We start from the raw sequence: 57,671 nt of genomic DNA on the forward strand, positions 1-57,671 counted from the left end.
GCATTGAGATGATGTTCTTGGCAAAACTCAGCGGTAATCTGTAACTCTTTAGAAAACTCAGACATAAAAAAATCGGCCTCAACTATGTTGAGACCGATTATGAACCCTGCTCAGGATCGTTCAATTATTTAAAACGATCAGCATTAACGTTTACGTCGGCTTTTTTGCACCATCTGAATCAATCGCAGCGATTAAACCCTATAGCTACCCAATATAACTACCCAAGCTCGCTACTTAGTTGAGCGGCGGTGGAATAAAGAGGTAAATTTTCCATCCGTTCGATAAAGGATCAAAGAAAACAGAATTAAACCGCAACCTATAAGTTTATTCGTAGACAGTTCTTCACCGTACCAAATTACACTTAAAAACACAGTCCATACTGGTTCGAGAATCATAATCAAAGCAGCATTACCCGGATTGATCTGCTTTTGAGCCATCGTCTGCATCGCATAGCGCATCGCCGTTGCCAAAATAGTACTTGCAAAGAACCATCCCCAGATAGACGGTTCAACCGAAACAGGAACTGTTTCAAAAAGCGCACTCGCTGTTAAGCCAATTAAACCGGTAACAAATAGCTGAATACAGGTTAACAACATGATTGGTAATGTCTGCGAATACTTGCTATTCACATTGAAATACAGCGCTAACATAATAGCGTTAAGTAAGAACCAAAACTGACTAGTTGAACCTTGCCAACCATCTTTGAGCGATAAGAATGCCAAACCGGCAAAAGCTATCGGCAAAGAAAGCCAAAAAATACGCTTGGGTTTTTGCTTGAATAATATCCACGCGACGAACGGCACCATTAGCATTGATAAGCTAAGAATAAATGCCCCCTCACCCAAGGTTTCACTGATGGATATCGCATGTATCCAACTCATCAACGCCATCGCCAATAGACAACCGACCATGGCAGCAGAGCGGATATCATGCCAACTGGCACGGCGAAGTGATTTATAGCAAAACGGCAATAGACACAAAGAAGCAATGGTAAATCTTAGGCCAACAAAACCAAAAGGTGGTAACCCTTGGATCGCTTCTTTGGAAAAAATCCAACCAAATGCAGAAAGAACGGTCGCAGAAACCAGTATCACAACGGCTTTACGTTCTGAATTCAAAATAGATACTCGTTATAGTTTTATGAGTGGATTCGTTAGAAATAACGGGCGTAGCAAAGCATCGATGGATGCGATCGGATGATGCCAGTTTGAGAAAGCGAACGCGAGATGAGCGAAAATTCGATTCTCATACAATAAGAATGCATAGATTATACTCTAAAAGCCAAAATCTACCCTCAATTATTCTCTATCTTTAATCATTCGTATTCACGATTTACATTCAATAATTCGGTTAATTTTGCCCATTAAGATGCATCATCCTCTGGGGAAAGTAAGACAAAATAACAAACCTCAGATATAAAAAAAGCTGGCTCATGAGCCAGCTTTTTATATTAACTAACAATCGGATGTTAATTAACTCATATTCGTGTTAACCAATGTACGTTGCACCATTCATGTACGGTTGCAATACTGCTGGAACCGCAATACGGCCATCCGCTTCTTGGTTGTTCTCAAGAATAGCAACCATAGTACGACCTACTGCTAGACCAGAACCATTTAGTGTGTGCACAAGTTCCGGTTTTTTCTCGCCTTTACGACGGAAACGAGCTTGCATACGACGTGCTTGGAAATCCCACATGTTTGAACAAGAAGAGATTTCACGGTAAGTTTCTTGAGCAGGAACCCACACTTCCAAATCGTAAGTTTTACGAGAACCGAAGCCCATGTCACCAGTACATAGAACCACTTTACGGTAAGGAAGCTCTAGAAGTTGTAGAACTTTCTCAGCGTGACCCGTTAGTTCTTCTAGAGCAGCCATTGAATCTTCTGGTTTAGTAATTTGTACCAATTCAACTTTATCGAACTGGTGCATACGGATAAGACCACGAGTATCTCGACCGTAAGAGCCCGCTTCTGAACGGAAACATGGCGTGTGTGCTGTCATCTTAAGCGGTAGATCTGATTCATCAGAAATCGTATCACGCATTAAGTTTGTAACCGGTACTTCCGCTGTTGGGATTAGAGAAAGTTTACGCGGTTCTTCGTCGTTCACTTTTTCTGTTAGCGGTTCAGTATGGAATAGATCTTTACCAAATTTTGGCAACTGACCTGTACCAAACAAGCTGTCTGAGTTCACTAGGTAAGGCACGTACATTTCTGTATAACCGTGCTTTTCTGTATGAAGATCTAGCATGAACTGAGCGATTGCACGGTGTAGACGAGCAAATTGACCTTTCATTACGATGAAACGAGCACCCGTAATTTTTACTGCGCTTGCGAAATCTAAGCCGTCAGCCATTTCACCTAGATCAACGTGATCTTTTAGTTCGAAGTTGTAAGCTTTTGGCTCACCCCAACGAGAAATTTCAACGTTGTCATTTTCATCTTTACCATCAGGCACTTCATCACAAGGGATGTTTGGTAGAGATAGCGTAATATCGTCTAGTTGAGCCATTACAGCGTCAAGTTCAACTTTTTTCGCTTCAAGATCACTACCTAGTGTACCGATTTGCTTTTTAATCTCTTCAGCACCCTCTTTATCTCCCTCTGCCATTTTCTGGCCGATTTGCTTGGAGATGGAGTTACGCGTGGATTGTAAATTTTCAACTTCGACTTGAATCGACTTGCGTTGTTCTTCAAGGGTACGGATTGTCTCTACGTCTAGCTTAAAGCCGCGACGTGCCAGTTTAGCAGCTGTTTCATCCAGCTCTGTACGAAGTAATTTAGAATCCAGCATTGTTAATCCTATGCTTTGAGTAGTGAAAATACGCGCACATTCCAAACATACGCGTTTAATAATTTAACCAAATAAATGTATCCAAAAAAGCCTACTTTTCATAGCGCTTTTGTCGGCTATTTGCGTCTAAATTAGCCAAGTAATCTAACTTTTCGCCAATTTTGGTCTCAAGACCACGATTAGTCGGATTATAGTATCGAGTTCCACTCATTTCTGGAGGCAAATATTGCTCACCTGCGGCATACGCTCCCGGTTCATCGTGCGCGTATCGATACCCCTCTCCGTAACCGAGATCTTTCATTAATGTTGTTGGTGCATTACGCAGATGATGTGGCACTTCATATTCAGGTAAGTTATGTGCATCATTCAAAGCTTGTGCCCAAGCGGTGTACACCGCATTACTTTTCGGTGCACAGGCTAAGTAAACAACCGCTTGAGCAATTGCCCGATTTCCCTCTGCAGGACCAAGTCGAGTAAAACAATCCCAAGCCGAGATCGCAACTTGCATTGCTCTAGGGTCTGCATTTCCTACATCTTCTGAAGCAATCGCCAGCAAACGACGAGCAATATAAAGAGGATCACACCCTGCACTGATCATTCTTGCCGACCAATATAAGGCCGCATCAGGATTAGAACCGCGAATCGACTTATGTACCGCTGAAATCAAGTCGTACCAAATATCACCTTTATTATCAAAACGCGATACTTTCTCTCCAGCAACTTCAGCAAGAAGCTGCAAACCAACCACCTTCTCACCTTGTTCATTTTCTTGAGCCATGTCGTATAAGAGCTCAAGATAGTTCAGTGACATTCGAGCGTCACCATTAACCATCTCAGCTAAGCGGTCTAATACGTTATCAAGAAACTGAGCTGGGATATCCCCTAAACCTCGTTCCGTATCGTGAATTGCTTGCTCAACAGCCAAACGGATATCTTCTGTAGCAAGCGAAGTTAACTTATAGACTCGAGCCCGGGATAATAGTGCGTTGTTTAATTCAAATGACGGATTTTCTGTTGTCGCACCAATAAACGTTACCGTACCATCTTCAATGTGTGGCAAAAAAGCGTCTTGCTGTGACTTATTAAAACGATGGACTTCATCTACAAATAGAATCGTGCGACGACCGGCAAGCTTGTTTTCACGAGCGCGCTCTATTGCCGCTCGAATTTCTTTCACACCCGATGTCACTGCTGAAACTCTTTCCACTTCAGCATTCGCATAATTCGCCGCAACTTCAGCCAGCGTTGTTTTGCCTGTACCCGGCGGCCCCCACAAAATCATTGAGTGGACATGCCCCGCCTCTAATGCTCGGCGCAGAGGCTTACCCACACCGAGAATATGTTGCTGACCAATATATTGATCCAACGTTTGTGGGCGCATTCTCGCAGCAAGGGGACGGAAATCTTCATCCCCAGAGAAATCAAATGAGAAATTACTCACTCTTAATTCCTTTGGTCATCGACCTCAACACCTTTAGGAATCGTAAAAGTGAAGCGATCTGCATTGGGTTTTGCCAATGTAATGTTGTTAAATGAAAAAGCACTGGTTTGTCCATCTTGCTCAATCACACTGAAACCTTGAACAGCACCTTTAGCGTTAATCTCAAGCTTGAATTGTCCTTGGTTACTATCAACAGCAGTCGGCGTTAAGGTAAAAACATCCCCTTTCTGGGTCACGTTATAATTGTCCCAGTCACTCGCACGATTTCGGGTCAACAAGACAAATGGTGTTTGTGCTGTTGCTTGCTCTTGCCAATAAATACTCACTTGCTCAATAAATGGGCTGTAGTACCACAAACTTTTGCCATCAGAAACTAAGACATTTTCGTCTGGTGTAGTGGTCGTCCAACGAAAAAGACTAGGACGTGCAATATCAACACTACCTTCCCCTTCCATAACCACATCGCCCTCTGGACTCGTCACTTCTTGAGAAAAATCAGCACTGAAACCATCAGTGCGTTGTAGACGCTCATTCAAAACATCTTTTGGGGCCGCCAAAACTGACGAACTCACTAACAAAAGCATTAGAAGCTTTTTCATTATTACTCACCCTGCTTAATTCGAAAAACCTTAAAGTAACTAAAGCATTATCTCTGCTTGATTATCAATAGGCTGACTATACCCAAACAACTTGACGATGCAGCTAAGCGACAAGCGAACAAAGCCTCTGAACATAGATGAACTATGTGAGTGCCTGTCAACGATGCTGCAACTCCAAGTAGGACGGGTATATAGTTATAATTTGCCGTGTACGATTATTTGACCGAGTAATGTCAGTTTTGTTCGCACTCTTTTATTGGTACTACTTACCACAGCACTGTTTAAACTTTTTACCGCTACCACAACTACAAATATCATTACGACCAATATCTTTAAATGGGTTTACACTTTGCGCTTTTGCTCCCACCATCGCTTCGTCAGCTGCTTGAGCTACTTCGCCAATCATTAAGTCGAGTTGATCGATAAAATCTGTCAAACTTGGCGGAGTCTCAATACCGACAGAAATCATTTGTGCTTGCGTTTCTTTTTCATCAATAGCCAGCATAAATGTCGTGAGCATCGCTTGCAGCATACGCAGTGTGCCATCATTAATATTCGCTTCAAGCCATTGCTCTTCGATAGTCGGCCAAAGCATCATAAAACCTTGCGCAAAATCAGACAGCGCATCTGCCTCTTCACTTTGTTCAATTAGAGATAGCAGTGAATATTCATTGCATTTTAAGTAGCTAAATTGATGGTTTATTTGTCCCACAATTACGCTATTCAATACATTGGCTTTCTCACCAAACACTTGATCTAACCAAGCCTCTGGCTGTAACGGTTTCGTCGCCATGTTGGCCGCCAAGACTACTCCTTCGATAAACATTGGAGATTCGTGGCAGTCGATATTTGCAAGTGAGGCTAATTGGTATTTCATGTGGACTTCAATTTTGATGGGAAAGGAATCACAATTATACCTCGCTAATGCGCTAGGGTCACGGTAGATCAATACAGCCGAAGAATACCTATTTTCTAGACTTTTATCATTGAAGCCAAATAAACCCTCACATAAACCACCACTTCAATACACACATGATTAAGGCCATCTCCTAAGTGAATGATATTTTTTAACTTATTTAACTTTAAAATTGATCGTTTTTAGAGCATTATCTGCGCGTTACATTGTTTTACACAAAAATGCGAGCGAGATATGAAAATAAGTAAGAGTCGTGGGTTTACTCTCATAGAACTAGTGGTAACTATCGTGATTATTGCCACCCTCTCGGTTGTCGCAATACCTAAATATTTCAGTTACCAACGCGATGCTAACCTATCTCGTGCCGATGCTGCCTTTGCTAGTTTTAAAACTGCTGTTGGTCTATTTCATAATAAATGGTTAGTTGAGGGTGAGCCGGATTCCACTCACTCTGTAGGCTATGGTCAAGGCGATGTTTATCCCTCAGAAGCGGGATTTCCCATTTCTGTCGATGGAGCACCAAACCCTCAGCATCCAGTGAGTGGTCAGGAATGCGTAGAATTGTGGCACGCGCTTATGGATGTTGATCTCACTATCCGAGATATGAACACCACTGGGACGATTTTACCCTCAGATACCGATATCGTCGCTTGGTATAACACCAGCAATGAGTGTACTTACCATTACACAACCGGATTTGATCTTCATGAACGAATGCCACTTATGAAGTATGCGCCTTTAACTGGCATGATAAAAATTACTGATGGGGCAAATAACGCAGCCGCTCCTGAACCTGAGGCCGATTCAAGATAAAACCACTAAAAAGTGACTTCCCACGAGTAAATCATTAGAATCACGCCTCCCTAACTGGAGGCGTTTTTGTATGCGAGTTGTTTTGGGCCCTATGGAGGGCGTTTTAGATCACCTAATGCGTGAGATTTTAACTGACATCAATGACTACGATTTGTGTGTCACCGAATTCGTGCGTGTGGTCGATCAAAAACTGCCAGAGCATGTATTTAAGCGTCTTTGTCCTGAGTTAGACCAAGGTTCACAAACCAAATCGGGTGTGCCTGTCCACATTCAATTGCTTGGGCAAGACCCTATCTGGATGGCGGAAAATGCTGTAGTCGCTGCGGAATTAGGAGCGAAAGGTATCGACCTTAATTTTGGCTGCCCAGCAAAATTAGTAAACAAAAGCAAAGGTGGAGCGGCACTGCTACAACACCCTGAGCTAATTCACGATGTGGTTAGAGCCTGTCGCAACGCTGTCGATTCTTCAATTCCAGTAACAGCTAAGATTCGTTTAGGCTGGGAAAATCCAGATGATTGCTTTGAAATTGTTGATGCCATTGAACAAGCGGGCGCGAATGAGTTAACCGTCCATGCTCGAACAAAGAGCGGCGGCTATAAAGCGAGCGAAATCAAATGGGATTACATTAATCAGATTCGCCAACGCAGTACCATTCCACTAATCGCAAATGGTGAAATTTGGAACTACGCCGATGGACAAGCTTGTATCGATACCACAGGGGTTGATTCGCTAATGGTATGTCGCGGCGCATTCAATGTTCCTAACCTTGGTAATGTGGTCAAGCACAACGCCAATGTCATGCCATGGTCTGAAGTGGTTGAGTTGATGTTAGTGTATTCTCAATATGAGATGAAAGGTGACAAAGGTTTATACTACCCTAACCGCGTAAAACAGTGGTTTGCCTACCTACGTCAGCAATATCCCGAGGCCGCTGATTTGTTCCGTGAAATCCGCACATTTAACAAAGCGGAGCCTATCGTTGAACGTATCAAGCACTACCGTGACAGCCTTTACGTCCTATAAGATCCTAAACTCAATTAGAATAATAAAGAAAAACCCATCATGCCAATCGCAATGATGGGTTTATTATTTTAGCCTTTTCGGTTTTGATATCGCCAATATACTTATCTAGCTGAGTACAAGTAAACCTGAACCCAGATTAGTTAAGTAGCAAACTATCGTCTGCTAATTCTTCACCGCGAACCTTAGAGAACATTTCCAGCAAGTCAGGCACTTGCATATTCGCTCTTTGCTCACCAGCGACATCCAATACAATTTCACCCTGATGAAGCATTACGGTCCGATCCCCACATGCTAATGCGTCTTTCATTGAATGCGTCACCATCATGACCGTTAAGTTAAACTCGCTGATTACCGTTTTCGTCAGATCAATAATGAATGCTGCCATTCTAGGATCCAGTGCGGCGGTATGTTCATCTAAAAGTAATAACTTACTGTCTGACAATGTCGCCATCACTAAGCTTACTGCTTGACGTTGACCTCCTGACAATAAACCGATGTTGTCACTCAAACGATCTTCTAGCCCAAGCCCTAGAATACTAATTCGCTCTTGAAACAGTTTTCTTCGCTTAGTTGATAATGAAAGGCTCCAACCTCGACGTTTTCCTCGCATATACGCCAACGCCATGTTTTCTTCGATAGTCAAAGCTCCACATGTTCCCGCAAGAGGGTCTTGAAAAACTCGCGCGCATTGCATTGCTCTTTGATCGACCGTTTGTCGGGTAACATCAGATTCATCAATAATGACCCGCCCACCAACCATCGGCGTTTCTCCCGTTACTGCTCCTAACAAGGTCGACTTACCCGCCCCATTCGAACCAATTACAGTTAAGAACTGATGTTCTGGCACTTCAAGATTTACACCTCGTAATGCTCGGTTTTCTAGAACGGTACCAGGATTAAAAGTGACTTGAATATCTTCCAAACGAATCATAGTGCACCTCCTGACTCTTTGTCTGGGTTAGAAGATGAATTTTTCGATAAGGCCTGGCCGCGCTTCTTTGCTTTTCGACTGCTTTTTATCTTTGGTGCTATTAACGCAACGGCGACCAAAACAGCCGTAACAAGGTTCAAATCAGAGGCTTGTAAACCAAACATACCCGTACTTAGTGCGAACGCTACGGCTAACCGATATAAAACAGAACCGACAATGACGGCCACTACGGCCACCCAGATCTTTCTTCCTGAAATGAGCGTTTGACCTAGAATCACCGCGGCGAGACCGACCACAATAGTACCAACTCCGGAAGTAACATCTGCAAAGCTGTTTGTTTGAGCAAACAAAGCTCCGGCAAAGCCAACAAACCCATTGGATAGCGCAAGGCCAAAGTATGTATAAAAACTGGTACTAGCCCCTTGAGCTGAAACCATTCGGGCATTCACACCCGTTGCTCTTAAGCCTAAGCCGAAATCGCTATTGAGCAAGCGAACGACAAACCATGCGGATATTAAAACTAGAATACCCACCACTAATGGTCTGACATACATAGAGTCCGCTAGCGCCTCAAATGGAGTCAGAATGGTTTCTTCACCCAGTAATGCAACATTCGGTCTTCCCATAATACGGATGTTAATCGAAAACGCGGCGATCATGGTTAAAATGGACGCTAATAAATGCAAAATACCACAGCGCACAGCAAGAAAAGCGGTCACCCACCCCGTTGCAGCACCGGCAATGATCGCCATAAAAGTCGCAAGCCATGGATTAATGCCAGCAACAATCGCCGTCGCAGCGACCGCGGCTCCCATTGGGAAACTACCATCAACGCTTAAATCAGGAAAATCGAGAACACGAAAGGTAAGATAAACACCAAGAGCAACCAATCCGTATAACAGGCCAATTTCAAGCGCGCCAAAAAATGCAAAAGCAGACATAACAACTCCTTTTCTGCTTATGTAAAAATGGGCAGCAAATGCTACCCATCTTTACTGATTGTTATTTCACGCTCGTTGCTCGATCAAGCACAGACTGAGGAATAGTCAGACCTAACTTTTCTGCAGCAGAAGTATTTACTACTAAATCCGAACCTTTTGCGACTTTCACATCTAATGTGCCAGGTTTAGCACCCTCGATGATCGCTGCTACATACTCAGCTGTTTGTACGCCAACCTGGTAGTAATCAAAACCTAGGCTAGCGATTGCACCTTTTTCAACATAAGACGTTGCGCCACCCAAAACCGGTGTCTTCGCTTGATTTGCCGCAACAATCATTCCCTCAATTGCGCTCGCTACCGTATTATCAGTCGGTGCGTATAACACATCCGATTTAGCCGCTATTGCCTGAGTAGCCGATTTCACATCAGCACTCTTCAATGCCGTCGCTTCGACAACTTCAATCCCTTGCGCTGCAGCACTTTCTTTTAACAGCTCAACTAGGGTCACCGCATTCGCTTCACCGGGATTGAATACCACACCAATCGACTTCACATTGGGCATAATCTCTTTGATTAGTTGCACATGCTGAGCAACGGGAGAGAGATCGGAAAGACCTGTGACGTTTTTCCCTGGCTGCTCCAATGTTTTAACCAATTTAGCGCCAACAGGATCTGTGACGGCGGTAAATACGACAGGAATATCACGTGTAGCAGAGACTAATGCTTGGGCCGTAGGTGTCGCAATACCGACCAACACGTCAGGTCTTTCACCTACATATTGGCGTGCGATTTGAACGGCGATAGCTGGGTTTCCTTGAGCAGTTTTATAATCAAACTCTAAGTTTTTTCCCTCTTCATACCCTCTCGCTTTTAGGCCATCCAATAGCCCTTGGCGAGTCGCATCTAACGCTGGGTGCTCTACAATTTGAGAGACGGCAATTTTGGCGGTTTTTGCCATGATACTTGGTGAAGAAAGTAAGGTTGCACTCGCGAGAACGGCGGTGGCTATGACTTTGCGTGCTTTCATCTTAACTCCTTGATTTAAGCAGTAGTAACTTTGGTTTGTATTGGTTTGTTGTGTTATTTCATATTTTGATAGTTATATTTTGTGCTCTTCTTGTGCACAGCTATCATTATTACCAATAAGCCAAATAAAATGGAAGCAAGTTTTAACATTAAAGCAACAAAACTTAAGGTCGCATTTTTTTTGCTTTAATCAAAATATTTCTTGGCGTTACCTCTCGAGCGCAAAATTCACTGATGGATACATCGTAACCATGTTGTTGAAGGTAAAGTACTTTGTCTAATACCAACCATAACTCCAAACTACGACGGAAGAGCTGTTGAATAAGGCTTAGCCGCTCCATTTTCCAATATCTCTGTTGGCCCAAATGGTAAAACTTATCAAAGTCACATGGGGTCAGAGCAATACCTTTTAATTGAGCAGCCCAATAACAAAATGACTCAAAACCCTCTGCCAATTGAGATTTCTTGATACTTGGAATAGGCTGGTAATGCTCAAAACCGAAACAATCTGTCAATAAAGCATCAAAACCAAGACGATAGCTCATCTCCAACATTCGATGTCGACGCACCCTCTCCCCACCAGTAACTAATTCTTGTAGCGGTATGCGCAATTCAGATTTCGTTAAATGAAGTTGTGATGCTTGCGCTGGTTTGGAAAGAGCTTGATAAGTCTCCGCTTGAATTAGATGGTAGCAACACGGCGAAATAGTAAATGCTGGTAGAGATCTCTCAACCCCTTTTTCAATTAAAGAAACATGCAGATCACCACAAGCATGCAAAGCGACAGCATGTTGATTCGAATTCAAAACATCGAGGGCACTGGGGCTTAGTGCATCACCTTGAACAAAGCGCATAGGCAAATGCTGTTTATTTGCTTCTTGTTGTCCTGAGTCACATAGGCTTTGTTGGTACTCGAAGCTTGTGACTGTTTGCTGACTATTATGAGCAAGTATTCGTCCTAAAAACCCTTTCCCTGAACACCACTCTAACCATTCGCTTCCGGCATGCTGCTCAAGTGCTACTTCTCCCATTGCTACGATCTGAGCAAGCTTTCGCCCGGGAATGCCGCTATCAATCCCTCTTTCTAGTGGTAAACCTTTTAGCTCTACGCGCTCTAAATGATTAAGTGCTAACAATTGCGGTAAGTTAGGAATATAAGAGCGAACGGCATTAGCCAATGCAGGAAGGTCAGTTTGATACTGTTCAACTTGTTGATCTGTTAATGATGTCAGCCACAAACACAATTGCGGATGTTGCTCTTGCCATGGCAGATTTGAAAAACGACAGGCGAAAAAAGGTTCAAAACGCCAAAATTCTTGGTGAGTAATAAGATAGCTATCGAGAGATTGAAATAGGCCTTGCATGCTTCCCTCTAGGGAAAATCGTTCTAGAGGACGTATTTTAGAGGGAAGCATATTAATTTAAAAGTCTACTAACGGACTGGCAACTCGATATCTTTAAACATTTCGTTGATTTCTACGTTCGATTTTAATGATAACGCTTGCTCAACAACTGGACGTGTTAAATGAGGAGCAAACCGTTCCATAAAGTCAAACATATAAGAGCGTAAAAACGTACCACGTCGGAAACCAATACTTGTCGTACTTGCTCCAAATAAATGGCTAGCGTCAATGGCAACCAAATCAGCATCTTGATCACTATCAATAGCCATGCTAGCGATGACGCCTACACCAATTCCCATTCTTACGTATGTTTTAATCACATCTGCATCTGTCGCGGTAAATACAACTCGAGGAGTTAGACCCTCTTTATTAAAAGCCGTATCCAACTCTGAACGTCCGGTAAAACCAAAAACGTAAGTCACTAATGGATACGTTGCTAAGTCTTGTATCGTGATATGCTTTTTTTGTGCTAAAGGGTGCTCTTTCGGGACAACAATAGAGCGATTCCAATGATAACAAGGCAACATGATAGCATCTTGATACAAATGAAGTGCTTCTGTTGCGATAGCAAAGTTTGCGGTTCCTTTAGCAATAGCTTCAGACATTTGAGATGGCGTGCCTTGATGCATATGCAATGACACTTTCGGATAGCGAGAAGTAAAACCTTTAATAACATCAGGTAGTGCGTAACGCGCCTGTGTATGCGTCGTCGAGATGTTCAACGTACCCATTTCAGGGTGTGTGTGCTCACCGGCCACCGCTTTGATACTTTCGACTCGAGCCAAAATCTCTTGAGAAATGCGGATGATATCTTCACCTGCGGTCGTCACTTGCGTTAAATGCTTACCACTACGCTCAAATATTTGAATGCCTAGCTCATCTTCAAGTAAACGCACTTGCTTACTAATACCGGGTTGAGATGTGTATAAGCTCTCCGCAGTAGCGGATACATTCAGGTTGTGGTTAAGCACTTCAACAATGTACTTCAACTGTTGTAACTTCATTCGCGACCTCGTTATCCTTTTACGATGCGTTTACTTACCGTTCGATAACCACTTTAATCTGTGGCTAAGAAGAGAGCTTATCTACCTAAATAACCTAGAGAAGCTTTGGTATACGATTTAGTTATAACGTCTCTTGAATGAAATTGATAGTCGAATCACGAATTTGCTTTTTATTATTTCGCTTTTAAAAGAACCAAACTGGTGATTTTGCAACCAATGACTCATTATTCAGTATTTCATCATCAAGTAAGATACTAATGTCCCCTCTAGGCTGTAATAATCTCTAAGCAGCATGCTCATGCGAGTGTTGAGCTTACAAAGCGATATGCCTGAGATAACATGCTGATAAATGCTTGAATAGTTGATGCCTTGATAGCAAGGAATGTGTATCCTTGAGGGCTAGCCAAAAAACAAAAACATAAGATACGGAATTTATGAATATCGGGTTAATCATTGCATTAGTTGCCATCCTGCTGGTATTGGTACTCGGCTACAACATCATGCTGCAATATAAGGTAAAGGCGGAAACGGCTAGAAAGCAAGAAAGTGCCCGTTACCTAACCATTATTGACGCCACCGAGGAACTGATCGGCCATGCTCACCACATGCCATATAGCAAAGACTTATTGATTTGCCTAAACACTCGCATTCTCGATGCGCTACAAAACATGTCCGAGTTGGACAGTAAAAATAAACAACTATCTCAGCGCTTAGAGCATACTGAACAACAAATCACACAGCTACACGAGAACTTTAACGAAAAAGAAGCTTCTACATTCAAAGTTCCAAGTAACGACAAACAAGCAATTGTCATGCTGAAATTAGTGAAACGATTACGCGATACTATTCGAAGTGAACATAATAAAGGCCGTTTCGAAACACAGGCTTATGTTGCAGAGAATGCACGTCTAGAAACGATTCAACTAAGAATCAATATTGAGAATGTGATTAAGCGTGCAAACGATGCCATGGTGCGTAACCAACCTGGTACAGCACTTCAACTTTTGCGTAAAGGCTTAGACGTATTAAGCACAAAAAATGATGCTTATTCCATCGCTGCTCGTCAAAAATTACAAGCTATGCATGATGAGTTGGAAAAACGTCGCCAAAGCCGAAGCGCTGAAGAACTTAATCAGATGGAAAGAAATGAACGCCAAGATGATATGGACGCACTGTTTGGTGAGAAAAAGAAATGGTAATCTGAACGTTAAACATTCAATAGGTCGCTTAATGCGGCCTTTTTATTGTTTATACCTTTATGCTCGAAACTTAGAGCGAATGAATACCCACCTACACTTCATCGAATAAGCCTGAACTGAAAAAAGTAAGCACCAGAAACAAAAAAGTCCCTATTGGGACTTTTTGTATTTCTAGCAACAACGCAAAATTAACACCTTATTAGCGTAAAGAGGCGTTAATTTCTGCCAGCACAGCAGCAGGATCAATTGCTTGGGTGATCGGACGTCCAATAACTAAGTAATCTGAACCAGCTTGTACCGCATCAACCGGAGTCATAATTCGTTTTTGGTCGCCTACATCTGCACCAACAGGACGAATACCAGGCGTCACTAACTTAAACTCGCGGCCTAGTTCAGCTTTTAACATAGAAGATTCTTGGGCAGAACATACCACACCATCTAATCCCGATTGCTTCGCCAAAGAAGCCAAACGAATCACTTGTTCTTGAGGGGCAATATTCAAACCAATACCCGCTAGGTCACTTTGCTCCATGCTTGTCAGAACAGTAACACCAATTAATAACGGACGATCTTTGCCGTATGGCTCAAGAATCTCACGAGACGCCGCCATCATGCGTTCACCACCACTTGCATGTACGTTCACCATCCATACTCCCATTTCAGCCGCAGCTCTCACTGCTTTAGAACATGTGTTAGGGATGTCATGGAATTTGAGATCTAAAAACACTGAGAAGCCGCGTTTATGCAACTCACGTACAAATTCAGGACCAAATAAAGTAAACATTTCCTTGCCTACTTTTAACCGGCACGAACTTGGATCAATACGGTCAACAAAAGCGAAAGCGTCCGCTTGATTATCATAATCCAATGCTACGATGACTTTTTGGTCAATCATCTCTTCTCCTAACTAACTTCAACTTAAAAAAATGCAGTTGCTCAAAATAGAGCAACTGCATTGAAAATTTTATTCACCATCTAGCCCACGAATAGGCTTGATCGTTCCCCATCCTTTACAGGATGGGCAGTGCCAATACATTGAATGAGTCGAAAATCCGCACTTTCTACAACGAAAATGAGGTTTTACTTTCAACTGTTCGCCAACAAGCTTCTGCAATGTTCCTAAGCTTGCTTTCGCTCGGCCCTCTTCTGCATCTGCCAAATGGTAATCCATTAATCGATAGAAACCTTTCATCGTTGGATTTTTTACCAGTTGTCGTGTCAGCATTTCTTGCGCGGCACCAAACCCTTCATGTTGAGCCACTAATTGAGCCAACATAAGTTCGGCAGATACACCTGACTTACTCGCAATACATTGACGTAAAAATTCGAGTAATTCATCTTCTTGACCTAAGTGATGATAACAATCCGCAAGCGTTGGTAAAACTTCACTAACAAAGTCATGGTCTTGCTCAAGTACCATCGTCATATATTTGATGGTATGTTGGTAATCTTCTATTTCTAAATAGAGCTTGCCCAAAGCGATACTTGCTCGCACACACTTGGGGTCTTCTGAAAGCGCACGTTTAAAATACTGGATGGCCTTATTGCTATTGCCCTCAGCTTTCTCTTGCATCGCAAGCTCACACCAAAAATGAGCGATGCTATTACGCATTCGTTTACGGCCTAGTTTCACCAGCATCGACGCATAAGTAATGGCTTTATGCCATTCTCGAGTTTGCTGATAAATTGCAACTAACTGTCGTAATGCGGGCTCACGGTGATCTGGTTCATCAACTAACTGCTCAAATATTTTCTCTGCGCGGTCCAAAAACCCAGATGCCATGTAGTCCTTTGCCAATTGCTGCAAAGCGATATTTTTTTGATCGATGGTGAGGCCAGAACGAGAAATAAGATTTTGGTGGATACGAATAGCACGATCCACCTCTCCACGAGAACGAAACAGATTACCCAGAGCAAGATGGGTATCGATTGTTTCATCATCAACCTGAAGCAGCTCGATAAAGTGATCCACAGCTTTATCAGATTGATCGGAAAGAAGCAGGTTTAAGCCCGTTACGTATTGACGAGATATTTGATTTGATTGTTTCTGCTTGTCTTGCTGAGCGCTACGATTACCCATATACCAACCGTATGCGGCAGCGATCGGTAACAACAAGAAGAGTATTTCTAGCATTGAGTAAAAAGCCTACCTAAATCTATAATTACGCTTTACTTGGCTTAATTTCAGTTGACTCAGGTGATAATTTTTTTAATTGCTTCTTCAACTTGCGAACTTGAAGCTGAGATTTTAAGTGCAAACTACCAAAGATAAGCCAAGCTAAAACAAAACCGAATACGAACACCACACCCAGTAAAGTAGATAGGTGGAATTCACCTTGAGCCAATAAATAATTAAAGTTCACTACTTCTTGGTTTTGTGAGCCTAGTGCTAGTGCTATTAAAAACAAAGCGAGCACTATAACGATTTTTATAATTTTCATAATCCATTACCTAATCGAAAATCTAACCTTAAGATTATGCAGTAAAATCAGACAACACTCCATGGTTATCTTAGTGAAACCTTTCATAAAAAAAGCGGCACACATGATGTGTACCGCTTTCTATAACAACATATGGTGTCAATTAGTCAATATTGACACGCTCACGCAATTCTTTACCTGGTTTAAAGTGAGGAACGTATTTACCTTCCAATTCCACTTTATCACCGGTTTTAGGATTTCGGCCTACACGTGGCTCCCTGAAATGTAAGGAGAAACTGCCAAAACCACGAATTTCAATTCTATCACCATCTTCAAGCGTTGAAGCCATGTGCTCAAGAATGTCTTTCACTGCGTCTTCAATCTCTTTAGCTGAAAGGTGTGTTTGTTCAGCACAGAGTCTTTCAATCAATTCAGACTTAGTCATAGATTCCCTCATAGAGTAATTTATCACTGATTATAGTAAGTAATATCAATTCCAACAAACACTTGCTACATATTCTAGTCAAATTTTGCTCAATTTACTCGACTGAGCCAATATTCTTTCGGTGCAATATTAGTAATTGATATTAATACTTCGGTTATAGACCTTAGAGTACATCATAAAGAGACAAAAAGAAAAAAGGAGCCCTAAGGCTCCTTTTTTTGACAAATGGGAGTAAATTACTCGCCTTTTGCTGCTTTGAAAGCGTCAGCCATAGCATTACCAAACGCAGCTTCGTCAGCTTTGTTTAGAGTAGCCATTGCTTCTTGCTCTTCAGCTTCGTCTTTAGCTTTGATAGATAGGTTGATTACGCGGTTCTTACGGTCTACACCAGTGAACTTCGCTTCAACGCTGTCGCCAACGCTTAGGATTAGAGATGCATCTTCTACACGGTCACGAGCTACTTCAGACGCGCGGATGTAACCTTCAACGCCTTCTTCTAGCTCAACAGTTGCGCCTTTAGCGTCTACTGCTGTAACAGTACCAGTTACTAGAGTGCCTTTCTTCTTCTCAGCAACGTAAGCATTGAATGGGTCATTTTCCATTTGCTTAACGCCTAGAGAGATGCGCTCACGCTCAGCATCAACTGCTAGAACAACTGCAGAGATCTCGTCGCCTTTCTTGTACTCACGTACAGCGTCTTCGCCCGCAACATTCCAAGAAATGTCAGATAGGTGAACTAGACCGTCGATACCGCCTTCTAGACCGATGAAGATACCGAAGTCAGTGATAGACTTGATCTTACCAGTAACTTTGTCGCCTTTAGCTTGCGCTTCAGCGAATGACTGCCATGGGTTAGCTTTACACTGTTTTAGACCTAGAGAGATACGACGACGTTCTTCGTCAATCTCAAGAACCATAACCTCAACTTCGTCGCCAACATTAACAACTTTAGATGGGTGGATGTTCTTGTTAGTCCAATCCATTTCAGAAACGTGTACTAGACCTTCAACGCCTTCTTCGATTTCAACGAAGCAGCCGTAGTCAGTTAGGTTAGTAACACGACCAGATAGTTTGTGACCTTCTGGGTAACGCTTAGCAATTGCTACCCATGGATCTTCGCCAAGTTGCTTAAGACCTAGTGATACGCGAGTACGCTCACGATCGAACTTAAGAACTTTAACTAGGATTTCATCACCAACATTTACGATCTCAGATGGGTGTTTAACACGTTTCCAAGCCATATCTGTGATGTGTAGAAGACCGTCAACACCACCTAGGTCTACGAAAGCACCGTAGTCAGTAAGGTTCTTAACGATACCTTTAACTTCAGAACCTTCTTGTAGAGTTTCTAGAAGTTCATCACGCTCAACGCTGCTTTCAGATTCGATAACTGCGCGACGAGATACAACTACGTTGTTACGCTTCTGGTCAAGTTTGATAACTTTGAACTCTAGCTCTTTGTTTTCTAGGTGAGCAGTGTCGCGGATTGGACGCACGTCTACTAGAGAACCAGGAAGGAAAGCACGGATACCGTTTAGTTCAACAGTGAAACCGCCTTTAACTTTACCGTTGATGATACCAACAACAGTTTCAGCTTCTTCACAAGCTTTCTCAAGAACGATCCAAGCTTCGTGACGCTTCGCTTTCTCACGAGAAAGTTGAGTTTCACCGAAACCATCTTCAACAGCGTCTAGAGCTACGTCTACTTCGTCGCCAACAGCTACTTCAAGTTCGCCAGCAGCGTTCTTGAACTGTTCTGCAGGGATTGCAGACTCAGACTTAAGACCAGCGTCAACAAGAACGAAACCGTTCTCGATAGCTACTACAGTACCTTTAACGATGCTGCCTTGTTGGAATTCAGTCTCGTTTAGAAACTCTTCAAAGAGTTGAGCAAAAGATTCAGTCATTTATTTAATCTTCAATAAATTAAACGTCCACGGGTATCCTACCGCATGGGGTTATTAGCTTCGCCAGTCATCATCCTTGCGACCGACGCTCTGACCTAGCAGCCTTAAGCTACTAGCTTAGATTCGATATATTGTAGTGCTTTTTCTACCACTTCGTCGATACTCATCGTAGTAGAATCTAGCAATAGCGCATCCTCTGCAGGGCGTAATGGTGCCACTGGGCGGTTACGATCTCGATCGTCACGCTCTTGGATCTCGCTTAAAAGGTCAGCAAATCTAACATCTAACCCTTTATCTTGCAACTGTTTAAGACGTCTATTAGCGCGCTCATGCGCACTCGCATCTAGAAATATTTTCACTTCCGCTTGAGGAAATACAACGGTTCCCATATCGCGGCCATCAGCCACCAACCCCGTACCGTCAGCAAACGCTCTTTGACGTCGTAGTAACGCTTCACGTACACGAGGCAAAGCCGCTACTTTTGAAGCGGCCATTCCTGTCACTTCTTTACGCAACTCGTTCGATACATCTTCGCCTTCAAGGATAACTTTAACCAATTCACCCTCAGCAACAAATTGAACGTCTAAGTGGGTCGCCAAAGCAACAAGCGACTCTTCTGAATCAAGCTCAACACCATGATGAATAGCAGCTAATGCCAATACTCGGTAGATTGCACCAGAATCTAGTAAATGAAACCCTAGTTTGCTTGCTAGACGCATGCATAAGGTTCCTTTACCCGCGCCACTCGGCCCATCTACAGTAACTACTGGTGTATGAGAAGACATGTGTAACTCCAAGTTGGTTGTAAACTCTTATCGTCGTGACCTGACGCTTATAGGCGAAAAATTATAGTGGGAATTTGCGTTTGGTGCTAGTGAGGAAATCATTGAACGAACGAAAAAAGAGCGCCTAAAGCGCTCTTGACTAGAAAACATTCGATGTGAGTATCACTCACATATACTTTTTGCCAACCAGAGTAAGTGCGTGAACAAAGATTTTAATCAACAAGCATGATCACATACTTATTATTTTGACGAACATTAGTCACTCAGTTGAATCCGACTGTAGTTCTTTGCTACAGTGGCCTCACCGATTCCGGTCACCTTAGCTAAATCTTCTACTTTTTCAAACAGACCATGTTCTTTTCGATAGTCTACGATCGCTTGAGCTTTCTTAATGCCAACACCTTTAAGTAAATCTGCAATTTCCTGCGGGGAGGCTTGATTAACATTAACTGTAACCTTAATCCCCTCATGTTGTGAATTTGGAGCTTGCTCTTCAGCGTTAACCATATTGCTAAAAGGTAGCGCTATTGCGAATAGTACGGATAGGAGTATCGCTTTAATATTCATATCTTTTCCCTCACTGCTAAGTAACTTTCATTACTCACGCTAACGACATTTCGGGAAACTGCCAGAGGTATCTATTCAAAATAATACGGGCTGCAAAAGCAGCCCGTTTTCATATCATTATCAATTACACTAAGTTCGCCTATTGGCTCACAATAAAGTACTCAATCGTCGCTTCCTTACGCAGAATGTCTATGACTCCTGCTAAGTTATCTTGCGCGTTTAGGTTTTCTAATTGTGCCGAAATTTGTTCTGCGTACTGAGAGTCATCGCTTGTTTTAACTTCAGTTAGCTCAACAACAACAGTATCACCATTAAAATCTTTAGCTTGTGCAAACTGTGGCTGGCCATCTTTCGGTTTTGCCATCGCAAAAACTACGTTTGCAATTGGAGATGAACGATCAATCGTTTCTTGCTCACCAAATGAAAGACCATTTTCTTGCAATAACGTTTGTTTACCTTCTTTTAGCTCGCTCACTAGGCTTGTTGCCAGTTCAAGTGCTTGCTGTTCACCTTTCACTTTAGAAAGTTGAGTCACCACTTGCTCACGAACGTCAGAGAGAGGAAGTACAGCTTCGTCTCGTGCATCTTCAACACGCACAACCATTACATGCTCAGGTGCAACTTCAATAACGTCAGAGTTTAAGCCGTCTTCTTTCACTTCTGGAGTCAAAATAGCTTGCATGACTGCCGGCATTTTCAAAAGTTCAGGCGCGTCAGCTTGAGAGATGAAATCCGTTGTTTGAATTTTCGCATCAATCGCATTTGCCGCATCATCTAAAGAATCAGGGTATTCAAATGCCACTTTTTCTAGTTCTGTTTGAAGTTCATAGAACTTCTCAACAGCTTCTTGATCTTTGATCTCTTGCTTAATTTCAACAGCAACTTGTTCATATGGTTTAGCGACTGAATCTTTTAAACCGTCAAGCTTGATGATGTGGTAGCCGAAATCAGATTTAACTAAGCCGGTGACGTCACCAACATTCTTCAAAGCAAACGCCGCTTCTTCGAATGATGGATCCATTACATCACGTTCGATCCAACCTAGAGAACCGCCCTCTTCAGCACTACCTAAATCATCCGATTTTTCTTGTGCTAAAGTGGCAAAATCAACACCTGTATTCAATTCATCTAATACTGCTTGCGCTTTTGCTTCGTCATCACCTTGAATTAAGATGTGGCTAACTTCACGTTGTTCATCAGATGAGTATTTATCCAAATGAGCTTGGTAATATGTTTTCGCTTGTTCATCAGTAACGACAATACTGTCTTTCAACTGCGCAGCAGATAGCTCAATATACGAAACTTTCACTTGCTCAGGACGTGTATAGCGGTCTGCATTTTGCTTATAGTAGTTTTCAATATCAGCATCTGATAGTTCTACTTGGTTCGCAAACTGCTCTAAAGAAAGAGTCACTCGACGAATATCACGAGTTTGTGTGATCAATTCACTTTGAGATTCCACTTCACTCGGGAGAACGAAATCACTCGCTTGAACGGCTGATAAAAGTTGGTTACGAACTAAATCACGGCGTAAGTACTCTGCGAAGCTCTCTGGTGTGAACCCAGCACGACGCAATGCCGATTGATAGATCTCTGAGTCAAACTGACCATCTTTATGAAACTGTGGCATTTCAAGCATTAGAGAGCGTACTTGCGCATCACTGACTCGTAGGCCAAGCTCTTGAGCGTGCTGCTCTAGTAAAACATTGTCGACCATTCTGTCTAACACTGATTTACGGAAAGTTTCAACATAACTAGGATCTGCTAATAGATTAGCGAAATAATCACCTAGCTGTGCTTGCATTCGATTGCGTTCATTTTGGTAAGCTTGCTCAAACTCACCACGGCTGATCTCGACATTGCCTACTTTTGCTGCTGCGTTACCGTTGCCACCAACAATGTAGCTACCTACGCCGGCAAAAACAAAAGATAGGATAATAAGGCCTAGGATAATTTTAACCGCGATGCTGTTAACACCTTCGCGTAATCGATCCATCATACTTAAACTACTCTCCGCGTATGAACCGTATTAGAGAAACTTCAATAATACGACGTACGTAATAAATTATAATCAATAGCGCGATAATATCAGAAAAAGAAATGCGCATCAGTATGATGCGCATATTTTCAAAAAGTTCGATGAAACTACAAGTTTTGTAATTCTATCTAATTAGTTACAAGCATCTTTAAGTGCTTTACCTGCTTTAAACGCAGGTACTTTTGCTTCTGCGATTTGGATTTCTTCGCCTGTTTTTGGATTACGACCTGTGCGTGCTGCACGAGTGCGAACGCTAAATGTACCAAAACCAACAAGAGCAACTTGATCGCCCGCTTGTAGCGTACCGCTTACTGCTTCGATAAGAGCGTCAAGAGCACGGCCAGCTGATGCTTTAGAAAGATCTGCATTTTCTGCGATATGTTCTACTAATTGTGTTTTATTCACTGAGATTCCCCTTTGCGTCACCCATTGTTATTTTGTGTGGTGACTATTCGTTCCATTAAGATTGAATCTAGCTTGAAGCCCCGTAAAATAAGGCTTCGAGCTATAATGGCTAAAGTTAGCTTCCAAAAAAAACGCTGACAAGCCTTTTTATACTAATCAGCGTAATCTTTTACTTATTTTTGCTACACATCACTCTTTTACAGTAGCGAGTTCGATACCTGATGGATCTCGCTCCAGTGCGACTTTCAGTACATCATCAATCCACTGAACCGGGATAACCTTTAGATCCGCGATAACATTGTCTGGAATCTCTTCCAAATCACGTTCATTGTCTTTTGGAATCAGTACCGTTTTAATCCCACCACGATGAGCTGCAAGCAGTTTTTCTTTCAAGCCACCGATAGGTAATACTTCACCACGCAATGTAATTTCACCGGTCATTGCAACTTCAGCTTTAACTGGGTTACCTGTTAAGCTAGAAACCAACGCAGTGCACATTGCGATACCAGCACTTGGGCCATCTTTCGGTGTTGCGCCCTCTGGTACGTGAACGTGAATATCACGTTTCTCGTAAAAATCAGGGTTAATACCCAATTTTTCAGCTCGAGAACGAACGACTGTCATAGCAGCTTGAATTGACTCCTGCATCACATCGCCAAGAGAACCCGTTTGCATCAACTTACCTTTACCTGGCATCGATTCGGTTTCGATCGTCAATAGATCCCCACCGACTTCCGTCCATGCCAAGCCAGTCACTTGTCCAATACGATTGCTATCATCAGCTTTACCGTAATCGCAACGTTGAACACCTAGATACTCTTTTAAGTTATCCATAGAAACAGTAACTGATTTCAATGAATTATCGAGCAGAATATTCTTAACTGCCTTGCGACAAATTTTTGAAATCTCACGCTCTAAACTTCGAACACCAGCTTCACGCGTGTAATAACGCACAATGCCAATAATAGCCGAGTCTTCGATTGTAATTTCATGCGGCTTTAGACCATTACGTTTTACTTGTTTATCAACAAGGTGTCGTTTGGCAATGTTCAGTTTTTCATCTTCGGTATAACCAGATAGACGAATCACTTCCATACGGTCCAGCAAAGGCCCTGGAATGTTCATGGAGTTCGATGTTGCCACGAACATAACATCTGACAAGTCATAATCGACTTCTAAATAATGGTCGTTAAACGCGTTATTTTGCTCAGGGTCTAGTACTTCAAGCAGAGCTGAAGCTGGGTCGCCACGCATATCAGAAGACATCTTATCGATTTCGTCTAGCAAGAACAGAGGGTTCTTAACGCCGACTTTAGACATTTTCTGAATGAGCTTACCTGGCATAGAACCGATATATGTACGACGGTGGCCACGAATTTCTGCTTCATCACGAACGCCACCTAGCGCCATGCGAACATATTGACGACCCGTTGCCGAAGCAATCGAACGTCCTAGTGACGTTTTACCAACACCCGGAGGACCGACTAAACATAGAATTGGCCCTTTAAGCTTGTTGATACGGTTTTGTACCGCCAAGTACTCAAGAATGCGATCTTTGACTCGCTCTAGACCATAATGGTCTTCGTTAAGCGTTTCTTCTGCTTTCGCTAGATTTTTCTTAACTTTAGAACGCTTGTGCCAAGGGACACCTAACATCCAATCAATGTAGCCACGAACAACGGTCGCTTCTGCTGACATTGGTGACATCATTTTGAGTTTTTGCAGTTCTTGCTCAGTTTTTTCACGAGCTTCTTGCGGCATTTTCGACTCTTCGATCTTATTCTTAAGAGTCTCAAATTCATCGATGCCATCTTCTGTTTCACCCAACTCTTTCTGAATCGCTTTCATTTGCTCATTCAGATAATATTCGCGCTGGGATTTCTCCATCTGCTTTTTCACACGAGTGCGAATACGCTTCTCTACTTGCAAGATGTCGATTTCAGATTCCATTTGCCCCATTAGAAATTCAAGACGTTCTGCAACATCAATAATTTCTAGTACGGCTTGCTTGTCAGCCAGTTTCAATGGCATATGCGCTGCGATGGTATCAGCCAATCGCGCCGCTTCATCAATGCCATTCAAGGAAGTTAGAACTTCAGGTGGGATCTTAGAGTTTAGCTTAATAAAACCTTCAAACTGATTAATCGCACTACGAACAATCACTTCTTGTTCGCGCTCATCAAGTTCAGGCGTCGTCAAATATTCTGCATTAGCTAAGAAAAACTCATTGTCGATAAACTCGTGAATTTTTGCTCGCTGTTGACCTTCGACTAATACTTTAACCGTGCCATCAGGAAGTTTCAGTAGCTGTAGGATCGTCGCTACCGTACCGACTTCAAATAGATCATCTTTAGAAGGTTCATCGGTATCCGCTTGTTTTTGGGCAACAAGCAGCACTTGCTTATTGTTGTCCATCGCAGCTTCAAGGCAAGCTATCGATTTCTCACGACCAACAAACAATGGAATTACCATATGCGGGTAAACGACTACATCTCTTAGAGGTAGTACGGGGATCTCGATACGTTCGGAACGTTCCAAGTTCATATTCTTCTCTCTTCCGCTTAGTCTTATTTGGAATATATGGGGACTATTCGAGGGGATTCAATGGAAGAATAAAAAAAAGGAGGTAAATGATTACCTCCTTTTTTACTTTTGTTAGGTTCTTGAATCTAATTAAGATTCAGCACCTGCAGCTTGGTTCTCTGAATTACTGTAAATCAATAGTGGTTCAGACTCGCCGTTGATCACGGACTCATCAATAACAACTTTGCTTACATTATCCATTGAAGGCAATTCGTACATAGTTTCTAGAAGAACACCCTCTAGGATAGAACGTAGTCCACGAGCCCCCGTTTTACGGTTCATCGCTTTCTTCGCTATCGCACGTAGAGCATCTTCACGGAACTCTAGTTCTGAGTTTTCTAACTCGAACAACGCAGCGTATTGCTTAGTCAATGCATTTTTTGGTTCGCATAGAATTTGGACTAATGCTTCTTCATCCAACTCTGTTAGCGTCGTCGTCACAGGAAGACGTCCAATAAATTCAGGAATTAAACCGTACTTAACAAGATCTTCAGGTTCAACTTGAGTGAATAGTTCACCCACAGTCTTAGTTTCGTTTTTAGAGCGAACTTCCGCACCAAAACCAATACCTGTACCTGTTGCTACACGTTGTTCAATTACTTTATCTAAGCCTGCAAATGCACCACCACAGATAAACAAGATCTTAGAAGTATCAACTTGTAAGAACTCTTGCTGTGGATGCTTACGGCCACCTTGAGGTGGAACTGAAGCAACGGTACCTTCAATCAGTTTCAGTAACGCTTGCTGTACACCTTCACCCGAAACATCACGTGTGATAGATGGGTTTTCAGCTTTACGAGAGATTTTGTCAATCTCATCGATGTACACAATACCACGTTCTGCTTTCGCTACGTCATAATCACATTTTTGCAATAGCTTCTGAATGATGTTTTCAACATCTTCACCAACGTAACCTGCTTCGGTTAACGTAGTAGCATCTGCCATTGTAAACGGTACATCAAGGAAACGCGCTAATGTCTCAGCAAGCAGTGTTTTACCACTACCTGTAGGACCGATTAGAAGGATGTTACTTTTACCAAGTTCCACACCCTCTGCAGTCGTGTCTCCATTTCGTAAACGCTTATAGTGATTATAAACGGCTACTGCTAGCACTTTCTTAGCGTAATCTTGGCCAATCACATAATCGTCTAGATGTTCGCGGATCTGTTTAGGCGCCGGTAACGCTTCAGATTGCTTTTTAGGCAGAACATCTTTGATTTCTTCACGAATAATGTCATTACATAAGTCGACACATTCGTCACAAATATAGACTGACGGGCCGGCGATCAGCTTGCGAACTTCGTGCTGGCTTTTGCCGCAGAAAGAGCAGTAAAGAAGCTTACTACTACCGCTCTCTTTGCTTTTATCTGTCATTCGCTAACCTCTTAGCCTTTACTCTTTACGATTTGAGTGTATATCAATTTAGTATGAATTGCGCTAAACAATTTCTACTAGGTTACTGACCACGATGGGTTAGAACTGAATCCACTAAACCGTATTCAACTGCTTGATCCGCAGCCATGAAATTGTCACGGTCTGTATCACGCTCAATCACTTCAAGTGGTTGGCCAGTGTGTTCAGCTAACAACTTGTTTAGCTTCTGCTTGATGGTCAGGATTTCCTGAGCATGAATTTGAATATCAGAAGCTTGACCTTGGAAACCACCGAGAGGTTGGTGGATCATAACGCGTGAATTAGGTAAAACGTAACGCTTACCTGGAGCGCCACCAGCAAGCAGGAACGCCCCCATAGAGCAAGCTTGTCCCATACAAACCGTACTCACGTTTGGCTTGATAAATTGCATGGTGTCATAAATTGACATACCTGCCGTTACACTACCGCCTGGTGAGTTGATGTATAAGAAAATATCTTTGTCTGGATTTTCAGATTCTAAGAAAAGTAGTTGAGCCACGACAAGGTTTGCCATGTGGTCTTCTACTTGACCTGTTAAGAAAATTACACGCTCTTTTAGCAAACGAGAATAAATATCGTACGAACGTTCGCCACGGGAAGTTTGTTCAACCACCATAGGTACTAGTGCGTCTAGAATTGGCGACATTGCATTTTTTTCTTGGTAGCTCATATTCTTATGTCCCTAAAATAAATGGCCCGGATGATGTATATCATACGGACCATTGTTAGCAGAAACGTTGAGGTATAGTCAACTTTTCTACGCAAGATATTGCTTATTACGCAGGTTGGTTCATCAGCTCGCCGAAGCTAACTTCTTTGTCAGAAACCTGAGCTTTTGCGATGATAGCGTCGATTGCTTGCTCTTCTAGAGCAACATTGCGCATGTTATTCATCATTTGCTCGTTTTGAGCGTAGTAAGCCATAACTTCTGATGGATCTTCGTAAGCTGTTGCCATCTCTTCGATAAGCGCAGCTACTTTCGCATCGTCAGCTTTTAGCTCTTCAGACTTGATAACTTCACCTAGAAGTAGGCCTACAACTACGCGACGTTTAGCTTGCTCTTCGAACAATTCACGTGGAAGTTGTGCTGCTGCTTCTGGGTTACCACCGAAACGTTGAGCTGCTTGTTGACGTAGAACATTGATTTCTTGGTCAATTAGCGCTGCTGGTACGTCGATGTCGTTTTCTTTAACTAGACCGTCGATAGCTTGCTCTTTGATGCGGTTTTTAACAGCTTGCTTAAGCTCACGTTCCATGTTCTTACGAACTTCAGCTTTAAGAGCTTCAACGCCGCCTTCAACTACGCCGAACTTAGCTACGAATTCGTCGCTTAGCTCTGGAAGTTCACGTGCTTCAACTTTGTTTACTTTGATTGCAAACTTAGCTGCTTTACCTTTTAGGTTTTCAGCGTGGTAATCTTCTGGGAAAGTCACGTCGATTTCGAATTCCATACCAGCAGTTTTACCTGTGATACCGTCTTCAAAACCAGGGATCATGCGACCAGCACCCATTTCTAGTGGGAAGTTATCAGCTTTACCGCCTTCAAACACTTCACCGTCGATAGAACCAACGAAATCGATAGTTGCACGCTTACCAGCTTCTGCTGCTTCAGCAACTTCAGTCCAAGTAGCTTGTTGCTTACGTAGCGTTTCGATCATCTCTTCAACGTCAGCATCTTTAACTTCAACTGCTGGTTTCTCAACAGTGATGTTTTCTAGACCTTTCAATTCAACTTCTGGGTAAACTTCGAAAGTTGCAGTGAAAACTAGGTCTTCGCCTTCGTTAGTCGCTACAGGTGCGAAAGTTGGTGCGCCTGCTGGATTGATTTTTTCTTTAACGATTGCTTCGATAAAGTGACGTTGCATAACTTCACCCATCACGTCTTGACGTACTGCTTTACCGTACATCTGCGCAACCATTTTCATAGGCACTTTGCCTTTACGGAAACCATCGAAACGACGGTTTTTTGCGATGTTGCGTAGTTCAGCTGTAACTGCATCTTCGATGTTTGCAGCTGGAACAGTAATGTTTAGACGGCGCTCTAGGCCTTCTAGAGTTTCAACAGTAACTTGCATTATTCAATAACCTCAAAACTGGCTCAGGATTGCTGAGCATATGAGTTACCACTGGCTTACGCTGGGTAACTTCATCCTTGTTTGTACTCGAAGAGCACCTATTCAAATTGGAGATCCGACAACTGGATTGACCAATAGTCGAACTAATTAGCGATATCTTTTCGTTAAATATTGGTGAACTCACCAACGTTAACAAAGGTATCTCTGATTAGCCTCAGATAAAAATTAGACGCCGCATTCTAACGAGCTAGACGATAGCTGTCGAGCCAATCACCGTGATCGATGCGGGAATCTCCTAAAATCTCTGCTAACTGCTACAAAAACAAGCGAAGTAACACCCAACGCATTCAGAAATGGGGCACATTAGGTTTTTTTTCAAGACAATTTATCGATTTTTTTTAACTTGAAAGCAAAAGGAGATCTAAGTCCTGTTTTAATCTTTCTTTCAACACAATAAACAAACATATTAGTAACAATGCATTTTATCCTGAAAACGTTTTTGTTACTCACATAAAATAACACCATGAATTAAAATGGCTTACGACTAAGATAGGATTGTCATGTTGCAAATAAAACATACTAACCAATACATACTAGGCGCCTATCTGATTTGCCTTATTATCGGCTCGTTTTTGGTTTGGAATTACAGTTATCAAACCTTACAAACAGAACACAAAGCACAACTCGACCGATTTTCTAGCCATATTTCGACAAAACTCGATAAATACGCACATTTACCCCAACTTCTCGCTAAAAATAGAGAGCTTATCGCTCTAATTCAACACCCTAATAATTCTGCTCAGCGAGAAATCACTAATCGTTTTTTGACTAATGTGAACACTGTCATTCAAGCGGCCGACACTTATCTCATTGACGCCACTGGCGAGACAATCGCAGCGAGTAATTGGGATTTAGAACGCACTTTCATCGGCAAAAATTTCGCTTGGCGTCCGTACTTCTCTGAAGCAATACAAGGACAAAGCAGCCAATATTTCGCCTTAGGTTCAACATCTGGAGCAAGGGGTTATTACTATTCTTATCCTGTCATTTATGCAGCAGAAGTTATTGGCGTTATCGTTATAAAAATGGATCTCTCTTCCATCGAGGAAAATTGGTCAAATAAAAATAGCTTCTTTGTCGCAACTGATTTACACAATGTGATTTTCATGTCGAGTAACCCAAATTGGCTTTTCCGCAGTTTAACTACCCTATCTGAAGCGCAACGTGCTGATATTCGAAGCCGCAGACAATACTTAGACAACCCCCTGCGTTCACTCGGATTGCAAGGTAACTTAGAGGGTATCCATGCTGAGTTAGAAAGCCCCCACAAAGCCGGGCTCCAGGGGGACTTTGTTGTGTCAACACGTCCACTCAATAATTTGAAGCTCAACATTCGAATTTTAACCCCGAAAGTAACTATCCTATGGTCAACACTTCGTTTTGCCCTGTTACTGACGCTTATCTTTGCCATTGCCTATCTATCAGCCCAACTTGTGCTCCAAAGACAAACAAGAAAACGTCAAATCGAACAACTGCAATCAGAAGCGAATCAAAAACTAGAATTTCTCGTCATGGAACGAACGGCTGAGTTACACGCTGAGATCCGCGAAAGAAGTAAAACGGAACAAATACTACGTAAAACTCAAGATGAGCTTATTCAAGCTGCGAAACTGGCAGTACTTGGCCAACTCTCAGCAAGCATCAGTCACGAATTAAATAACCCTTTAGCGGCGATTCGAAGTTTTTCGGACAACGCTCGTCGCTTTCTTGCAAAGCAACAATTAGAACGCGTTGATGACAATTTAAACCGGATCTCCGGTCTAACAGAGAGAATGGCAAAAATCAGCGATCAACTTAAATCCTTTGCCAGAAAGTCTGACACTAAAGATCGATGCAATATCACCTTAGTACCGATTATTCAATCTGCCAAAACCCTAGTCGAACCTCAGTTGAAAGCCAATAACATCTCACTCACACTCAAATGTGATAACCACGCGACACTAGTCAACATCAATACAATTCAATTCGAGCAAGTACTGATCAATTTATTGACCAATAGTATTCAAGCTTTAGAAGAGCAAGCGGAACGCATCATCACAATAACAACAATAACTCATTCCAATCAGGTTTCGGTACACATTGATGATAACGGACCAGGTGTAAGCAAGGAGAAAGCCGAACAGCTTTTTGAACCATTCTTTACCACCAAGAAAAATGGACTGGGTCTCGGTTTGTCCATTTCACAGCAAATAATTCAGGCGATGAATGGCCGCTTAATGTTAGAGTCTTCACCTCTAGGAGGCGCCCGATTCACCATTGTATTACCTATTAGTGTATTGCCTATTAGTACAGCTCCCTCCATTAAGGAACAACAATGATAGACGTGTATTTTATTGATGATGAAACGGATATACGTATTGCTATAGAGCAGAGTTTTGAACTCGAAGATCTCCAGGCGCGCTTTTTTGCGAGCGCTGAGGAAGCATTGTTGGCTATCAAAGAGTCAGGGATGCCAAGAGTTATAATTACGGATATTTGTTTACCCGGTTTATCCGGAGAAAATTTGCTCTCATCCGTTTTGCATCAAGACCCTGAAGTACCAGTGATATTAATCACCGGACATGGTGACATTTCCATGGCAGTGAATGCGCTACACAATGGCGCTTATGATTTTATTGAAAAACCTTTTGCCATTGAACGCTTAATTGATACGACTCGTCGAGCCATAGAAAAGCGTAATCTCACATTGGAAAATCAATCACTAAAAAGAAGTTTGAAAGCAAGTCAGGCTCTTGGTCCTCGAATCATAGGCAGCAGCCAAGCCATTATCACGTTGCGCGATACCATTAGTCATATTGCCGATACAAATGCCGATATTCTATTGTTCGGCGAAACCGGAACAGGAAAAGAACTTTGCGCTCGTTCTATTCATGAACAAAGTTCACGCCGTGAGCATAACTTCGTCGCAATAAACTGTGGTGCCGTACCAGAGAACCTCTTAGAAAGTGAACTGTATGGTCATGAAAAAGGTTCGTTTACAGGTGCAGACTCTAAGCGAGTGGGAAAATTCGAACATGCCCATGGGGGTACGCTATTTCTCGATGAAATTGAGTCCATGCCGATGCAGGCGCAAATTCGCTTATTAAGAGTATTACAAGAAAGAAATATTGAACGCATTGGCTCAAACCAATTAATACCGATTGATATTCGAGTTATTACCGCAACAAAAGTCGATTTAAAGCAAGCGGCTGCCAATAGCGAATTTCGTCAAGATCTCTACTATCGCTTGAACGTCGTCACTTTAGACCTACCACCACTGAGGCAACGAAAAGAAGATATTACCGCCCTATTCCACCATTTTTTACTGGTCGCCGCTGCGCGTTATGGGAAAGATGCAGCTTCTTTACCACAAGCCGATTTACAGGCTTTGATTAGCCATGATTGGCCGGGCAATGTACGAGAACTACGAAACTGCGCTGAACGATTTGTTTTATTAGGCACTCTTGGTGGCCTTGAGACTCTCAATGGTGACATCAACCAAGCCACACCTTTAGCTGAGCAGGTTGCTGAATTTGAAAAAATTGCCATCGAGCAGGCTTTGGTTTCAAGTGGTGGGCGAATAAAGGAAACAATGGAACAGCTTCGAGTGCCAAGAAAAACCCTCTATGACAAAATGCAGCGTTATGGACTCGATAAAAGCGACTACAAAGCGGATTCCTAATCAACAGGCTCCTTAAAAAGAATCCTTAGAATAGAGCCCTTAGAATATAGATAGGTCAGGCCATCATAATCGGACAAGATGACAAATCAAAAAAAGGGCACTACGTGCCCTTTCTTGTTCCTAATTTAGGTCAATCAATAAAAGTACTCTAGATTGATACCCCAATTTCGGCCTGCTTGGGTATCGAAGTCTTTAAGACCATCATTTTCCCCTTGCAGATCATCATATGCCCAATACTTCTCATCAAACGCATTGAACAAGCCTGCTCGTAGAGTCAGATCTTGCATTGGTCGATAGTAAGCGGTTAGATCAAGAGTGGTGTATGACGGAGCAGTAACGTTATCCGCTTGTTGCCACTCATCTTTCTTAGCCACAATTTTATAGTTAACTAAAGCACCATATTTTTGATTTGGTTCGTTATAACCTAAGCCAAGAACCGCAGTCAGCGGTGCCACTGAATCAAGCTCTTTACCCGTTTTGGTATCTTCACCATTGGCATAGGCCACACTTAAACGGCTATACAAACCTTGCGGACCGCGAACCGTTGTCGCAAACTCCGCTCCATAAATGCGCGCTTTATCGATATTCTGCATGGTAATCACATCTTTATTACCTTGCTCACCGATCTTCTGCTCAGTAATGAAGTTGTCGTAATCGTTATAGAATGCATTCAGTTCATACTGAACGACATCGTTTTTACCGCGCAAACCTACCTCATAAGACAAGCTCTTCTCTGCTTCAAGATCTGGATTACCCTCGAAAATCGCCCCTTGATCATAAACATAGTAAAGATCATAAACTGTTGGCGCTTTGAAGCCCTGACTGATTTGTACGTATGGACTAAACATTTCCGAAACATGATAAACCGCGCCTAAACGACCGGTGAACGCATCATTGTTGTTATCGACATTTGGCTTATCGTAACCGTCTGATACCTCAGGTGCTGTTTCAAACGAGTCATAGCGTAAACCCGCAGAAAGCACTAACCGCTCGTCAAGTAAGAACGCTTGGTCTTGAACAAATATCCCCCATTGGGTGACTTTCGCATTCGGTAGACCCGTACTACCAGGTTTAGAGGTGCCATCAGGAACTCCTGTTTGACCACTTTTAATAAAGTAATCCGTATTCTGCAATGAAAAGTCATTTCTCAAATAGCTCGCGCCATAAGTTAACTCATGATAGTGCGAATCATAGGCAAGCAACTTATTGAACTGCGCATCAAACTGAATCGAATCATCTTGAGCGGTACGGTGACGGTTACGCATGCGGTCGTTATAAACTGGGAAAAAATTAGTCGTATCGTAATTGTCCGATTTGCTTTCCGTGGTTTGATAAGAAAGTTTCCATAAAAGTTCATCAGCAACACGGTTATTCATCTGCCAATCATGCTCGAAACCAACACGAACACGAGTGTTATCATCGGCAACGGATGAATCTGTATACGTGAATCCTGGCATGATTTCATAGCCCTCTTCCGAGGCTAAAAATGAATCATATTGATAATTATAGTACTCAAAAGTTAAGCCTAAACGGTGGGCTTCATTTGCTTGATAGAATACTTTCGCTAATCCATTATAGAGCGTTGAATCAGCAGGGTCTGCCGCCCCGCGATCTGGGCCAAGAATATCCGACCCATCACTATGGGTTTTGTACTCTTTACCATCGGCATAGGTAAGCATGGCTATCGTTTCCCAATCGCCATTACGCATCGCCCAAGTTAAAGTGTTTTTGAACTCTTCATTCACCGATGCATAGCTTGATTTAATACCGAAGCGATTTTCATCTCCGTCCGTTAACAAGACATCTTCCGGATTTTTGGTACGAAGTAGCACAACACCACCAAGAGCATCTGAGCCATACAAGCTAGAAGACGGGCCTTTATTGACCTCAATGCCCGCTAATGTATCTGTTTCAACAGTATTTGGGTATTTACGCTGCTGACTTGCACCCGGATTGTAAGGTACTGGTTGTTGAATACCATCCACCATAACTTTCACTCGGCTATCATCAATGCCACGAATATTAAAACCTGATACACCAAAACGACCGCCACCTTCAGCCTCCACACCCGGTGTGTATTTCAACGTATCTTGAAGGTTATTCGTCATGGTGTTATCGAGTTGAGAACGACTAACCGTTGCCACTGAAGATGATACATCTTCAATGTTTTGCTCTGTTCGGGTCGCTGAAACTACGACCTCATCGAATGAATAGACTTCTTCTGCCAATGCTGGGGCAGATAAAACTGCACTAATAACAAGCGCAAGTTGAGTTTGCTTTATCATGAATATTTCCATTTCAATTAACTAAATGGCTCCCTCGATTTAGAATATTTTTAGGGAGCAATAATGCGTGGGTGAAAACATTGAATCCGGTGAAACACTGACTCCGGTGAAGCACTGATTTCGATGAAAACATTGACCTCGGTAAACGTTTGTCTCTGCGGTAACGAAAACCGAGGCAATCTTTTATCCCCTACGCGCCTTTTCGGCTTGAACATGACCTTCGGTCAAATGAACAAAGTCCAGTAAGTCATTGCCCGAAATTTCAAATGCTTGACCGAAGCCTTTTACATAGCGTCCAGATTCAGGTGTAAGGCGATATAAATTGAAGTCGCCAAGTTGGCTGAGGTTTTCAATGATCTCACCAAAACGTGCTTGTAAAGCAGCAATGCCGCTATGCCAAGCCTGTGACTGTTTTTCAACTAATTCAGCGTTGGTATCAAAAGTCAGGCGCTTGCGAGCATAAACTTGCTTCGCTTCACTTTCGTCTTCGACCATCATGATGGAGACATTACGGTTGGTCTTTAGGTTACGGCCATGAGAGGCAATATCACTAACCAAGATATAATAGGCATGGCTATCAAACGCGAATGGCGCATAAGTGGCGTTTGGAGCTCCCTCTGGGCTAATCGTCGCGAGCTGTAAAGTTTTACGAGAATCTCTAAATTCGCGAACTTCAGGTTCCAAACGATTTTGTAAACGCTCACGACGTACCTCTTCTCTTTGAGTGGTTTGGTCGGGCTGGTTTTCTGGCTGACTATTCAAACTCATACACTGAATTCCTCTTTCATTTTGATGAATGCTTCCACTTGCTCTGCTAGTAGTTGACGCTTTTTGTCACGGCCAACATACACTTTGAAAATGCAGTTCCCCTCGCCAGTAAAGAAGCCAATATAGTGACTATCCATACGACGAAATGGCTTACTAACAAATGCAATATGTTCAACTAGATCCAAACGTAAGTGGCCATGAAGCTCACCGTCTCGTCCCATTAAGTTGTAGTAACCGTGCGCAACTTTTCCTTTAGGAAAGCGTGCCTTACTTTCAAAAATTGACCCGAATGAATGAACAATGGTCGTGACATTGCCCCACGTAGGGAGTTGCTCAAGAATCGATTGTGCATGCTTACCATTAACACGGGTCAACATATGCTCAGGTAGAGCGAAAGTAATTGCGCCTTCACTTAATTCAAGTTGTTGAGACATTTCAGATACTGGCGTTGCCGAATCCATTGCCAATGCAGAGTTTACTTTTTGTTTTACTTCTGTCTCAGAACATGTGCTGTACATGATTTCTCCTGTGAAATGAATTTATCCAGCAATGGCCAAACTTGGAGCCTTTTCACTCTGGATCACTTTAATAAGATTAGTCGCTAAGTTAACTGACCAAAACTGCCCTGCTAGAGTTAACGCCACTGCTTGTGGTGTCACGGTAACAAGACCTCGACTCTGCCAAATTTCAAACAAAGGCATTAAGCGATCAAACCATTGGCTGAAGTCATGTTTTAGTAGTACGCCACGATCAAACGCAGCTTTGAATTGATTAAGAGAAATAGCATTAGGGTCACCCTTAAAAGCCATCCCTACTGGAAATTCTTGTTGGTTAATGGCGTCAGTGTAAGCTGACATATCACGATGTTGCATTGCGCTAACTCCGTTGAAATTCCCACCAGCTCCGGCTCCGATCGGTAGCACTTCCGCATCGGTTTTCGCCAAACTGTTATAAATACTTCGTTCGCGATTGGTCGACGCCCAATGGTTGACACTAAGGCGACGCTGATGAAAACACGCCATGAAATCGACACCCATTTGATACATTTCAGCCTTGGTCGGAGTATCAGCAGGATTGGGTAACTTTCCTTGCTCAATCAAACGTGCCATTGGCAAATTTTGCAGTTCAAGCAGTTGGTAAAGGTCGACGCCATCCACGCCGGATTCAACGTAACCCTCAAGATCTCGTTGCCAAATGTCTAGCGTCTGATATGGCAAACCATAAAGTAAATCAATCACAATAGGTGCTGCGTTATAGCTCACCATTTTTTGCAAGGTCGTCAGTACAACATCACCATCATCAAGTCGTTTGGCCGCTCGACGAACCTTGCTATCAAAGCTCTGCACTCCCAGAGAAAAACGATTAAACCCACCCTCTAATGCAGATTCAAACTTCTCATCACTAAAACGGTTCACACGACCTTCTAGCGTAATCTCACAGTCTGGAGTAAGAGGAAAATATCGACGGATAAGTTGGCCAAGCTGTTTAATCTGATCAGCCGTTAAGTCAGTAGGTGTACCACCACCAACATAGACCGCTTGAAACGGAAAGCTCTGTGTCCAAGTAAACGATGCTTTACGCTCAATTTCTCTAACTAACGCAGAGAAGTAGTCCGCAATCAGTTGATCACTCGAAGCGTATTGGAAGAAATTACAGTAAGTGCATCGAACTCGGCAAAATGGAATATGGATGTATAAACAACGCCCCTTAATCGTCGCAGGAGTGTTTAGAGCATTTAACAAACTATCTTGGGTTTTACTATGGGCTATCGGAACAGAGCGCCCACCAACATGAGGACCAGTTTTTCCACTAAAAGCAAAACGAAGAGGATCTGAGGTTTTCTTTCCTACGATGGATTCATCGTTCATATCGAAAGAAAAAGGTTGCGCAGCAAAGCGATCTAAAGCAATAGGATTCATAACGTCTATACAGCTTCCGTTTCACACCATTTCAAGTCCGCCTACTGTTCTAAAATCGTCAATACCATGGGATTACAAACATTTAGAGCCGAAACTTAGGGATGAAATCTAATAAATTAAATTGTAAATAAGAACTATTATCGACATAATATAGATCGCAAATGATAATGCAAATGATATTTGATCTCATTGTTATTTAGTGGATAATACGTTAAATCTCAACTATGGCGTCACGAACTGTCACGTCATTTAAATTTAATGCCTATGACTTTTCACTGTCGGTGACTTCACATCGATTGCTTTAAAGGTCAGTTGCTAGCGGTTTTATCATGACAAAGCTTCGTTACTTAATTGCTGGAATTATTGCATTTCTCATTCAGGGAATGGCGTTGTCATACGCTCCTCAAGAGAAAGTAATGAGTGTCTCTATGGAGCAAGGTGTCAATTCGATGCAAATCCAATTACTTGCACGAGCAGCGTCTGAAGCGAAGCCCAAGCAACAAATCGACGCCGAAAAAAGCAAAGAACCTCAACCAAAGACAAGTGAACAGCAATCTATTGAAGTGGCAGAACAATCTATTGAAACGGAAAAACTGTCGGCTTCAAAACCGTTAGACCCAACACCTTTAGCTGTCGAGCAGCCTACCATTAAAAAAACAGCGGTAGAAAAAGCAGAGCCGGCAACGAAAAAACAAATAAGAAAACCAGTCGTCGCAACAAAAAAGGCAATTGAACCAAAAAAAATACAGCGAAAGCCCCCTCCTAAGGTTAAGGCGACAACCGAAAAAAAGGTGCCAAAAGTCAGCAAAAAAACAACGGAAACAACCAAGAAGGCAGTTGAAGCTGATAACCAAACGGCGTCACAAAACAGTGAACCTATGCTCGTCAGTAAACCTCAATTTAGTGCGAGGCCTGTCCCTGTCTCATACCCAAAATTGGCGAGAAAAAAAGGATTGGAGGGAAAGACACTGATCGAAGTTTGGCTGGATAGTGAGGGAAAGCAGATAAAACAGAAAATCATTGTATCGAGCGGGCATCCAATTTTGGACAACAGAGCATTGAATACGATTAAGCAATGGCAATTTTCACGTCGCATCGTTCAGGGACACGCTATTGCGCATCGCGTTCAGATTCCAATCAATTTCAAACTAAGACAAAAAGAAAGATAATCATGCAAACATTGAGTCATCTACAAAGCCAACTTGGCATCATGACATGGCCACTTATCATCATGTCATTCCTTACTCTAGTCATTTTAATTGAACGCACTTTTTACATGTTGCTTAATGGTCGTACCTATACAACGACCATCTTAAAACAAGTACATAAGCTCGATTTTAATCATGCAGAAGAAGTTGACCGTTTTATCAATGAAGAGCTAAGCGGCCGCCAACTTGCTTTTCAATCAATGCGTATGCTGCTAAATCATCGCCACTTCACCAAACCATTACGCGAAGAAGCGGTCAGTATTTGGCTATTTAAAAAACGTCAGCAGTTTCGTTCAGGAATACGCCTACTTTCCATGATTGGTGTAATCAGCCCACTGATTGGTCTCCTTGGCACCGTATTGGGGTTAATGGAAATGTTTAAAGGCATCACTTCCACTGCAGGTGCGATATCGCCAGCCAATCTCGCTGATGGCCTAGGGTTAGCGATGACAACGACTGCAGCAGGTTTATTGATTGCCCTCCCAGCGATTATGGGGGCCCAATTACTTAGTATGTGGGTCGACAAAACCTTAGCCAAGATCGAATACACTCTAAATCACAGTAACCTGCACATTGAGGGCATCTCTGTCGATCCTTGTGCTGAAAAAAACTGTTCCAACAAAAAAATCTTCGTCGCCCCCGTCACGGACGAGGTGATTTGATGATCAAGTCTCACTCCCTGCTCGGTGATGAAGAGTTCAAACCCGATTTAACACCGATGCTCGATATCATATTTATCGTCATGGTATTTCTATTGTTGACCGCAAATGTGAGTGTTCAAACACTCAACGTCGACATTCCAAAAACCCAAGAAAGTAACACGCTAAGTCGACCAGACAAGCCAGTAATATCGGTTGGTATTCTTAATGCTAGCGAGGATGGTAACGGAACCGACAAGTGGGCAGTAGATGGGAAAAAATTTAATGATTGGGTGTTGTTTACCGATGCTCTATTAAAAGCTCGTCGCGAAACTCCCGATAAACCGATTGTGATTGCTGCCGATAAAAAAGCCGATGTGGAATCCATGCTTAACTTACTGGCTTTTATGCAAAAACACCAAATATCCGCCACAAATATTGTTATGGAAGAACATTAATGAAAAAACTACTTTTTGCTTTTTGCCTGCTGACGACCTCTCTCTCAATTATGGCGCAAGAGCAATCAACTAATCGGATTATCAGTGCGGGTTCTAGCATCACTGAACTCTTGATTGCATTGGGAGCAGAAGATCAATTGGTCGCTCTCGATGTCACAAGTAAAAAATACAATACGGAAAGACAATTACCTTTGGTTGGTTACCATCGCCAGCTTTCCGCTGAGGGATTAATAGCATTATCGCCGACTCATTTAATTGGCTCTCATGAAATGGGGCCAGAAAGCACACTAACGTTACTAAAAAATGGCGGAATTGATGTTGAAACGGTTCCGTCTGGGGATACAGAACAAGATTTATTTAATCGCATCGATAAGATTGCTGAAATCACTGGAACACAAAACCAGGCTATTGCGTTAAAAGCCTCTCTTAAAGCGAAGTTAGAAAGCATGCAACAACGCAAAGTAGAGGCAGCACCAAAAGTCCTATTTGCCATGTTGTCTAAAGGACGTCCTGCGACCATTGCTGGCGATAACACCACCATTGATGTGATTGTGAATCTCGCTGGAGGACAAAATCCAGCTAAGAGTCTTATGACCTCATACAAACCTGTATCTCAAGAAGCGATTGTAGAAATGCAGCCAGATTACCTACTGGTCACCCAACGTGCTTGGGATGCCTTTGGTGGGAAAGACGGGATATTGAAAGAGTTCCCACTTCTTGCTGCCACTCCTGCTGGTAGCCAAGACCAAATTCTTGCTGTGAATGGTAGTGCCATCATTGGTGGCCTTGGTATTGAGAGCTTAGAGCTCGCTGACAGCTTATTTCAACAGTTTCATCTAACCAATAATCAATAATCACCGGTTCGAATATGTCTGTATCACCCCAAGCTGTATCAACGAAGTCTGAACCCAATAAAACAGCAACGACAAAGATGGTATCAACGAAAGTATCAACGCGCATACTTAACGCTAAAAGTCTATGTGTGCTCGCCGCTATTGCTCTTTATTTAGCCACTATCGCGTCAATTAGTGTTGGACCAATGAATATCAGTTTTTTGGATAGCATCAAATCACTACTACCCAGCTCTATTTTTTCTGGTAACAGTGCAGACTTGCCAACACACATCACCATGATCGTACAACAAGTGCGCTTACCTCGCACATTATTAGCGATCTCGGTCGGCGGCATTCTTGCTATCTGCGGCGCCGTCATGCAAGGGCTTTTCCGTAATCCTCTTGCTGATCCTGGCATTATTGGTGTCTCATCTGGGGCAGCTCTTGGGGCAGCCATCGCGATAGTCTTGTTTAGCGAACTCGCAACCAGCTACCCAACACTATTGTTATTCGGCACTGTCCCTGTATTTGCCTGTTTTGGGGGAACAATCATCACCTTTGCCGTTTATCGTTTAGGAACTGGCGTTAACGGTACTTCTGTCACCATGATGTTACTTGCTGGTGTTGCCATCGCAGCTCTAACTGGTGCAGCCCTTGGTTTGCTCAACTATTTTGCTGATGACCAAGCACTGCGAGACCTTTCTCTCTGGACTATGGGTTCTCTAGCTGGGGCTAATCCTCGCAGTTTATGGCTCGCTTTTATCACACTTATCGTTCTCTTTGCTGCTTACTATCGTGATGCAGATAAGCTCAATGCGATGCTTTTAGGTGAAGCAGAAGCGCGTCATATGGGTATCAATGTTCAATCATTAAAAAGACGTCTGATTATTTTGGCGGCTGCTGGCGTTGGTGTAACCGTGGCTCTGGCCGGCATCATTGGGTTCATCGGTCTTATCGTTCCTCACCTTGCAAGAATGCTGATTGGGCCTAATTTCCGCTCACTACTGCCCGTCACTTTATTCTTAGGCGCACTACTTTTATTAGTCGCAGATATGCTTGCTCGAACAATTGTCGCACCATTAGATATGCCCGTTGGCATCGTCACCGCATTATTGGGCGCACCATTTTTTATCTGGTTATTGATTAAACAAAAGGGGCGTTTGTAATGTTATCGCTATTCTCATCTAAGCCGTCAACCAATCAAGCTTCAATTGCAGACTATCGCGCCAGCACGACCGTTTCTATTCAAAATCTCTCTGTTACATTAAGTGGTCGAAACATCTTGGACGATATCAGTTTGTCGCTCAATCGAGGCGAGTTTACCGCGCTTCTTGGGCCTAATGGCACGGGAAAAAGTACCTTACTGAAAGCACTAACGGGGGAAATAGGTGCCCATGGGCAGTTTACTCTGTTTGGAAAGGAACGAGATGTTTGGTCAAGTGAACATTTAGCTCATCACTTTGGCGTCTTACCTCAAAGTAGTTCGTTATCTTTTAACTTCACGGCTCGAGAGGTCGTTGCTCTAGGCGGCTTAGGGTTATCCATGCCAGGTGAAACGTTGAATGCTGTCATCGACAGTAATATGGCACAAACTGATGTCATGCACCTTGCTCAACGGGCGTATCCGACATTATCTGGTGGCGAAAAACAACGAATCCATCTGGCGCGTGTATTAACTCAGTTAGAGCAAAGTGGAGGTAACAAAGTGATACTACTCGACGAACCAACTTCTGCGTTAGACATTCAACATCAACATAGCACCTTAGCGTTGGCTCGCGAGCTCGCTCACCAAGGCGCAACCGTGGTAGCTGTTCTACATGATCTTAATCTAGCAGCCCATTACGCCGATCGTATCGTGATACTTAATAACGGAAAAATCGCCATTGATGCTCCCCCTGAAAACGCGCTTCGAGCTGAGGTCATTGAGCAAGTCTACCAACACAAAGTCACCATCATTTCGCATCCGACTCAAGGTCACCCTGTTATCGTTGCCGCGTAATTGAGCTAAGCTTGGGTTAATCAATAAGCTTTAAAAGCAAAAATTTGCGATTGAGTCCATATTTAGATTAAGACGTCGTTATTGTGTGACCACATTGAGTTTTCTATTCTGTTCGTTACCAACGAAAAAATGAATAGACTTCATGGATGAAGAGGAGATGTGTCAATGGGAGAGAAAACAAAAGTTGCTGTCGTTACAGAGACCGTACTTGTTGATGGTATTTATCATACTGAGCAACGTTCAGGTAAAGATAGGCGTCAAGCTCGTCAAATAAAATGGCGATTCTACGAACGAAGACACGTTATTGATCCTAGACATAATAGTGCAAAACAAATAAATGAGGAGGTCTAAGACCTCCTCATTGCTTATGATATTTTGTGAGTGACTGGCCGAACGCCAGGCGCTACTTAGTGATAATTTCAGGGCCCATTAAGGTGGTTGGTAACCAAGTTGATACCCAAGGTACATAAGTTACGATAATCAGGAATAAGAACATCACGCCGACCCACGGAAGCGCCGCTTTCACGACTTGCATCATCGACATCTTCGCAACCCCGGCTGTGACAAACAAATTCAGCCCAACCGGCGGTGTTATCATCCCTATCTCCATGTTCACCACCATCATGATGCCAAGGTGAATCGGGTCAATACCCAGAGCAATAGCGATTGGGAAGACTAATGGGGCTACGATGATCAGCAAGCCAGATGGTTCCATAAACTGGCCACCAATCAAGAGCAATACGTTCACGACAATGAGGAAAGTAATCGGTCCTAATCCCGCCGAAAGCATAGACTCAGTGATCATTTGAGGGATGCGTTCTTCCGTTAACACATGCTTTAGAATCAATGCGTTCGCTATAATGAACAACAGCATGATGGTTAACTTACCCGCCTCGTAAAGGGTGTGTTTTGTGTCTTTATGCACAAACGCTTGCACCACTTTAACAACTACAGGTTTAGTATTTTTCTTATCCGCAAAAGGTCCCATATCTTTATAGATAAAATTCGCAATAAGGAACGAATAGACAGCAGCAACAGCCGCCGCTTCCGTTGGGGTGAAAATCCCCCCATAAATACCACCAAGAATAATTACCACCAGCAACAATCCCCAACTGGCATCTTTCGCGGAAGCAAACATCTCTTTCCAACCCACGAAAGGTTGTTTAGGTAGTTTCTTCACTCGAGCGGCAATATAGATGGCAATCATCAGCATCACACCAGCAAGTAAGCCTGGAATAACACCACCAAGGAACATTCGCCCAACCGAAACATCAGTAGCGGCGGCATAAACAACCATTACGATAGATGGTGGAATCAAAATCCCTAGCGTACCTGCGTTACAAATAACACCAGCGGCAAAATCTTTTGAATAACCATTTTTGACCATTCCAGCGATTACAATACTACCAATGGCGACCACGGTTGCTGGCGATGAGCCAGACAAAGCCGCAAACATCATACAAGCAACAACAGATGCCATGGCTAAACCACCACGGAACCAACCCACCATTGCAATCGCGAAACGAATGATGCGTTTCGCCACACCACCGGTTGACATAAAGCTAGAAGCAAGAATAAAAAACGGTATCGCAAGAAGAGTATAGTGACCCGCAAATGCGTTAAATAGTGTCTGCGCAACAGATGCCAAAGAAGCATCAGAGTGAATCATCAAAAAAACAATACTCGATAGACCGAGTGATACGGCAATTGGTACGCCAAAGAGCATAAAACCAATCACCATTATGAATAAGAACAAAATATCCACGGATTAGCTCTCCTTGCCATCTTGATTATTTTTCTTTGGATCCATCGCTTCAGCGGCAGGGGCCAACTCTGCTTTTAGAGCTTCGAGATCTTCTTCTGTTTCATGTCCAGCGATCAAGCGATCTAATTTGTTCGTTGCAATTTGATAGGTAGCTTGGGCAAAACGGAACGTTAGCATTGCCATTCCAATCGGTAGCGCCATATAAGGAATAAAGCGTGGAAGTTTCTCGTATCGCTCCCCCTCATTTAGCCAATCCGCTAAGAACTGCAACATCTCTGGCATTGGAATATCGTCGGTTTCATACCAAGCTCTATCCGTTGCAAATGGGTACCAATAGTTCCAAGAACCGATCAGTAGAAGAATAGAAAACGCTAAGCAACAAGCTGCCGCCATTAATGCATAGACTTTGCGTAGCCGCTCTGGTGCCAAATTAATAATGACATCGACACCAATATGAAAATGTTTTTTTACACCATAAGATGCGCCAACAAGCACCATCCAGGCGAACATGAATACTGTTAACTCGAGCGCCCAAAGAATATTGTCATTGAACACATATCGAAAAATGACGTTGGCAAACGTCAACAAGGTCATCGCCCCTAGAAAAAACGCAATCAACGTTTCCTCAATGGCATCCGTTACCTTCCCTATTCTGGCAAAAACAGACTGTTCCATAGTTACTTCACTCAAAAGAAAATAGGCTCTTTTCCCGATATAGCACCCTGTCAGGGGAGGCAAGATGCTACAAAAGAGCCCTAATTAAACGGTGTTATTATTATTGTTGTTTGTTCGAAGCTAGCGCCGCTTCAATAAGCTCTGAACCTATATCTTTCTCGAACTTCTGCCATACAGGTTGAAGTGCAACAACCCATTCTTGACGCTGTTCAGGCGTAAGCGTACGTACAACACCACCCGCTTCGATGATGTTGGTTTTGTTCGCTAGGTTCACTTTGCTTGATTCAGCATTTCGAGTTTCACTCACTTCTTGAATGATCGTGTTTAGCTGCTCACGCTGATCCGCTGGAAGTCCTTTCCAAAAGTCAGTCGATGTCACAACTAGATAATCCAGAATACCGTGATTGGTTTCAGTAATACCGTCTTGGACTTCAAAGAATTTTTTGCCGTAGATGTTTGACCATGTATTTTCTTGGCCATCGATAACCTTAGTTTGCAGGCCACCATAAACTTCTTTAAATGACATTTTCTGCGGGTTAGCACCCAATTGCTCAAATTGCGCGACTAATACGTCTGACGCTTGAACACGGAACTTCAATCCCTCAGCATCTTTCGGCGAAAGTAATGGCTTGTTCGCAGACATTTGCTTCATACCATTGTGCCAAAATGCTAGCCCTTGCAAGCCACGACGTTTCATCGCATTTTTCAGTTTGTCACCTGACTCTGAATTTTGGAAACGGTCGACAGCGTCAACGTCTTCAAACAGGAAAGGTAGGTCGAAAATACGGTACTGTTTCGTGAATTTTTCAAACTTAGATAGAGAAGGGGCAGCCAGTTGCACGTCACCGTTTAGAAGAGCTTCAAGTACTTTGTTATCATCATAAAGCGTCGAGTTCGGGAACACTTGTAAACATAGCTTCCCGTTCATTTCATCATTGACACGTTGCTCTAGTAGTGAAGCAGCAATCCCTTTCGGGTGCTTATCTGTGTTAGTCACATGGCTGAACTTAACGACCGTCTCACCTGGATCACAATTCGCGGCTGCATTGAAGCTCGTCACTGCCAGAATAGAAGCAGACAGTAGGGTCAAAGGCTTTAACATTATTCTTCTCCTTGTTAATGGAACAATCCCAATCTTTGGGTATTGATGCAACATAGAGAGCAACATGCAGGCCAAGTAAGACAATTCAACGTAAGAATTTGATTTTATTTAACTTTAGCAAAGCGGAATGTATGTAAACATGACAAATAAGAATATTCACATCAAGGAATGGGTGAAATTCACCCATTCAAAAGCAACAAAATGGCAACTTTTCACTCACATTAAAATCATCTCTCGACTAATCTATATGAGGTGAGAGTACGAACTAAAATTCAAACCAAAAGAAATAAATGAAAGATAGATATTCACATCCAGCTTCCATTTACTTCCTCTCTATCTAATCGATAGACGTTTTGACTTTTCGACAATCAAACATCCAAACGTAATTGTGTTTTCACATCAAAAAACACTGCTTTCGACAATTCAAAATGAATTGGAATCACATCGCTGGGTTTCGCTTCAAACTCTGGTGCGAATCGGCCTGCGATTACCTGATTGTTTACAGTAAACATTGCAATTGTTTCCGGACCAGTAGGCTCAATCACATCAACCGCTAAGTTAATAGTGGTACATTTTGATGACTCTTCACTACATTTCTCAGTGATATTTTCAGGGCGTAACCCCACTACAATATCTTGCCCACAGTACCGACTCATTACGTCAGGTAAACGTATAGGGTGCGAATGTTGATCTTGAGTCTTGATGTAAATGATAGGGTGCTGCTCGTTATTCATTTCGACTGTCGCATAAATAAAGTTCATTGATGGTGAGCCCATAAAACCCGCGACAAACATATTATTTGGCTTGGTGTATATCTCATTTGGGGTACCGAGTTGCTGAACTTCGCCGTCTTTCATCACCGCGATGCGATCTGCTAGCGTCATGGCTTCAATTTGGTCATGAGTAACATATACTATCGTGGTATTTAACTGTTGGTGTAACCGCTTAATTTGATGTCGCATTTCCACCCTAAGTTTCGCGTCAAGATTCGATAGTGGCTCATCGAAAAGATATAGCTTAGGGCGACGAGCCAACGCCCGCCCCATTGCGACACGTTGACGTTGTCCGCCAGACAACTGTGACGGCTTTCGCTCAAGCAAATGATCAATTTGCAGCATTTGAGCTACCCTTTGAACTTCTGTATCAATATCTCTGGCTGACATTTTCCTAATTTTCAAACCAAAAGCGATATTACCTCGTACCGTCATATTGGGATAGAGCGCGTAAGACTGGAACACCATCGCGATGTCTCGATCTTTCGGCTCTACATGCGAAACTTCACGGCCATCAATGACAATGTCCCCAGAGCTTATATCTTCCAATCCAGCGATGGTGTTCATTAGCGTCGATTTTCCGCAACCGGAGGGGCCAACTAAAATCAAAAACTCTCCTGACTCAATGCTGATATCAATTCCTTTCAACGTTTCTTGATCGGCTTTAGGGTAAGTTTTTCGAATCTGTTTTAAATCTAAAGTCGCCATAATAATTATCCTTTTACTGATCCAGCGGTAAGTCCACGAACAAAATATTTACCCGCGAGTACATAAACCACCAGCGTCGGCAAACCTGCGATAATCGCAGCAGCCATATCAACGTTGTACTCTTTCACACCGGTACTGGTATTGACCAAATTATTTAATGCCACTGTGATAGGCTGCGTTTCAGCCCCTGAGTAAACCACACCAAACAAAAAGTCATTCCAAATTGCTGTAAACTGCCAAATCACCGTAACCATGATGATCGGAGTCGATAGAGGCAGTAATATCTTAAAAAATATGGTGAAAAAACCTGCGCCATCGAGTTTTGCCGCTTTCACTAACTCATCAGGAATGCCGATATAAAAATTGCGGAAAAATAAAGTGGTAAACGCGGCACCATAGACAATATGCACCAGAGCAAGACCGGTAATTGTATTGGCTAATCCCAACTTGCCCAATACTGCGGCCATAGGTAGTAAAATGACTTGAAATGGAATAAAGCAGCCAAATAACAGTAAGCTAAAAAACAAATTGGAACCTTTAAACTGCCACTTACTCACCACATAACCATTAAAGGCCCCAATTAAGGTTGAGAAGACTACCGCTGGAATAACCATTTTGAACGAATTCCAAAAATAACTTTTTACCCCCTCGCAAGTGATCCCCGTACAAGCACCTCCCCATGCCTTATACCAAGCATCTAATACCCACTCTTGGGGAAAACTCATCAAATTTCCGGCTTTAATATCTGGCAACGTTTTTAATGAGGTCATCACCATCACAAACAGCGGCATCAGATATACGAGACAAAAGGCCAGTAAAACCGCGTACAAAAATAGTCTTGAAATATTCATCCGCTTCATGATTTTTTCTCTCTCAGTTCTGAATACAGATATGGGATTAAAATCGCTAAAATACCGGCTAACATCATTATCGCGCTGGCAGCGCCAAGACCAATTTGTCCTCGTGTAAATGAATGTGCATACATAAATAACGCAGGTAAGTCTGATGAATAACCTGGACCTCCTGCGGTCATTGCCGTAACAAGATCAAAGCTCTTAATAGCAATATGTGAAGTGATGATGACAGCACTGAGAAACACCGGGCGTAGACACGGTAAAATAATACGCCAATAAATAGTGGGTAAGCTTGCGCCATCAATCTGAGCAGCTTTAATTATCGAAGAGTCAATACTTCGTAGCCCGGCCAAAAACATTGCCATAACAAACCCTGAAGATTGCCAAACCGCTGCAATGACAAGGGTATACACCGACATATCTGAATTAACCAACCAATCAAAACGAAAAGACTCAAATCCCCAATCATGGACTAGTTTTTCAATACCAAGTCCAGGGTTTAATATCCACTTCCATGCTGTCCCCGTAACAATAAAAGAAAGCGCCATCGGATAAAGATAGATGGTACGAATTGCCCCCTCTTGACGAATATTTTGGTCCAATAAGATCGCTAACATGACTCCAAGTGCAATAGCGATGACAATGAAAAGAACACCAAAAATACCTAGATTTGTAATCGAGGTAACCCAGCGGTCGTTTTCCATCAATTTTTCATATTGTGCAAAACCAACAAATTGAAAGCTTGGTAAAAATCGAGAATTGGTTAGCGACAGCAGTGCTGTCCAAAAAATGTAGCCATAAATACACACCACGGTAATAAGCATAGTGGGCGCAAGTACAAGCTTGGGTAGCCAACTTTGCAGACGATCGGCAAACGTCGGCTTTACCGCTTGTAAAGTTGAAGAACGAGTGATTGTCTGTTCCATAGATAATCCTTGCACAGATTAGCAAGCCAAAGAAAAACAGGCGGACTCCCTATAAATCTACCTGTTTTCACACAAACTAAACCATGAACTAAATGGCCGCTTTCACTGCTTTAGCAAGTTTCTTCGCGGCTTGTTTCGGATCCGCATTTTTATCATTAAAGAAGTGTGTCACTACATCAAAGATAGCTCCTTGTGCATAGCTGGTGGTCGCCATGCCATGCGCCATACTTGGCACTAAATCACCTGTTTTTGCGGTCGATTTAAAATCAGCCATCGAATCCAATGCACAAGTATCAAACTTCGACATATCCATATCTAAGCGAACAGGAATTGATCCTTTATTTAAGTTGAATACCTCTTGGAACTTAGGGTCAAGAATGGTTGCCGCGAGTGCTTTCTGGGCTTTCTTGCTTTTTTCATCACTCAGCTCAAAGAAAGCGAAACTATCAACGTTATGGGTAAACTGACCAGACGTACCCGGGGCTGGAACACAGATATAATCTTTACCCGCAACTTTTCCTGCTGCTGAAAACTCACCCTTTGCCCAGTCCCCCATAATTTGCATCGCCGCATCACCATTGATCACCATCGTCGTTGCAACGTTCCAATCACGTCCAGGGGAATTGGCATCAATATAATTACGCATTTTCTTGAATTGAGTGAATACCTCAACCATCTTCTCACCAGACAATACGTCCATATCCAGCTCAACGAACGCTTTGAGGTAATCTTCACTGCCCAGTACCTCAAGAGCGACTGCTTCAAATACTGTCGCGTCTTGCCAAGGTTGCCCACCATGGGCAAGAGGAATAATTCCAGCCGCTTTTAATTTATCCCCAGCGATAAAAAACTCTTCAAGAGTTGTTGGGACTTTCGCCTCCGCCTTTTCAAAAGCCCTAGGGTTAGCCCACAACCAATTAACTCGGTGAACGTTCACTGGAACTGCTACATAACCATCATTAAATTTCATAATGTCTGTCACCATTGGCGGAACCACTTGTTCCCACCCCCCTTGTTTAGCGACATCATCCAAGTTGGTTAAAAAACCTAACCCGCCCCACTCTTGAATGTCATGGCCAACGATTTGCGCTGCAGATGGAGGGTTACCGGACACGGCTCGAGTTTTTAACACCGTCATGGCACTTTCGCCACCGCCACCCGCTACGGCAAAATCTTTCCAATCGTGGCCTTGCTCTTCAAGCATATCTTTTAGGGCATTGAGTGCTTTGGCTTCACCACCAGACGTCCACCAGTGCAGCACCTCTACTTGACCCGCATTGGTTGCAGATGTGGCGGTTAATAAAGAAAACATAAGTAAGGTTTTATTGAGTTTCATCGTTATCTTTCCCTGTGAGGATTAGGCTCAGGATTCACTCGGGTCAAAGAACACATCCCTGCATTACTTTATCGTACAAATTGTCCATGGAACCTGTTATCTATGGTATTCATTGCCCATAAGATAACCCCATGACATAACGTGTTCGAGGCACGCGTTAGTGATTTCAATAAAACAGAAATCCAACTCGTAGATGTAATGCGTTCTTAATCTGCCTGTGTATCCTACTTTTTGTATTCGCAAGGAGTGTAACTAACGAAATGTCTTTGGTTTGAAACAAAGAGTAAGCCAGTGGTAACAATATTGTTACATTACTCATCCACCCCTGATGGAAGAAAGACTTGAGCTTGCAGTCCTCCCTCTCGACGATTACTCAAAATGAGATCCCCACCATGCCCACGAACAATATTTCGACAAATACCAAGCCCCAAGCCATGACCATCTTTATCAAAGGACAAGCGAAAATAAGGCTCAAATACCGCTTCAAGTTTTGCTTCGGGTATGCCTTTTCCTGTATCTGAAATCGTAATCGTTACACCGTTAGGGACACTATTTACAACCACGGTTGTATACCCTCCATATTTAACGGCATTGTCGATTAGATTGCTCATTACCCTTTTTATCGCCAAAGGTTTTGCCACGATAGGCTCGATAGCATCAGAAATCACCTCGACTTGATGCACCTCTTGATTCATTGTTTCAGTCAAAGAATTGAGTAACGCGCTCAGATTAATTTCCGCATTATTTTCATGTAAATCCGTATCATGAACACACTGTAACGCCCCTTTAACCATCATCTCTAACTCATCAAGATCACGATTAAATTTATCGCGTTTAGAGGGTTCAGTAAGCAGTTCTGTTCGCAATCGAAGCCGAGTGATTGGGGTTTTTAAATCATGAGAGATAGAGGAAAATAATCGCTCTCTATCTGATATATAACGACGTATTCTTTGCTGCATACGGTTGAACGCGCGCGTCGCAGTCACCAATTCACTTGCGCCCTCTTCTCTAAGTGGGGCTTGATTGATGTCCATGCTCATTTCATTCGCCGCTTTTGCCAAGCGCTTTAATGGTTTGACTTGTCGACGCATCAATAAGAAAGTCAACCCTAATAATAGCGACGTTGATAAAAGAAGAAACCACCACTGCTCTTGGCCTAAAACCGTGTCATCAAGCATCATATAAGGTGCTGGTAATAACGCTGCGATATAGATCCACTCATCCGGTGACAATTCAATTTGCACCACTAACACCGGAGGATCGATGGGTAACAAGGTTAGCGTGTGATGAGCCCAGGATTTGGGTAAATCGCTTAAATAAAGATCATTTTTTAAAAGACGCAGATTCTGACGATGTGAAAAATCCACAGAGATCGAACGGACACGCGGCAATTCCGCATTTAAAACCTGCTGAATTGCGTTTACTGACGCATGCTTCAATTTATTCTCAGCAATAGGCTCAACCGTTAACTTCTGTTTATTGAAAGAAACGAAAAAACGCGTACCGCCCATATTGCGAATTTGGTTAAGCACAATATGTCGATAGCTAAGAGGAAGCGATTGAAAAAACGTGATCGTAGAGGCAAACATATTCGCCATACTTTCTGATGTAGACGTTACGCCAGCAATCTTTCTCTGCTTAGATTCTGAGTACCAAATCGTGGTCGCAATCGCTTGAGCGAGCAAAGCGGCAAACAAAGTCAAAGCTAATGTTCTTGATACCAACGAGTTTAACTTCATGAGTGGTCTCGACGTCGATCAATGCTCATAATTTACCGGTACAGACAAGATATAGCCGTTGCCTCGCATTGTTTTAATATAACTTGGAAATTTAGCACTATCTCCAAGTCGTTGACGTAAGCGGCTTAACTGTACATCGATGCCCCGCTCCATTGGCAAAGCACCTCTTCCTTTAGTCGCATACGAAATGGTGTCACGATCAAGTATTTCGTTGGGACGAGAAAGAAATAGCATCAACAATGAAAAGTCACTGCCTGATAAGTCATGTTGCTGGTTATAAAATTGGTGGGTAATTTTATGAGTAAGGGGATCTAAACACCAATCACCGAATGTAATCCGTTTAGGGGGCCCCTCTTTACTATTACTGCTGCTAAGTTGAACTCGGCGTAATACTGCTTTGATCCGAGCAATCAAATGTCGAGGGTGATAGGGCTTTGCAATATAATCATCGGCGCCAATTTCTAAACCAATAATCTGCTCCGTATCATCAGAAACGGCTGTAAGCATAATGATTGGCACATTAGAATCTCGTCGAATCGTCTGACACAGCGAAAAACCATCCTCTCCCGGCAACATCACATCCAGCAAGATCAAATCTGGGTACCCATGTTGCAGAGCGAATTTCAGCTCGACACCATCTTTAACCGTTGTTACTTGATATCCAGAATTCGACAAATACTCATCGAGTAACTCTCGAATTTCAAAATCATCATCAACGACTAATATCTTTCCATTCATGAAGACAAGGCTCCATTGATTAATTGATAATCAAATTCTATAAATTAACCTGTACTAGCACGAAATTTAGTCGTAATTATTTGAAGCTAGCCTAAAGAAAGCGGTGTATTTATAAGTATTATGTGACCGCATGACTCTAACATTAGCTCTCAATTGTCGTGAACTTGGTGTCCCTCATTCATGAAGAACAGCTAATTTCCATTTTCTTACCCCAATCCGGTGGAGGCTTTGCGTATGCTTCCATGCCAGCGTGTTCATCAAATGGCGCTCTTAATAAGCCCATTAAACGTCCAATTTCTGAGTAGTCTCCCTCTTCTGCTCTATCAATCGCCACCTGCGCAAGATAGTTACGCAGAATAAATTTAGGGTTCACTTTTCTCATGCTTTCGCATCGCACAGAGGACGAGATAGGTTCTCCATCAGCAGTAACTTCTATGTCACAACGAACCAAGTAGAGATCAAGCCAAGCTCTCGCAGCTTCTCGATCAACAAACAGATCCGTCACCACTTCTTTTGCTCTTTCACTAGAATGGTTACCGTCTAAATTCTCATCGTCTAAATTCGAAAGTGCGCGCATAAAATTGGTGTAATCCACTCCATTCGCAACCAATAAATCAAACATAGACTCAAATAACGGGCCATCTTCTGGCACGCTCAAGGTTAAGCCTAATTTTGCTCGCATTAACTGGCTATATTTTTTGCCCAAAACCGTTTCATATTCACTCAATGCTTGTTGTAAATCATCACGTTCAATTAGAGGTGAGAGCGCGTGCGCCAATGCAGATAAATTCCATAATGCGATTCTCGGTTGCTGTTCAAATGCATACCGACCTTGGTAATCTGAGTGATTACAAATGTAATTGGGATCGTATTCATCTAAGAAACCAAATGGACCATAATCAAATGTTTCGCCAAGAATCGACATGTTATCGCTGTTCATGACACCATGTGCAAAACCAACCGCTTGCCAATGAGCAATCATCACCGCGGTACGTTCGATAATTTGTTCAAACATCTTAAGATAAGGCTTCTCGTGTTGACGGCAATGAGGGAAATACCAATCAATCACCTTGTCAGCCAGCAGTGTCAGTTCAGCAAACTGATCGGTATAATAAAGATATTCAAAATGGCCAAATCGAATATGGCTTTTGGCTACTCGGATAAGAAGCGCGCCCGCTTCTCCTTTTTCTCGGTAAACCACCGTATCACTGGTTAGCATCCCCAAGGCCTGAGTGGTTGGAATACCAAGCCCAACCATCGCTTCACTGCACAAATATTCGCGAACCGTTGAACGTAATACTGCTCTACCGTCTCCCATTCGCGAGTAAGGGGTGAGCCCTGATCCTTTCAAATGCACATCATGAGCTTCACCGTTCTCATCGTATATTTCACACAGTAAAAGACCTCGTCCATCGCCTAGATCCGGGTTATATACCCCAAATTGATGCCCGGTGTACTTCATTGCCAACGAGCGCATCTCTTTAGGTAAACATTCCCCCGAAAATAGAGAGCGAAATTCTTCTGTTGCTTGATTAGGTAATCCAAAATGCTCGGCTAAGCGGCTATTCCATGCAACCCAGCGTGAACCAGTAAGTGGATCGGGTTTAAGTTCGGTATAAAAACACGAGGGAAGATCAGCAAAGCGATTGGAGTATGGGAAAAACTGGTGAGTAGACATCATCATGATTCCTGCAAAGATTGCCATTGAGTTTGATGAATCTCATACAAACAATGACGTGCTAATTCATGTTCTTTCGGCAACTTAGGGTGATCAAAATCTTGAAAAGAATTACACATGCCGATTTTTTCCATCACACGAATAGATGGCGAGTTCAATAAGGAAGTAAAAGCATAAACGCGGTCGATATTTAATTGTTCAAATGCAAATTGAAGAGCAAGATTCGCCGCTTCAGGAGCATAACCTTTTCCCCAGTATCGCGAATTGAGTCTCCAACCAATTTCAAGTAATGGCGCATTAGGAATACCGCTGTCTGCCTCTTGGCGATTTAATCCAACAAACCCGATAAACGCCCCTGTGTGCTTTAATTCAACCGCCCAAAAGCCCCAACCATTCACCTCAACTAAACCATCAATTCGCTCGGCGAGCAAATCAGACTCTTGATCACTAAGTATCGAGGGGAAATAACGCATAACAAGCGTATCTTGGTTGATACGTCGAAATATAGGGTAATCCTGAGATTGCCAAGGGCGCAATATCAAGCGTTGAGACTGTAGCATCGTCGATTCCTGAAAGCTGTCGTCGTTATATTACACCTTACCATAGATACAAAAGTTGATGATCGGCCCCCGATCCTCTCTACGAGATGAGGTGAGTAAATGATGGTTGTGAACTTAAACCTTGAATCGTAATTTTTTCAGCAATCTGACGAAAAGGTGATAAGTTAAGAAATTGCGTAATTCGCGGCCCTACATGCTCATTAAAAATCTCGCCGTGTCGAAATTGGACATATTCTAATGCGATATAAAGATACAAAGCGGGCAAATTGGCCTGATAGGCAATACCATCAATGTTATCTAAAGTAGAGAGTTCCAGTTTTTCCAAAGCGTTTAGCAATGCGACATGCCCACGCTCAATCAACACATGGTCTTGTTCTGAAAAACGAGCTAACGCTGCGGTTCTAAAAGCGATCTCCATTAAGCCTTTGGCTATGCCCATCAATGCTACGGCCTCTTGAGATTGCCAGTCCAACGTTGGTATCTGTTGGTGATTCACGATCGGTTTAGCAGTATTTGTCGACCGATTAGCAATCAACCATTGGCAAATACATAAGCTTTCGGTCAGGTCGACGGAACCATCAATACGCAGCACTGGTATTTGATTAAATGGATTTACCTCGGTTAAAAGCGTAGGTGATTGCCAAGGATCCACCCATGTCAGTGTCAATTCATCGTATTGGCAGAGTACTGCAGTTACTAAAACAACACGTGAAAATGGTGAGGTATCATTTAAATATAGGTTCATTGGGCCGCCTTAACAGGGTGAGATTTTCGAGTCGACTGGCTCACATAAATACACAAACTAGCGAGCATGAGTGCAATGGAACCAACAATAAATAGTGGGATATACGAAGAAAGCTGAAGACTAAAATAAACAAAAAAGTACCCAAAAAGCGCTTGGGACAACGCAAAACAGAATGTCATGATTCCCCAAGCTTTGGTATGCAATTCATAGCCAGCGTTTTCCAATGTATAGGAAGAAACTAAAGAGACAACCGCCGGCGTTCCAACACCAACAAAAAACGCAGAGACCATCAGTGTAAGGCTGTGAGTATTTAATGCAGGAAGTAAAACCGCAGTGGCTTTGATTAGTAAAACAACAACCAATGTTTTCTGAACACCGAATCGATCAGCCACGGCCCCAGAAATCAAAGGACCTATAATCGCACCAATACCAAAGACCGCCCAAAATAAACCGCCATAATGCACTGGCATATCAAGCTCTCTGACGATGAAGTCAACCCAGAACAAGGTGTGGGGCAAATAGCCCAAAGCATCAAATGCATAAGCTATAGATATAAAAATCAATGTAATTTTTTTACTTTGAGACAAACACGTCAACGAACTGTCGATATAGAGGGAAGCACTACTCTCCGATGCTACCTGCCACGATCGCCAAGTGATCGCAGTCATCAGTAAACCACTGAAACCCACACCTAGCCAAATAGCATTAACGCCATACACAAAGAGCAGCGGGACAATAAAACCTGACAAAACAACCCCTAAGCCAAGTCCGCTGAATATTACTCCGCTCACCTTGGATTTTTTCGTTGAGATGTGACGGCGCATAATAAAAGGTGGGGCTACAATCATCAAAATAGCGCCACTCGCTCCGGCGATGAATCGCCAACTATAAAACCATTGAATCGGAAGACTGTCCCAAGCGCAGAGTAAGTAACTCAAGCTACACAGTAGCATAGCCATACGGATTACATACTCTGAGGGAATAAATCGGATCAACCAAGTAGAAAGAGGAGCACCCAAAATGTAACCCAGTAATGTGGTGGCACTGAGATAAGTTGCTTCACTTTCAGTAAACCATCCAGCCTGAATAACAATTGGCAATAAGGCTATATAAGCAAAACGCCCTAGTCCGACACCAATAAACGTTGCGCCTGCGCCAGCCATACTATAACGATTGATAATACTTGCTGGGTTCACGTTCGACTCCTGTTGCTTTCATTAACAACAGGTTACATGATAGCTAGAACCTAATTCTATTAGACCTAAGACTAGTAATGAGCGTCATATCAAACCGGAGATTAATTAACAATAAAATGAAGCTTTGCAGGTAAGACTATATGTCTCGGAGTCATCATAGGATCATCAATCAGCGATTGCACTTGAGTAAAAATAGCCTGTGCAATTGAATCACTGTCTTGCTCTATCGAGCCCACTTGTATTGGCAAGCAATCAATAATTGTATAGTGATCAAATGTTGCTAAACGAATTTTATGGTCAAAGAGTCGGTGGTCTG

At 42.7% G+C, this 57,671-nt stretch carries 53 protein-coding genes (1 of these 53 running past the window's edge); 12 read left to right on the forward strand and 41 right to left on the reverse strand.

The genetic code is table 11. The annotated features are described in order from the left end of the window. Positions 1-230 precede the first annotated feature (230 nt). The 5 genes from DZ860_RS13845 to DZ860_RS13865 form a co-directional block, all read right to left on the reverse strand. Positions 231-1,118, reverse strand: a complete 888-nt coding sequence (locus DZ860_RS13845) for a DMT family transporter (protein ID WP_120032253.1) — start codon at positions 1,116-1,118, stop codon at positions 231-233. Between the two features lie 370 nt (positions 1,119-1,488). Next, positions 1,489-2,796, reverse strand: coding sequence for a serine--tRNA ligase (gene serS, locus DZ860_RS13850; protein WP_120032255.1), 1,308 nt, complete (start codon positions 2,794-2,796; stop codon positions 1,489-1,491). 91 nt (positions 2,797-2,887) lie between these two features. Continuing rightward, positions 2,888-4,237: a replication-associated recombination protein A gene (locus DZ860_RS13855; RefSeq protein ID WP_120032257.1), complete on the reverse strand. Its 1,350-nt coding sequence runs from the start codon at positions 4,235-4,237 to the stop codon at positions 2,888-2,890. Positions 4,238-4,239: 2 nt separating this feature from the next. Next, entirely contained in the window at positions 4,240-4,836 is a 597-nt protein-coding gene (gene lolA / locus DZ860_RS13860) for an outer membrane lipoprotein periplasmic chaperone LolA (RefSeq protein ID WP_120032259.1), read from the reverse strand. A 262-nt stretch (positions 4,837-5,098) separates the two neighbouring features. Beyond that, on the reverse strand, positions 5,099-5,713 hold the full coding sequence (locus DZ860_RS13865) for an SEC-C metal-binding domain-containing protein (protein ID WP_120032261.1): 615 nt from the start codon (positions 5,711-5,713) through the stop codon (positions 5,099-5,101). 273 nt (positions 5,714-5,986) lie between these two features. Here DZ860_RS13865 and DZ860_RS13870 point away from each other — a divergent pair, with 273 nt between their 5' ends. Both DZ860_RS13870 and dusC read left to right on the forward strand, forming a co-directional pair. Continuing rightward, entirely contained in the window at positions 5,987-6,565 is a 579-nt protein-coding gene (locus DZ860_RS13870) for a type IV pilin protein (protein WP_120032263.1), read from the forward strand. Positions 6,566-6,635: 70 nt separating this feature from the next. Further along, entirely contained in the window at positions 6,636-7,589 is a 954-nt protein-coding gene (gene dusC, locus DZ860_RS13875; RefSeq protein ID WP_120032265.1) for a tRNA dihydrouridine(16) synthase DusC, read from the forward strand. A 136-nt stretch (positions 7,590-7,725) separates the two neighbouring features. Here dusC and DZ860_RS13880 read toward each other — a convergent pair whose 3' ends face one another. The 5 genes from DZ860_RS13880 to cysB form a co-directional block, all read right to left on the reverse strand. Next, positions 7,726-8,520: an ABC transporter ATP-binding protein gene (locus DZ860_RS13880; protein WP_120032267.1), complete on the reverse strand. Its 795-nt coding sequence runs from the start codon at positions 8,518-8,520 to the stop codon at positions 7,726-7,728. Beyond that, positions 8,517-9,461, reverse strand: a complete 945-nt coding sequence (locus tag DZ860_RS13885) for an ABC transporter permease (protein WP_243641859.1) — start codon at positions 9,459-9,461, stop codon at positions 8,517-8,519. Before DZ860_RS13885 ends, DZ860_RS13880 begins: the two co-directional genes overlap by 4 nt. 61 nt (positions 9,462-9,522) lie before the next feature. Continuing rightward, positions 9,523-10,488, reverse strand: a complete 966-nt coding sequence (locus DZ860_RS13890) for an ABC transporter substrate-binding protein (RefSeq protein WP_120032269.1) — start codon at positions 10,486-10,488, stop codon at positions 9,523-9,525. 163 nt (positions 10,489-10,651) lie between these two features. Then, a complete protein-coding gene (locus DZ860_RS13895) occupies positions 10,652-11,851 on the reverse strand; it encodes a methyltransferase (RefSeq protein WP_120032271.1) in 1,200 nt (399 codons plus the stop codon). Between the two features lie 68 nt (positions 11,852-11,919). Further along, entirely contained in the window at positions 11,920-12,894 is a 975-nt protein-coding gene (cysB, locus tag DZ860_RS13900; protein ID WP_120032272.1) for an HTH-type transcriptional regulator CysB, read from the reverse strand. Positions 12,895-13,328: 434 nt separating this feature from the next. Here cysB and DZ860_RS13905 point away from each other — a divergent pair, with 434 nt between their 5' ends. Then, positions 13,329-14,093 (forward strand): DNA repair protein, encoded by a 765-nt coding sequence (locus tag DZ860_RS13905; RefSeq protein WP_120032274.1) that lies wholly within the window; start codon positions 13,329-13,331, stop codon positions 14,091-14,093. 199 nt (positions 14,094-14,292) lie between these two features. Here DZ860_RS13905 and pyrF read toward each other — a convergent pair whose 3' ends face one another. The 13 genes from pyrF to tig all read right to left on the reverse strand — a co-directional run bounded on the left by pyrF (position 14,293) and on the right by tig (position 28,731). Next, positions 14,293-14,988 (reverse strand): orotidine-5'-phosphate decarboxylase, encoded by a 696-nt coding sequence (gene pyrF / locus DZ860_RS13910; RefSeq protein WP_120032276.1) that lies wholly within the window; start codon positions 14,986-14,988, stop codon positions 14,293-14,295. Positions 14,989-15,057: 69 nt separating this feature from the next. Next, on the reverse strand, positions 15,058-16,227 hold the full coding sequence (lapB, locus tag DZ860_RS13915) for a lipopolysaccharide assembly protein LapB (RefSeq protein WP_120032278.1): 1,170 nt from the start codon (positions 16,225-16,227) through the stop codon (positions 15,058-15,060). A gap of 28 nt (positions 16,228-16,255) precedes the next feature. Next, entirely contained in the window at positions 16,256-16,534 is a 279-nt protein-coding gene (locus DZ860_RS13920) for a LapA family protein (RefSeq protein WP_120032279.1), read from the reverse strand. 142 nt (positions 16,535-16,676) lie between these two features. Next, positions 16,677-16,958, reverse strand: a complete 282-nt coding sequence (ihfB, locus tag DZ860_RS13925; RefSeq protein WP_120032281.1) for an integration host factor subunit beta — start codon at positions 16,956-16,958, stop codon at positions 16,677-16,679. Positions 16,959-17,194: 236 nt separating this feature from the next. Beyond that, the gene (rpsA, locus tag DZ860_RS13930; RefSeq protein ID WP_120032283.1) at positions 17,195-18,865 is read right to left on the reverse strand and encodes a 30S ribosomal protein S1; all 1,671 of its coding nucleotides are present in this window, start codon (positions 18,863-18,865) and stop codon (positions 17,195-17,197) included. Between the two features lie 104 nt (positions 18,866-18,969). Continuing rightward, on the reverse strand, positions 18,970-19,650 hold the full coding sequence (gene cmk / locus DZ860_RS13935; protein WP_120032285.1) for a (d)CMP kinase: 681 nt from the start codon (positions 19,648-19,650) through the stop codon (positions 18,970-18,972). Between the two features lie 255 nt (positions 19,651-19,905). Next, on the reverse strand, positions 19,906-20,217 hold the full coding sequence (locus DZ860_RS13940) for a ComEA family DNA-binding protein (protein ID WP_120032287.1): 312 nt from the start codon (positions 20,215-20,217) through the stop codon (positions 19,906-19,908). A 139-nt stretch (positions 20,218-20,356) separates the two neighbouring features. Beyond that, complete coding sequence (gene ppiD, locus DZ860_RS13945) at positions 20,357-22,216, reverse strand: peptidylprolyl isomerase (protein WP_120032289.1); 1,860 nt, start codon at positions 22,214-22,216, stop codon at positions 20,357-20,359. A 171-nt stretch (positions 22,217-22,387) separates the two neighbouring features. Then, entirely contained in the window at positions 22,388-22,660 is a 273-nt protein-coding gene (hbs, locus tag DZ860_RS13950) for a non-specific DNA-binding protein Hbs (protein ID WP_120032291.1), read from the reverse strand. Between the two features lie 189 nt (positions 22,661-22,849). Then, entirely contained in the window at positions 22,850-25,204 is a 2,355-nt protein-coding gene (lon, locus tag DZ860_RS13955; RefSeq protein WP_120032293.1) for an endopeptidase La, read from the reverse strand. Between the two features lie 129 nt (positions 25,205-25,333). Beyond that, a complete protein-coding gene (clpX, locus tag DZ860_RS13960; RefSeq protein ID WP_120032295.1) occupies positions 25,334-26,617 on the reverse strand; it encodes an ATP-dependent protease ATP-binding subunit ClpX in 1,284 nt (427 codons plus the stop codon). Between the two features lie 82 nt (positions 26,618-26,699). Continuing rightward, positions 26,700-27,326 carry an ATP-dependent Clp endopeptidase proteolytic subunit ClpP gene (gene clpP, locus DZ860_RS13965; RefSeq protein ID WP_120032297.1) on the reverse strand — a complete coding sequence of 209 codons (627 nt, stop codon included), beginning with the start codon at positions 27,324-27,326 and terminating at the stop codon, positions 26,700-26,702. Positions 27,327-27,432: 106 nt separating this feature from the next. After that, positions 27,433-28,731 (reverse strand): trigger factor, encoded by a 1,299-nt coding sequence (tig, locus tag DZ860_RS13970; protein WP_120032299.1) that lies wholly within the window; start codon positions 28,729-28,731, stop codon positions 27,433-27,435. Positions 28,732-29,291: 560 nt separating this feature from the next. Between tig and DZ860_RS13975 the strand changes: the two genes are divergently transcribed. Both DZ860_RS13975 and DZ860_RS13980 read left to right on the forward strand, forming a co-directional pair. Beyond that, on the forward strand, positions 29,292-31,109 hold the full coding sequence (locus DZ860_RS13975; RefSeq protein ID WP_120032301.1) for a sensor histidine kinase: 1,818 nt from the start codon (positions 29,292-29,294) through the stop codon (positions 31,107-31,109). Further along, entirely contained in the window at positions 31,106-32,452 is a 1,347-nt protein-coding gene (locus tag DZ860_RS13980; RefSeq protein ID WP_120032302.1) for a sigma-54-dependent transcriptional regulator, read from the forward strand. The genes DZ860_RS13975 and DZ860_RS13980 overlap by 4 nt, the downstream gene beginning before the upstream one ends. Positions 32,453-32,586: 134 nt before the next feature. Here DZ860_RS13980 and DZ860_RS13985 read toward each other — a convergent pair whose 3' ends face one another. The 4 genes from DZ860_RS13985 to hutW all read right to left on the reverse strand — a co-directional run bounded on the left by DZ860_RS13985 (position 32,587) and on the right by hutW (position 37,424). Then, positions 32,587-34,737, reverse strand: coding sequence for a TonB-dependent hemoglobin/transferrin/lactoferrin family receptor (locus DZ860_RS13985; RefSeq protein WP_120032304.1), 2,151 nt, complete (start codon positions 34,735-34,737; stop codon positions 32,587-32,589). Positions 34,738-34,920: 183 nt separating this feature from the next. Then, on the reverse strand, positions 34,921-35,505 hold the full coding sequence (gene hutZ, locus DZ860_RS13990) for a heme utilization protein HutZ (RefSeq protein ID WP_120032306.1): 585 nt from the start codon (positions 35,503-35,505) through the stop codon (positions 34,921-34,923). Then, a complete protein-coding gene (hutX, locus tag DZ860_RS13995; protein WP_120032308.1) occupies positions 35,502-36,023 on the reverse strand; it encodes a heme utilization cystosolic carrier protein HutX in 522 nt (173 codons plus the stop codon). The genes hutZ and hutX overlap by 4 nt, the downstream gene beginning before the upstream one ends. A 21-nt stretch (positions 36,024-36,044) precedes the next feature. Further along, positions 36,045-37,424, reverse strand: a complete 1,380-nt coding sequence (gene hutW, locus DZ860_RS14000) for a heme anaerobic degradation radical SAM methyltransferase ChuW/HutW (protein ID WP_120032310.1) — start codon at positions 37,422-37,424, stop codon at positions 36,045-36,047. Positions 37,425-37,753: 329 nt separating this feature from the next. Between hutW and DZ860_RS14005 the strand changes: the two genes are divergently transcribed. From DZ860_RS14005 to DZ860_RS14035, 7 genes are all read left to right on the forward strand, one after another. Continuing rightward, positions 37,754-38,593: an energy transducer TonB gene (locus DZ860_RS14005; RefSeq protein WP_120032312.1), complete on the forward strand. Its 840-nt coding sequence runs from the start codon at positions 37,754-37,756 to the stop codon at positions 38,591-38,593. A gap of 2 nt (positions 38,594-38,595) precedes the next feature. Further along, positions 38,596-39,294 carry a MotA/TolQ/ExbB proton channel family protein gene (locus DZ860_RS14010; protein ID WP_207890636.1) on the forward strand — a complete coding sequence of 233 codons (699 nt, stop codon included), beginning with the start codon at positions 38,596-38,598 and terminating at the stop codon, positions 39,292-39,294. Then, a complete protein-coding gene (locus tag DZ860_RS14015) occupies positions 39,294-39,728 on the forward strand; it encodes an ExbD/TolR family protein (RefSeq protein ID WP_120032314.1) in 435 nt (144 codons plus the stop codon). Before DZ860_RS14010 ends, DZ860_RS14015 begins: the two co-directional genes overlap by 1 nt. Next, a complete protein-coding gene (locus tag DZ860_RS14020) occupies positions 39,728-40,582 on the forward strand; it encodes a heme/hemin ABC transporter substrate-binding protein (protein WP_120032316.1) in 855 nt (284 codons plus the stop codon). The genes DZ860_RS14015 and DZ860_RS14020 overlap by 1 nt, the downstream gene beginning before the upstream one ends. A 77-nt stretch (positions 40,583-40,659) precedes the next feature. Then, entirely contained in the window at positions 40,660-41,727 is a 1,068-nt protein-coding gene (locus tag DZ860_RS14025) for a FecCD family ABC transporter permease (protein ID WP_120032447.1), read from the forward strand. Next, positions 41,727-42,560 (forward strand): heme ABC transporter ATP-binding protein, encoded by an 834-nt coding sequence (locus DZ860_RS14030; protein WP_120032318.1) that lies wholly within the window; start codon positions 41,727-41,729, stop codon positions 42,558-42,560. The genes DZ860_RS14025 and DZ860_RS14030 overlap by 1 nt, the downstream gene beginning before the upstream one ends. Positions 42,561-42,725: 165 nt before the next feature. Beyond that, a complete protein-coding gene (locus tag DZ860_RS14035) occupies positions 42,726-42,911 on the forward strand; it encodes a hypothetical protein (protein WP_120032320.1) in 186 nt (61 codons plus the stop codon). A gap of 52 nt (positions 42,912-42,963) precedes the next feature. Here DZ860_RS14035 and DZ860_RS14040 read toward each other — a convergent pair whose 3' ends face one another. From DZ860_RS14040 to DZ860_RS14105, 14 genes are all read right to left on the reverse strand, one after another. Continuing rightward, positions 42,964-44,325 carry a TRAP transporter large permease gene (locus DZ860_RS14040; protein ID WP_120032321.1) on the reverse strand — a complete coding sequence of 454 codons (1,362 nt, stop codon included), beginning with the start codon at positions 44,323-44,325 and terminating at the stop codon, positions 42,964-42,966. Between the two features lie 3 nt (positions 44,326-44,328). After that, a complete protein-coding gene (locus DZ860_RS14045; RefSeq protein WP_120032323.1) occupies positions 44,329-45,000 on the reverse strand; it encodes a TRAP transporter small permease in 672 nt (223 codons plus the stop codon). 100 nt (positions 45,001-45,100) lie between these two features. Then, positions 45,101-46,102, reverse strand: a complete 1,002-nt coding sequence (locus DZ860_RS14050; protein WP_120032325.1) for a DctP family TRAP transporter solute-binding subunit — start codon at positions 46,100-46,102, stop codon at positions 45,101-45,103. Between the two features lie 368 nt (positions 46,103-46,470). Next, positions 46,471-47,583, reverse strand: a complete 1,113-nt coding sequence (locus DZ860_RS14055; protein ID WP_120032327.1) for an ABC transporter ATP-binding protein — start codon at positions 47,581-47,583, stop codon at positions 46,471-46,473. Positions 47,584-47,588: 5 nt separating this feature from the next. After that, the gene (locus DZ860_RS14060; RefSeq protein WP_439333135.1) at positions 47,589-48,443 is read right to left on the reverse strand and encodes a carbohydrate ABC transporter permease; all 855 of its coding nucleotides are present in this window, start codon (positions 48,441-48,443) and stop codon (positions 47,589-47,591) included. Then, positions 48,440-49,363 carry a carbohydrate ABC transporter permease gene (locus tag DZ860_RS14065; protein ID WP_120032331.1) on the reverse strand — a complete coding sequence of 308 codons (924 nt, stop codon included), beginning with the start codon at positions 49,361-49,363 and terminating at the stop codon, positions 48,440-48,442. The genes DZ860_RS14060 and DZ860_RS14065 overlap by 4 nt, the downstream gene beginning before the upstream one ends. 88 nt (positions 49,364-49,451) lie before the next feature. Further along, positions 49,452-50,699, reverse strand: coding sequence for an ABC transporter substrate-binding protein (locus tag DZ860_RS14070; RefSeq protein WP_120032333.1), 1,248 nt, complete (start codon positions 50,697-50,699; stop codon positions 49,452-49,454). 311 nt (positions 50,700-51,010) lie between these two features. Continuing rightward, entirely contained in the window at positions 51,011-52,438 is a 1,428-nt protein-coding gene (locus DZ860_RS14075; protein ID WP_120032335.1) for an ATP-binding protein, read from the reverse strand. Positions 52,439-52,456: 18 nt separating this feature from the next. Then, on the reverse strand, positions 52,457-53,176 hold the full coding sequence (locus DZ860_RS14080; protein WP_120032337.1) for a response regulator: 720 nt from the start codon (positions 53,174-53,176) through the stop codon (positions 52,457-52,459). A 178-nt stretch (positions 53,177-53,354) separates the two neighbouring features. Continuing rightward, positions 53,355-54,854 (reverse strand): protein adenylyltransferase SelO, encoded by a 1,500-nt coding sequence (locus DZ860_RS14085; protein ID WP_120032449.1) that lies wholly within the window; start codon positions 54,852-54,854, stop codon positions 53,355-53,357. A 2-nt stretch (positions 54,855-54,856) separates the two neighbouring features. Then, positions 54,857-55,414, reverse strand: a complete 558-nt coding sequence (locus DZ860_RS14090; protein ID WP_120032339.1) for a GNAT family N-acetyltransferase — start codon at positions 55,412-55,414, stop codon at positions 54,857-54,859. A gap of 79 nt (positions 55,415-55,493) precedes the next feature. Beyond that, the gene (locus DZ860_RS14095) at positions 55,494-56,159 is read right to left on the reverse strand and encodes a glutathione S-transferase N-terminal domain-containing protein (RefSeq protein ID WP_120032341.1); all 666 of its coding nucleotides are present in this window, start codon (positions 56,157-56,159) and stop codon (positions 55,494-55,496) included. Further along, complete coding sequence (locus tag DZ860_RS14100; protein ID WP_243641860.1) at positions 56,156-57,355, reverse strand: YbfB/YjiJ family MFS transporter; 1,200 nt, start codon at positions 57,353-57,355, stop codon at positions 56,156-56,158. Before DZ860_RS14100 ends, DZ860_RS14095 begins: the two co-directional genes overlap by 4 nt. Positions 57,356-57,456: 101 nt before the next feature. Next, positions 57,457-57,671, reverse strand: the end of a protein-coding gene (locus DZ860_RS14105) for a LacI family DNA-binding transcriptional regulator (RefSeq protein WP_120032343.1). The gene runs 787 nt beyond the window's last position; the window shows 215 of its 1,002 coding nt (coding positions 788-1,002); its start codon lies off the right edge, out of view; its stop codon occupies positions 57,457-57,459.

The sequence above is a fragment of the Vibrio sinensis genome (assembly GCF_003605645.1).
In the GTDB taxonomy this organism is placed as follows: Bacteria; Pseudomonadota; Gammaproteobacteria; order Enterobacterales; family Vibrionaceae; genus Vibrio; species Vibrio sinensis.

Excerpts from the sequence above, each read along its gene's own strand:
- serS (WP_120032255.1), bottom strand. The coding sequence starts at position 2,796 with ATGCTGGATTCTAAATTACTTCGTACAGAGCTGGATGAAACAGCTGCT.
- lolA (WP_120032259.1), bottom strand. The coding sequence starts at position 4,836 with ATGAAAAAGCTTCTAATGCTTTTGTTAGTGAGTTCGTCAGTTTTGGCG.
- DZ860_RS13865 (WP_120032261.1), bottom strand. The coding sequence starts at position 5,713 with ATGAAATACCAATTAGCCTCACTTGCAAATATCGACTGCCACGAATCT.
- DZ860_RS13870 (WP_120032263.1), top strand. The coding sequence starts at position 5,987 with ATGAAAATAAGTAAGAGTCGTGGGTTTACTCTCATAGAACTAGTGGTA.
- dusC (WP_120032265.1), top strand. The coding sequence starts at position 6,636 with ATGCGAGTTGTTTTGGGCCCTATGGAGGGCGTTTTAGATCACCTAATG.
- DZ860_RS13880 (WP_120032267.1), bottom strand. The coding sequence starts at position 8,520 with ATGATTCGTTTGGAAGATATTCAAGTCACTTTTAATCCTGGTACCGTT.
- DZ860_RS13885 (WP_243641859.1), bottom strand. The coding sequence starts at position 9,461 with ATGTCTGCTTTTGCATTTTTTGGCGCGCTTGAAATTGGCCTGTTATAC.
- DZ860_RS13890 (WP_120032269.1), bottom strand. The coding sequence starts at position 10,488 with ATGAAAGCACGCAAAGTCATAGCCACCGCCGTTCTCGCGAGTGCAACC.
- DZ860_RS13895 (WP_120032271.1), bottom strand. The coding sequence starts at position 11,851 with ATGCAAGGCCTATTTCAATCTCTCGATAGCTATCTTATTACTCACCAA.
- cysB (WP_120032272.1), bottom strand. The coding sequence starts at position 12,894 with ATGAAGTTACAACAGTTGAAGTACATTGTTGAAGTGCTTAACCACAAC.
- DZ860_RS13905 (WP_120032274.1), top strand. The coding sequence starts at position 13,329 with ATGAATATCGGGTTAATCATTGCATTAGTTGCCATCCTGCTGGTATTG.
- pyrF (WP_120032276.1), bottom strand. The coding sequence starts at position 14,988 with ATGATTGACCAAAAAGTCATCGTAGCATTGGATTATGATAATCAAGCG.
- lapB (WP_120032278.1), bottom strand. The coding sequence starts at position 16,227 with ATGCTAGAAATACTCTTCTTGTTGTTACCGATCGCTGCCGCATACGGT.
- DZ860_RS13920 (WP_120032279.1), bottom strand. The coding sequence starts at position 16,534 with ATGAAAATTATAAAAATCGTTATAGTGCTCGCTTTGTTTTTAATAGCA.
- ihfB (WP_120032281.1), bottom strand. The coding sequence starts at position 16,958 with ATGACTAAGTCTGAATTGATTGAAAGACTCTGTGCTGAACAAACACAC.
- rpsA (WP_120032283.1), bottom strand. The coding sequence starts at position 18,865 with ATGACTGAATCTTTTGCTCAACTCTTTGAAGAGTTTCTAAACGAGACT.
- cmk (WP_120032285.1), bottom strand. The coding sequence starts at position 19,650 with ATGTCTTCTCATACACCAGTAGTTACTGTAGATGGGCCGAGTGGCGCG.
- DZ860_RS13940 (WP_120032287.1), bottom strand. The coding sequence starts at position 20,217 with ATGAATATTAAAGCGATACTCCTATCCGTACTATTCGCAATAGCGCTA.
- ppiD (WP_120032289.1), bottom strand. The coding sequence starts at position 22,216 with ATGATGGATCGATTACGCGAAGGTGTTAACAGCATCGCGGTTAAAATT.
- lon (WP_120032293.1), bottom strand. The coding sequence starts at position 25,204 with ATGAACTTGGAACGTTCCGAACGTATCGAGATCCCCGTACTACCTCTA.
- clpX (WP_120032295.1), bottom strand. The coding sequence starts at position 26,617 with ATGACAGATAAAAGCAAAGAGAGCGGTAGTAGTAAGCTTCTTTACTGC.
- clpP (WP_120032297.1), bottom strand. The coding sequence starts at position 27,326 with ATGAGCTACCAAGAAAAAAATGCAATGTCGCCAATTCTAGACGCACTA.
- tig (WP_120032299.1), bottom strand. The coding sequence starts at position 28,731 with ATGCAAGTTACTGTTGAAACTCTAGAAGGCCTAGAGCGCCGTCTAAAC.
- DZ860_RS13975 (WP_120032301.1), top strand. The coding sequence starts at position 29,292 with ATGTTGCAAATAAAACATACTAACCAATACATACTAGGCGCCTATCTG.
- DZ860_RS13980 (WP_120032302.1), top strand. The coding sequence starts at position 31,106 with ATGATAGACGTGTATTTTATTGATGATGAAACGGATATACGTATTGCT.
- DZ860_RS13985 (WP_120032304.1), bottom strand. The coding sequence starts at position 34,737 with ATGATAAAGCAAACTCAACTTGCGCTTGTTATTAGTGCAGTTTTATCT.
- hutZ (WP_120032306.1), bottom strand. The coding sequence starts at position 35,505 with ATGAGTTTGAATAGTCAGCCAGAAAACCAGCCCGACCAAACCACTCAA.
- hutX (WP_120032308.1), bottom strand. The coding sequence starts at position 36,023 with ATGTACAGCACATGTTCTGAGACAGAAGTAAAACAAAAAGTAAACTCT.
- hutW (WP_120032310.1), bottom strand. The coding sequence starts at position 37,424 with ATGAATCCTATTGCTTTAGATCGCTTTGCTGCGCAACCTTTTTCTTTC.
- DZ860_RS14005 (WP_120032312.1), top strand. The coding sequence starts at position 37,754 with ATGACAAAGCTTCGTTACTTAATTGCTGGAATTATTGCATTTCTCATT.
- DZ860_RS14010 (WP_207890636.1), top strand. The coding sequence starts at position 38,596 with ATGCAAACATTGAGTCATCTACAAAGCCAACTTGGCATCATGACATGG.
- DZ860_RS14015 (WP_120032314.1), top strand. The coding sequence starts at position 39,294 with ATGATCAAGTCTCACTCCCTGCTCGGTGATGAAGAGTTCAAACCCGAT.
- DZ860_RS14020 (WP_120032316.1), top strand. The coding sequence starts at position 39,728 with ATGAAAAAACTACTTTTTGCTTTTTGCCTGCTGACGACCTCTCTCTCA.
- DZ860_RS14025 (WP_120032447.1), top strand. The coding sequence starts at position 40,660 with ATGGTATCAACGAAAGTATCAACGCGCATACTTAACGCTAAAAGTCTA.
- DZ860_RS14030 (WP_120032318.1), top strand. The coding sequence starts at position 41,727 with ATGTTATCGCTATTCTCATCTAAGCCGTCAACCAATCAAGCTTCAATT.
- DZ860_RS14035 (WP_120032320.1), top strand. The coding sequence starts at position 42,726 with ATGGGAGAGAAAACAAAAGTTGCTGTCGTTACAGAGACCGTACTTGTT.
- DZ860_RS14045 (WP_120032323.1), bottom strand. The coding sequence starts at position 45,000 with ATGGAACAGTCTGTTTTTGCCAGAATAGGGAAGGTAACGGATGCCATT.
- DZ860_RS14050 (WP_120032325.1), bottom strand. The coding sequence starts at position 46,102 with ATGTTAAAGCCTTTGACCCTACTGTCTGCTTCTATTCTGGCAGTGACG.
- DZ860_RS14055 (WP_120032327.1), bottom strand. The coding sequence starts at position 47,583 with ATGGCGACTTTAGATTTAAAACAGATTCGAAAAACTTACCCTAAAGCC.
- DZ860_RS14060 (WP_439333135.1), bottom strand. The coding sequence starts at position 48,443 with ATGAAGCGGATGAATATTTCAAGACTATTTTTGTACGCGGTTTTACTG.
- DZ860_RS14065 (WP_120032331.1), bottom strand. The coding sequence starts at position 49,363 with ATGGAACAGACAATCACTCGTTCTTCAACTTTACAAGCGGTAAAGCCG.
- DZ860_RS14070 (WP_120032333.1), bottom strand. The coding sequence starts at position 50,699 with ATGAAACTCAATAAAACCTTACTTATGTTTTCTTTATTAACCGCCACA.
- DZ860_RS14075 (WP_120032335.1), bottom strand. The coding sequence starts at position 52,438 with ATGAAGTTAAACTCGTTGGTATCAAGAACATTAGCTTTGACTTTGTTT.
- DZ860_RS14080 (WP_120032337.1), bottom strand. The coding sequence starts at position 53,176 with ATGAATGGAAAGATATTAGTCGTTGATGATGATTTTGAAATTCGAGAG.
- DZ860_RS14085 (WP_120032449.1), bottom strand. The coding sequence starts at position 54,854 with ATGTCTACTCACCAGTTTTTCCCATACTCCAATCGCTTTGCTGATCTT.
- DZ860_RS14090 (WP_120032339.1), bottom strand. The coding sequence starts at position 55,414 with ATGCTACAGTCTCAACGCTTGATATTGCGCCCTTGGCAATCTCAGGAT.
- DZ860_RS14095 (WP_120032341.1), bottom strand. The coding sequence starts at position 56,159 with ATGAACCTATATTTAAATGATACCTCACCATTTTCACGTGTTGTTTTA.